At 36.3% G+C, this 57,671-nt stretch carries 56 protein-coding genes and 1 pseudogene (2 of these 57 running past the window's edge); 20 read left to right on the top strand and 37 right to left on the bottom strand.

The window, feature by feature from the left end:
- Positions 1-3,296 carry the 3' portion of a glutamate synthase-related protein gene (locus BQ6100_RS02690; protein WP_075983409.1) on the top strand. The gene continues 1,171 nt to the left of window position 1, outside the view, so only the last 3,296 of its 4,467 coding nucleotides appear in the window; the start codon falls outside the window, past its left edge; the stop codon is at positions 3,294-3,296.
- Between the two features lie 231 nt (positions 3,297-3,527).
- Positions 3,528-4,601, top strand: coding sequence for an FUSC family protein (locus tag BQ6100_RS02685; RefSeq protein ID WP_075980262.1), 1,074 nt, complete (start codon positions 3,528-3,530; stop codon positions 4,599-4,601).
- Positions 4,602-4,667: 66 nt separating this feature from the next.
- On the opposite strand, the gene BQ6100_RS02680 is transcribed toward BQ6100_RS02685, so the two are convergent.
- The 10 genes from BQ6100_RS02680 to fabL form a co-directional block, all read right to left on the bottom strand.
- The gene (locus BQ6100_RS02680; RefSeq protein ID WP_390622429.1) at positions 4,668-5,543 is read right to left on the bottom strand and encodes an ABC transporter permease; all 876 of its coding nucleotides are present in this window, start codon (positions 5,541-5,543) and stop codon (positions 4,668-4,670) included.
- 44 nt (positions 5,544-5,587) lie between these two features.
- Positions 5,588-6,592 carry an ABC transporter permease gene (locus BQ6100_RS02675; protein WP_075980260.1) on the bottom strand — a complete coding sequence of 335 codons (1,005 nt, stop codon included), beginning with the start codon at positions 6,590-6,592 and terminating at the stop codon, positions 5,588-5,590.
- Between the two features lie 179 nt (positions 6,593-6,771).
- Positions 6,772-8,361, bottom strand: coding sequence for an ABC transporter substrate-binding protein (locus tag BQ6100_RS02670; protein ID WP_075980259.1), 1,590 nt, complete (start codon positions 8,359-8,361; stop codon positions 6,772-6,774).
- A 75-nt stretch (positions 8,362-8,436) separates the two neighbouring features.
- Positions 8,437-9,420, bottom strand: a complete 984-nt coding sequence (locus tag BQ6100_RS02665) for an ABC transporter ATP-binding protein (protein ID WP_075980258.1) — start codon at positions 9,418-9,420, stop codon at positions 8,437-8,439.
- Positions 9,413-10,408, bottom strand: coding sequence for an ABC transporter ATP-binding protein (locus BQ6100_RS02660; protein ID WP_075980257.1), 996 nt, complete (start codon positions 10,406-10,408; stop codon positions 9,413-9,415). Before BQ6100_RS02660 ends, BQ6100_RS02665 begins: the two co-directional genes overlap by 8 nt.
- A gap of 427 nt (positions 10,409-10,835) precedes the next feature.
- On the bottom strand, positions 10,836-12,584 hold the full coding sequence (locus BQ6100_RS02655) for an ABC transporter ATP-binding protein (protein ID WP_075980256.1): 1,749 nt from the start codon (positions 12,582-12,584) through the stop codon (positions 10,836-10,838).
- 327 nt (positions 12,585-12,911) lie between these two features.
- Positions 12,912-13,442, bottom strand: coding sequence for a nucleoside tri-diphosphate phosphatase (gene ntdP, locus BQ6100_RS02650; protein ID WP_075980255.1), 531 nt, complete (start codon positions 13,440-13,442; stop codon positions 12,912-12,914).
- A 221-nt stretch (positions 13,443-13,663) separates the two neighbouring features.
- Positions 13,664-13,921 (bottom strand): YgaB family protein, encoded by a 258-nt coding sequence (locus tag BQ6100_RS02645; protein WP_075980254.1) that lies wholly within the window; start codon positions 13,919-13,921, stop codon positions 13,664-13,666.
- 320 nt (positions 13,922-14,241) lie between these two features.
- Positions 14,242-14,442: a gamma-type small acid-soluble spore protein gene (locus tag BQ6100_RS02640; protein WP_075980253.1), complete on the bottom strand. Its 201-nt coding sequence runs from the start codon at positions 14,440-14,442 to the stop codon at positions 14,242-14,244.
- 73 nt (positions 14,443-14,515) lie between these two features.
- Complete coding sequence (gene fabL, locus BQ6100_RS02635) at positions 14,516-15,265, bottom strand: enoyl-[acyl-carrier-protein] reductase FabL (RefSeq protein WP_075983408.1); 750 nt, start codon at positions 15,263-15,265, stop codon at positions 14,516-14,518.
- Positions 15,266-15,395: 130 nt separating this feature from the next.
- Between fabL and BQ6100_RS02630 the strand changes: the two genes are divergently transcribed.
- Positions 15,396-15,575 (top strand): hypothetical protein, encoded by a 180-nt coding sequence (locus BQ6100_RS02630; protein ID WP_075980252.1) that lies wholly within the window; start codon positions 15,396-15,398, stop codon positions 15,573-15,575.
- Between the two features lie 36 nt (positions 15,576-15,611).
- Here the strand turns inward: BQ6100_RS02630 and mutY are convergent, their stop codons facing one another.
- The gene (gene mutY, locus BQ6100_RS02625) at positions 15,612-16,712 is read right to left on the bottom strand and encodes an A/G-specific adenine glycosylase (protein ID WP_075980251.1); all 1,101 of its coding nucleotides are present in this window, start codon (positions 16,710-16,712) and stop codon (positions 15,612-15,614) included.
- Positions 16,713-17,158: 446 nt separating this feature from the next.
- Here mutY and BQ6100_RS02620 point away from each other — a divergent pair, with 446 nt between their 5' ends.
- Entirely contained in the window at positions 17,159-18,139 is a 981-nt protein-coding gene (locus BQ6100_RS02620; protein ID WP_075980250.1) for a metal-dependent hydrolase, read from the top strand.
- A 28-nt stretch (positions 18,140-18,167) separates the two neighbouring features.
- Here the strand turns inward: BQ6100_RS02620 and BQ6100_RS02615 are convergent, their stop codons facing one another.
- Complete coding sequence (locus BQ6100_RS02615) at positions 18,168-18,437, bottom strand: YfhJ family protein (RefSeq protein ID WP_075980249.1); 270 nt, start codon at positions 18,435-18,437, stop codon at positions 18,168-18,170.
- Between the two features lie 145 nt (positions 18,438-18,582).
- Here BQ6100_RS02615 and BQ6100_RS02610 point away from each other — a divergent pair, with 145 nt between their 5' ends.
- Positions 18,583-18,753 (top strand): small, acid-soluble spore protein K, encoded by a 171-nt coding sequence (locus BQ6100_RS02610; protein ID WP_075980248.1) that lies wholly within the window; start codon positions 18,583-18,585, stop codon positions 18,751-18,753.
- Positions 18,754-18,781: 28 nt separating this feature from the next.
- Here BQ6100_RS02610 and BQ6100_RS02605 read toward each other — a convergent pair whose 3' ends face one another.
- Both BQ6100_RS02605 and recX read right to left on the bottom strand, forming a co-directional pair.
- On the bottom strand, positions 18,782-19,111 hold the full coding sequence (locus tag BQ6100_RS02605) for a YfhH family protein (RefSeq protein ID WP_075980247.1): 330 nt from the start codon (positions 19,109-19,111) through the stop codon (positions 18,782-18,784).
- Between the two features lie 31 nt (positions 19,112-19,142).
- Positions 19,143-19,961, bottom strand: coding sequence for a recombination regulator RecX (gene recX / locus BQ6100_RS02600; RefSeq protein WP_075980246.1), 819 nt, complete (start codon positions 19,959-19,961; stop codon positions 19,143-19,145).
- 137 nt (positions 19,962-20,098) lie between these two features.
- On the opposite strand from recX, the gene BQ6100_RS02595 reads away from it, so the two are divergent.
- Positions 20,099-20,230, top strand: a complete 132-nt coding sequence (locus BQ6100_RS02595) for a YfhE family protein (protein ID WP_075983407.1) — start codon at positions 20,099-20,101, stop codon at positions 20,228-20,230.
- Positions 20,231-20,349: 119 nt separating this feature from the next.
- Positions 20,350-20,538, top strand: a complete 189-nt coding sequence (locus tag BQ6100_RS02590) for a YfhD family protein (protein ID WP_075980245.1) — start codon at positions 20,350-20,352, stop codon at positions 20,536-20,538.
- A gap of 287 nt (positions 20,539-20,825) precedes the next feature.
- Here BQ6100_RS02590 and BQ6100_RS02585 read toward each other — a convergent pair whose 3' ends face one another.
- The 4 genes from BQ6100_RS02585 to BQ6100_RS02570 all read right to left on the bottom strand — a co-directional run bounded on the left by BQ6100_RS02585 (position 20,826) and on the right by BQ6100_RS02570 (position 23,369).
- Complete coding sequence (locus BQ6100_RS02585; protein WP_075980244.1) at positions 20,826-21,284, bottom strand: CBS domain-containing protein; 459 nt, start codon at positions 21,282-21,284, stop codon at positions 20,826-20,828.
- A 195-nt stretch (positions 21,285-21,479) separates the two neighbouring features.
- Positions 21,480-22,133 carry an ABC-2 transporter permease gene (locus BQ6100_RS02580; protein WP_159433122.1) on the bottom strand — a complete coding sequence of 218 codons (654 nt, stop codon included), beginning with the start codon at positions 22,131-22,133 and terminating at the stop codon, positions 21,480-21,482.
- The gene (locus BQ6100_RS02575; RefSeq protein WP_075980243.1) at positions 22,126-22,992 is read right to left on the bottom strand and encodes an ABC transporter ATP-binding protein; all 867 of its coding nucleotides are present in this window, start codon (positions 22,990-22,992) and stop codon (positions 22,126-22,128) included. The genes BQ6100_RS02580 and BQ6100_RS02575 overlap by 8 nt, the downstream gene beginning before the upstream one ends.
- Entirely contained in the window at positions 22,992-23,369 is a 378-nt protein-coding gene (locus tag BQ6100_RS02570) for a GntR family transcriptional regulator (protein WP_075980242.1), read from the bottom strand. The genes BQ6100_RS02575 and BQ6100_RS02570 overlap by 1 nt, the downstream gene beginning before the upstream one ends.
- Before the next feature lie 247 nt (positions 23,370-23,616).
- On the opposite strand from BQ6100_RS02570, the gene BQ6100_RS02565 reads away from it, so the two are divergent.
- A complete protein-coding gene (locus BQ6100_RS02565; protein WP_075980241.1) occupies positions 23,617-24,972 on the top strand; it encodes an MATE family efflux transporter in 1,356 nt (451 codons plus the stop codon).
- A gap of 59 nt (positions 24,973-25,031) precedes the next feature.
- Here BQ6100_RS02565 and abc-f read toward each other — a convergent pair whose 3' ends face one another.
- The 5 genes from abc-f to BQ6100_RS02540 all read right to left on the bottom strand — a co-directional run bounded on the left by abc-f (position 25,032) and on the right by BQ6100_RS02540 (position 33,117).
- Positions 25,032-26,864 carry a ribosomal protection-like ABC-F family protein gene (gene abc-f, locus BQ6100_RS02560; RefSeq protein WP_075980240.1) on the bottom strand — a complete coding sequence of 611 codons (1,833 nt, stop codon included), beginning with the start codon at positions 26,862-26,864 and terminating at the stop codon, positions 25,032-25,034.
- A 389-nt stretch (positions 26,865-27,253) separates the two neighbouring features.
- On the bottom strand, positions 27,254-28,990 hold the full coding sequence (gene cydC / locus BQ6100_RS02555) for a thiol reductant ABC exporter subunit CydC (protein WP_075980239.1): 1,737 nt from the start codon (positions 28,988-28,990) through the stop codon (positions 27,254-27,256).
- Entirely contained in the window at positions 28,987-30,714 is a 1,728-nt protein-coding gene (cydD, locus tag BQ6100_RS02550; RefSeq protein WP_075980238.1) for a thiol reductant ABC exporter subunit CydD, read from the bottom strand. Before cydD ends, cydC begins: the two co-directional genes overlap by 4 nt.
- On the bottom strand, positions 30,714-31,727 hold the full coding sequence (cydB, locus tag BQ6100_RS02545; protein ID WP_075980237.1) for a cytochrome d ubiquinol oxidase subunit II: 1,014 nt from the start codon (positions 31,725-31,727) through the stop codon (positions 30,714-30,716). The genes cydD and cydB overlap by 1 nt, the downstream gene beginning before the upstream one ends.
- Positions 31,714-33,117 carry a cytochrome ubiquinol oxidase subunit I gene (locus BQ6100_RS02540; RefSeq protein ID WP_075980236.1) on the bottom strand — a complete coding sequence of 468 codons (1,404 nt, stop codon included), beginning with the start codon at positions 33,115-33,117 and terminating at the stop codon, positions 31,714-31,716. The genes cydB and BQ6100_RS02540 overlap by 14 nt, the downstream gene beginning before the upstream one ends.
- A gap of 461 nt (positions 33,118-33,578) precedes the next feature.
- On the opposite strand from BQ6100_RS02540, the gene BQ6100_RS02535 reads away from it, so the two are divergent.
- Positions 33,579-33,806: a hypothetical protein gene (locus tag BQ6100_RS02535; RefSeq protein ID WP_075980235.1), complete on the top strand. Its 228-nt coding sequence runs from the start codon at positions 33,579-33,581 to the stop codon at positions 33,804-33,806.
- Between the two features lie 121 nt (positions 33,807-33,927).
- On the top strand, positions 33,928-36,531 hold the full coding sequence (gene adhE / locus BQ6100_RS02530) for a bifunctional acetaldehyde-CoA/alcohol dehydrogenase (protein ID WP_075980234.1): 2,604 nt from the start codon (positions 33,928-33,930) through the stop codon (positions 36,529-36,531).
- 83 nt (positions 36,532-36,614) lie between these two features.
- Here adhE and BQ6100_RS02525 read toward each other — a convergent pair whose 3' ends face one another.
- Complete coding sequence (locus BQ6100_RS02525; protein WP_097677896.1) at positions 36,615-37,175, bottom strand: phosphatase PAP2 family protein; 561 nt, start codon at positions 37,173-37,175, stop codon at positions 36,615-36,617.
- Positions 37,176-37,457: 282 nt separating this feature from the next.
- On the opposite strand from BQ6100_RS02525, the gene BQ6100_RS02520 reads away from it, so the two are divergent.
- Entirely contained in the window at positions 37,458-37,874 is a 417-nt protein-coding gene (locus tag BQ6100_RS02520; protein WP_075980233.1) for an Hsp20/alpha crystallin family protein, read from the top strand.
- A gap of 448 nt (positions 37,875-38,322) precedes the next feature.
- Entirely contained in the window at positions 38,323-38,955 is a 633-nt protein-coding gene (locus BQ6100_RS02515) for an SdpI family protein (protein ID WP_075980232.1), read from the top strand.
- A gap of 139 nt (positions 38,956-39,094) precedes the next feature.
- Here the strand turns inward: BQ6100_RS02515 and BQ6100_RS02510 are convergent, their stop codons facing one another.
- The 5 genes from BQ6100_RS02510 to BQ6100_RS02490 all read right to left on the bottom strand — a co-directional run bounded on the left by BQ6100_RS02510 (position 39,095) and on the right by BQ6100_RS02490 (position 43,696).
- Entirely contained in the window at positions 39,095-39,805 is a 711-nt protein-coding gene (locus BQ6100_RS02510; protein ID WP_075980231.1) for an ABC transporter ATP-binding protein, read from the bottom strand.
- Positions 39,798-40,571, bottom strand: a complete 774-nt coding sequence (locus BQ6100_RS02505) for an ABC transporter ATP-binding protein (protein ID WP_075980230.1) — start codon at positions 40,569-40,571, stop codon at positions 39,798-39,800. Before BQ6100_RS02505 ends, BQ6100_RS02510 begins: the two co-directional genes overlap by 8 nt.
- Positions 40,543-41,520, bottom strand: coding sequence for a branched-chain amino acid ABC transporter permease (locus BQ6100_RS02500; protein ID WP_075980229.1), 978 nt, complete (start codon positions 41,518-41,520; stop codon positions 40,543-40,545). The genes BQ6100_RS02505 and BQ6100_RS02500 overlap by 29 nt, the downstream gene beginning before the upstream one ends.
- 4 nt (positions 41,521-41,524) lie before the next feature.
- Entirely contained in the window at positions 41,525-42,409 is an 885-nt protein-coding gene (locus tag BQ6100_RS02495) for a branched-chain amino acid ABC transporter permease (protein WP_075980228.1), read from the bottom strand.
- A 129-nt stretch (positions 42,410-42,538) separates the two neighbouring features.
- On the bottom strand, positions 42,539-43,696 hold the full coding sequence (locus BQ6100_RS02490; protein ID WP_075983404.1) for an ABC transporter substrate-binding protein: 1,158 nt from the start codon (positions 43,694-43,696) through the stop codon (positions 42,539-42,541).
- Between the two features lie 148 nt (positions 43,697-43,844).
- Here BQ6100_RS02490 and BQ6100_RS02485 point away from each other — a divergent pair, with 148 nt between their 5' ends.
- Positions 43,845-44,570 (top strand): class I SAM-dependent methyltransferase, encoded by a 726-nt coding sequence (locus BQ6100_RS02485; protein WP_235816473.1) that lies wholly within the window; start codon positions 43,845-43,847, stop codon positions 44,568-44,570.
- Positions 44,571-44,596: 26 nt separating this feature from the next.
- Here the strand turns inward: BQ6100_RS02485 and BQ6100_RS02480 are convergent, their stop codons facing one another.
- The 5 genes and pseudogenes from BQ6100_RS02480 to BQ6100_RS02460 all read right to left on the bottom strand — a co-directional run.
- A complete protein-coding gene (locus BQ6100_RS02480; protein ID WP_075980227.1) occupies positions 44,597-45,805 on the bottom strand; it encodes an SGNH/GDSL hydrolase family protein in 1,209 nt (402 codons plus the stop codon).
- Positions 45,806-45,985: 180 nt separating this feature from the next.
- Complete coding sequence (locus tag BQ6100_RS02475; RefSeq protein WP_075980226.1) at positions 45,986-46,753, bottom strand: MerR family transcriptional regulator; 768 nt, start codon at positions 46,751-46,753, stop codon at positions 45,986-45,988.
- Between the two features lie 209 nt (positions 46,754-46,962).
- On the bottom strand, positions 46,963-47,349 hold the full coding sequence (locus BQ6100_RS02470; RefSeq protein ID WP_075980225.1) for a DUF3147 family protein: 387 nt from the start codon (positions 47,347-47,349) through the stop codon (positions 46,963-46,965).
- A 21-nt stretch (positions 47,350-47,370) separates the two neighbouring features.
- Positions 47,371-47,730: a DUF3147 family protein gene (locus tag BQ6100_RS02465; RefSeq protein WP_075980224.1), complete on the bottom strand. Its 360-nt coding sequence runs from the start codon at positions 47,728-47,730 to the stop codon at positions 47,371-47,373.
- A pseudogene (locus tag BQ6100_RS02460) lies at positions 47,730-48,344 on the bottom strand (formate/nitrite transporter family protein); the annotation flags it as partial. The gene BQ6100_RS02465 and the pseudogene BQ6100_RS02460, both read right to left, overlap by 1 nt.
- Before the next feature lie 89 nt (positions 48,345-48,433).
- On the opposite strand from BQ6100_RS02460, the gene BQ6100_RS02455 reads away from it, so the two are divergent.
- Complete coding sequence (locus BQ6100_RS02455; RefSeq protein WP_075979894.1) at positions 48,434-49,678, top strand: ISL3 family transposase; 1,245 nt, start codon at positions 48,434-48,436, stop codon at positions 49,676-49,678.
- Between the two features lie 106 nt (positions 49,679-49,784).
- On the opposite strand, the gene BQ6100_RS02450 is transcribed toward BQ6100_RS02455, so the two are convergent.
- Positions 49,785-50,072 carry a formate/nitrite transporter family protein gene (locus tag BQ6100_RS02450; RefSeq protein WP_075980223.1) on the bottom strand — a complete coding sequence of 96 codons (288 nt, stop codon included), beginning with the start codon at positions 50,070-50,072 and terminating at the stop codon, positions 49,785-49,787.
- 380 nt (positions 50,073-50,452) lie between these two features.
- On the opposite strand from BQ6100_RS02450, the gene BQ6100_RS02445 reads away from it, so the two are divergent.
- The 4 genes from BQ6100_RS02445 (at position 50,453) to BQ6100_RS02430 (ending at position 53,950) form a co-directional block, all read left to right on the top strand.
- Positions 50,453-51,211 carry an AAA family ATPase gene (locus tag BQ6100_RS02445; protein ID WP_097677895.1) on the top strand — a complete coding sequence of 253 codons (759 nt, stop codon included), beginning with the start codon at positions 50,453-50,455 and terminating at the stop codon, positions 51,209-51,211.
- A gap of 457 nt (positions 51,212-51,668) precedes the next feature.
- Positions 51,669-52,544, top strand: a complete 876-nt coding sequence (locus tag BQ6100_RS02440) for a DUF5685 family protein (protein ID WP_159433121.1) — start codon at positions 51,669-51,671, stop codon at positions 52,542-52,544.
- A 5-nt stretch (positions 52,545-52,549) separates the two neighbouring features.
- Positions 52,550-53,338, top strand: a complete 789-nt coding sequence (locus BQ6100_RS21900) for a J domain-containing protein (protein ID WP_075980221.1) — start codon at positions 52,550-52,552, stop codon at positions 53,336-53,338.
- Positions 53,339-53,350: 12 nt separating this feature from the next.
- Complete coding sequence (locus tag BQ6100_RS02430) at positions 53,351-53,950, top strand: hypothetical protein (RefSeq protein WP_075980220.1); 600 nt, start codon at positions 53,351-53,353, stop codon at positions 53,948-53,950.
- A 68-nt stretch (positions 53,951-54,018) separates the two neighbouring features.
- Here BQ6100_RS02430 and BQ6100_RS02425 read toward each other — a convergent pair whose 3' ends face one another.
- On the bottom strand, positions 54,019-54,627 hold the full coding sequence (locus BQ6100_RS02425) for a methyltransferase (protein ID WP_075980219.1): 609 nt from the start codon (positions 54,625-54,627) through the stop codon (positions 54,019-54,021).
- Between the two features lie 212 nt (positions 54,628-54,839).
- On the opposite strand from BQ6100_RS02425, the gene BQ6100_RS02420 reads away from it, so the two are divergent.
- Together BQ6100_RS02420 and BQ6100_RS02415 are read left to right on the top strand one after the other, a co-directional pair.
- Complete coding sequence (locus tag BQ6100_RS02420) at positions 54,840-55,994, top strand: pyridoxal-phosphate-dependent aminotransferase family protein (protein ID WP_075980218.1); 1,155 nt, start codon at positions 54,840-54,842, stop codon at positions 55,992-55,994.
- A 201-nt stretch (positions 55,995-56,195) separates the two neighbouring features.
- The gene (locus BQ6100_RS02415; RefSeq protein WP_075980217.1) at positions 56,196-56,669 is read left to right on the top strand and encodes a CarD family transcriptional regulator; all 474 of its coding nucleotides are present in this window, start codon (positions 56,196-56,198) and stop codon (positions 56,667-56,669) included.
- 806 nt (positions 56,670-57,475) lie between these two features.
- Here BQ6100_RS02415 and BQ6100_RS02410 read toward each other — a convergent pair.
- Positions 57,476-57,671: the end of a glycoside hydrolase family 13 protein gene (locus BQ6100_RS02410; protein ID WP_075980216.1), read on the bottom strand. The gene runs 1,484 nt beyond the window's last position; 196 of the gene's 1,680 nt are visible here — the last part of the coding sequence; the start codon falls outside the window, past its right edge; the stop codon is at positions 57,476-57,478.

Genomic DNA, 57,671 nt, shown 5'->3' with positions numbered 1-57,671 from the left:
ACGAGGATACATTAGAAGTTTATTTCCAAAATAACTACCAACAACAAGTCTATAATAGATTCTCAAAAAAAATCGACTTAAATAATGCTAGAAAAAGATTATCTCCACCTCCTTTTTCAAAAACTATTTCAATGCATTTCCCAATGAAAATTCATAATGGACAATATAAAGCTTTTGGATGGGAAAAGGATCATATTCTACTCCTTGAGCAAATGGCTGAAAAAGGGGTTGAACCAATCCGTTCGCTTGGTCATGATTCCCCACTTGCAGCATTGAATCCAGAACGTAGAAATATTGGAGATTTTATTAAAGAGAGTGTTGCAGTCGTAACTAACCCTGCAATTGACCGTGATAGAGAAACAGAACACTTCTCTACTAGAACAGTTATTGGAGCAAGACCATCTCTATTTGAAAATGCAAAGCTTAGTAGGGTTATAGAATTAAACTCTCCACTCCTGATTGAAGGAAAAATTGGACTCGATTGTTCAACAGTTATTGCACAACCTAGTTTTGATCAGGTGATTGATATATTTCAGCAAGAAAACCAATTAACCTATATTTCTGCAACATTTAACAAAGAAGAAACTGTCAAAGAAGCTCTTGACCGAATTTGCAATGAAGCATTACAAGCAGCCCAACAAGGAAAAACTCTACTTGTTATTGATGATGCAAAAGCACATCAAAATGATTCTTTCTGGCTTGACCCTCATCTGGTCATCTCTGTTATTGACCAGACACTTGTTAAGGCAGAGGTTAGAAGAAGTTGTTCACTACTTTTACGATCAGCTGCGATTCGTTCGCTGCACGACATAATGGTTGCTTTCGGACTTGGTGCAGATTTAATTAGTCCATACTACATGTTTATGACTGTATCTGATGAAACGACAAAGCCAATAATCAATCTTTATTCGGCCCTCATTAAGGGCTTAGAAAAAGTAATCTCTACTATTGGAATTCATGAATTACGCGGCTATGGAAGACTATTCTCTTCCATTGGATTGAATGATGAAATTGTTGATATCCTTAATATTGTAAACTTCTTTGGTTCGCAAAACTTATCTTACAACTTTGATGCAATGAAAGAAGATGCCATTGAAAGATCCAAAGACTATCAAAATGAAAACGAGAGGGTAGGAAAAACCTTCCATTTATTCCCTCGTATTTGGAAGGCTATTGGAGAAGTTGCTTCAACGGGTGACTATGGCGTATACCGAGAAAAAATTAGTGAACAGGAACAACAAAATCCAACGACAATTCGTCATTTAACTGAATTTAAAAAGACTCAATCCTCCCTTTCACCACAGGATGTAAACATAAGAGTTGGTGAACATGACCTACCATTTGTTATTTCATCCATGTCCTTCGGCTCTCAAAATGAGATTGCCTTTAGAGCATATGCAGAGGGTGCCAATCGATTAAATATGGTGAGTCTGAATGGTGAAGGAGGAGAAATCAAAGACATGCTCGGAAAATATCCGAAAACTCGCGGTCAGCAAATCGCTTCTGGAAGATTCGGAGTTAATGCAGAATTATTAAATTCATCAAACCTTTTAGAAATAAAAATTGGTCAAGGAGCAAAGCCTGGTGAAGGTGGTCACTTACCGGGATCTAAGGTAACGGCAAAAATAGCCGAAGCTAGAAACGCTACTGTAGGTTCTGATTTAATTTCACCTTCAAACAATCATGATATCTATTCAATTGAAGATCTCGCACAAATGGTACAAGAATTGAAAACCGCTAACGATAAAGCGAAGGTTTCAGTTAAAGTCCCTGTTGTTCCAAACATTGGTACAATTGCGGTTGGAATTGCTAAAGCTGGAGCAGATATTGTAACAATAAGTGGTTTTGACGGTGGTACTGGAGCTGCAAGAATTCATGCATTACAATATGTTGGACTCCCTGTTGAAATTGGAGTAAAAGCTGCACATAATGCTCTACTAGAAGCTGGAATAAGAGACCAGGTCGAAATCTGGGCAGATGGAGGAATTAAAAGTGCTTCAGATGCATTTAAGGTAATGTTGCTCGGAGCTAATCGTATTGGTTTTGGTACACTCGCGATGCTTTCAATTGGATGTACAACATGTCGTGGTTGTCATTTAGACACTTGCCATGTAGGAATTGCCACTCAAATTGAATCAGAGGCACAAGCGAAGGAACATGGTTTAAGGCGTTTTGTCCCAAGACAATTTGATAAGGCCGTTCAGGGTGTCGTTAACTTATTTACTGCATTTGGGAATGAATTAAAAGCTTTAGCCGCTTCTATTGGAGTAAACAATTTACAAGCAGCAGTAGGTCGTTCTGATCTTCTTGAACAAACGAAAGGTATGGACCAAGTAGATTTGACATATTTATTAAAGACATTGGATATTAGCCAAATGAATTCACAAAACTCTGCCCCTACATCTGCATCGCAGTTACAGGTTGCAGTGGGCGCTGAATACATTGATGCTAGCGTCGAGGAATTACATCATTCACGGGAATATCAAAGTGTTACTTCTGAACAAAGGGTATTGGGTAGCAGGGTCTCTTGTCACCGCGTAAGAGGAAGACTTGATGGCTCCTATAAGAAACTAGCTCCTGTAAACTTGAAGTATATAAAGGGCTCCATTCCAGGTAACGGTCTAGGAGCTTATAACACTTCAGGTATTAACATTGAGGTAAATGGTGGAGCACAGGATGGAACAGGAAAAACCTCCTTTGGGGGACAAATTTCCATTCTTAAGTCAAAAGGTAAAGATGGGAAATACTATAATGGCTCTGTTGGGAAGGGGTTTGGATACGGTGCACAAGCTGGTCTTCTTGTAGTACAAGGAAATGCTGATGCTCGTGCAGGAATTAGACTCTCAGGTGCAGATATCATCATTGGAGGTCAAGTTACACAACCAATTCCGGAAAATGAGCATGGAAATATTGGTTCAAGGGCAAATATTAAAGGGTTTGCTTTTGAATATATGACAAACGGAAGAGGGCTAGTTCTTGGTGATCCAGGTCCATGGATTTGTGCAGGGATGACTGGAGGAGTAGTGTATCTTCGACAGCAACCAGAATTAGGCTTAACAAGGGATGCCCTTCAGCGAAGAATTGCTAAAGGTGCAAAAGTAACCTTGTCTTCCATTGATGAAAAAGGACAAAATGATATCAAAGAACTACTTTGTAAATATGTAGAATTACTTTCTAACCAAGGTCAAAAGGAGGAAGTAGTAGAACTGGAAAAATTAATTCAGAATCCTCAACAGCATTTTTTACAGGTATCTCCTGTTAAAGAGCAGGCTGACCCATCAGTATCTACTGAATGATATAATATTCTTTAAAATTAGAATGACTAATGTGATAGGCGCCCTCAAAATTGGGCGCCTATTGTCACTTTTTTTCTTATTTTTCCTCTTGAACTTCCGCTATAATGCATGTATAGTACTTTATTGTTTAGCAATTTCATAATAAATAATGATAAGGAAAATACTACATATAAAAAATCCCTTTATTATTGTTATTTTACATAAAAAGGTTATAAAGAAAGGAATTATACTATGAAGCTCGGTGCCCGCATTCTGAAAACGGGAATCGCAATTGTTTTGGCTCTTTTATTAGCGAATCTTCTCCATCTTCCATCACCTGTTTTTGCTGGGATTGCTGCTATATTTGCAATCCAACCGACAATTTACCGTTCCTATTTATCCATCATTGAACAAATTCAAGGGAACTTAATCGGAGCCATTACCGCTGTGCTATTTGTATTGGCGTTTGGAAACCATATTTTTTTTATAGGTCTTGCAGCCATTATTGTCATTACAATAAATTTAAGACTAAAAATTGAAAACACCATCTCATTATCACTCGTCACTTTAATAGTAATTATGGAAACCCCAGGCGATACCTTTATCCAATTTGCAATTATACGTTTTTCAACCATTTTGTTAGGCATTTTATCAGCATTTATTGTTAATTTGGTTTTCCTACCTCCAAAATATGAAAATAAGTTATACTATCGAATTTCTGATGTGACAGTTGAGATAATTAAATGGATTCGATTAACATCAAGACATACAGCCAATCATAACCTATTAAAAAATGATATTGAAAAGCTTAAAGACCAGATTATAAAATTAAATCATCTTTACTTATTATACAAGGAAGAGCGAAATTACTTTAAAAAGAATGATTTGGTGAAGTCAAGAAAACTAGTGATATATCGTCAAATGATTAACACAAATAAACGAGCTCTGGATGCGTTAAAAAAGCTGCATAGGTATGAAAATGAGTTCGTTCAACTACCAAGTGACTTTTTTCAAAGTGTGCAAGAAGGGCTCGACTGCTTGCTCCATCATCATGAGCAGATCATGCTTAAATTTATTGGGAAAATTAAATCCCAACCAGTTTTAGAAGATGGAAATCACTGTTTAAACCGCAAGGAACTCTTTCATCTAATTTTAGATAAACATAATGAATTAGACGAATTATCCTTATTTCACTCAATGCAATTGATTTCCGCAATCATTGATTATGATGAGAACCTAGAGCATCTAGACATGTTAGTCACAAGCTTTCATTCTTATCATCAGGATGAAAATGAACTAACGATAGAGGAAGAGAGATTAGAGTAAACTAACAAATAGAAATGAAAGTTAGTTTGAAGATAAAAAAGCAGCTGTATATCAGCTGCTTTTTGGTTAGTTTTTCATTTTTGGATCAAGTGCATCTCTTAATCCATCACCCATAAGGTTAAATCCTAATACCGTTAACATAATTGCTAGCCCTGGAAAAATCATCGTCCATGGAGCTTGTATTAAGAAGGTTTTTGCATCTGAAAGCATCTTCCCCCATTCTGGGTTTGGAGCTTCTGCCCCTAATCCCAAAAATCCTAGAGCCGCAGCTTCAATAATTGCAGTAGCAATAGCCAAAGTACCTTGAACAATAATAGGTGCCATACTATTTGGAAGAACATGAGATAATAATATCCTTGTATTACTCATTCCAACTGCTTTTGCTGCCATAATATATTCTTCTTCTTTTACACTTAAAACACGGGAACGAATTAATCTCCCAAAATTCGGTATATTTATCGTTGCAATTGCAATAAGCGCATTTTTAAGAGAAGGTCCTAATACTGCAACAATAGCGATTGCTAATAATATACTAGGAAATGCAAGCATAATATCAAATATCCTTGAGATAATCATATCAACCCATTTTCCATAATAACCAGCAACAATCCCCAGTAAGCACCCGATAACTATTGATCCACAAACGGAAAGAAAACCTACCCAAAGGGATATCCTTGCACCAAATACGACTCTCGAAAAAATATCTCGTCCAAAGTCATCCGTTCCAAACCAATGTTCACTAGATGGAGCTAATAGTTTGTTAGAAAGTTCTTGATCATTGATACCTGATGGTGCAATAATAGGAGCAAAAATGGCAAGTAAAATAAAGAAAAGGACAATACCTGTACCAATAATTGCTAGCTTATTCTTTTTAAAACCTCTCCATCCTTCCAGCCAAGGTGAAACGGCTTTCTCATCGGAAGGGCGTATTGGTGGCTGCACATTATTATTTTCAACCTGTAACTCCACATTTTCCACTCCCTTCCTTAATGGTATTTAATTCTCGGATCGACAAATGCGTATAGTAAATCGACTATAAGGTTAATTAAGACGAAAATAAAAGCAATTATGAGTATTCCAGACTGAACAACAGGATAATCTCTAAAACCAATGGCATCGTAAATATAACGTCCGATTCCAGGCCAACTAAAGATAGTCTCTGTTAAAATTGCTCCACCTAAAAGTAACCCTGTTTGTAAACCAATTACAGTTAATACTGGAATGATGGCATTTTTTAGGGAATGCTTGTATACAACCCAAAACATTTTTAAACCCTTTGCTCTTGCAGTTCTGATATAATCAGACTTCATCACCTCTAACATTGTGGAACGCGTAATACGAGCAATGATAGCCATTGGAATAGTTGCAAGGGCAATGCTTGGTAAAACTAAGTGTTTTATTACTGTCCAAAGCTGGTTCATGTCACCCTGTATTAGAGAGTCAATTATGTAAAAGTTTGTTACAGCAGTTATTGGATTCCTTACATCCTCTCGACCAGAGGTTGGTAACCAATCTAGATTAATAGCAAATACCCATTGCTCCATTAAACCTAACCAAAAGATAGGCATTGATACACCAATTAGAGCTAGTACCATAGCAATATAATCAAACCATGAATTTTGAAACCACGCGCTGATTATTCCTGCATTTACACCAACTATTATGGCGATTAACATAGCAACGAATGAAAGTTCCATAGTTGCCGCAAGATATTGCCATATCTCAGCATTAATGGCGGTTTTGGTTCGAAGTGACTCCCCTAAGTCTCCGGAAAGCAAATCGCCTAGATAATGAAAATATTGAACATACCATGGCTGATCCAATCCTAGCTGTTTATTTAATTCTACTATCGCCTCTGGAGTAGCCACTTTCCCTAGGATTACTTGAGCAGGGTCACCTGGAATGGCACGAATCATAAGGAATACAACAAATGATAGTCCTAAAAGAACAGGGACTAATGAAAAAATTCGCTTAACAGTATAGGTAAACATTATTCCACCTCTTTTCCTGATTGAGATGTATCGGTTTGAGAGTTAAATAAAAATCTCTCAATATTTTAATCTCCAAATATAGTGTTTATCATTTTTTTTCTATAGAAAGTACAGTGATTCCCATATTTTATGGATATGAAAAGGGAGTCATATAGATGAACTCCCCTTTCATTACAACCTTATTTCAATTCAACATTTGATAATGCTTCAGTACCAGTTGGATGTGGAACATAACCAGTAACTGATTTCTTACCAGCAATAACCGGTGTTGAGTGAACTAGTGGAATCCAAGGAGCTTCTTCTTTAATAATTTCTTGTGCTTTCTTATAAAGTTCTTCACGTTTTGCTTGGTCTACAGTTGATTGAGCTTCAATAAGTAATTTGTGCATTTCATCATTTTTAAAGTATGAATAGTTGTTGCTTCCAATGCTGTCTTCATCTAATAATGCATATAAGAAATTGTCTGCATCTCCATTATCACCAGTCCAGCCAAGCAAGAACATATCTGCTTCACCTTTGCTAGCTTTATCTAGATATGTTGCCCATTCAAAAGATACAATTTTTGTTTTAACTCCAACATCAGCGAAATTCTTTTGAAGAGCTTCAGCGACCTTTTGTCCATTAGGCATGTAATCCCTTGGAACAGGCATAGCCCATAGCTCTAATGTTTGACTGTTATCATATCCTGCTTCTTTAAGAAGCGCTTTTGCTTTTTCAGGGTCATAAGCATAATCCTGAATAGCATCATTATATCCAGCAATCGTTGGAGGCATTGGGTTCTTTGCAGGTTCTGCAGCTCCAGCATAGAACGCATCGATAATCGCTTTTTTGTCAACAGCATAGTTTAATGCTTGACGTACCTTCTTATCCTTTAATGGACCACGAGTTGACGTTAATCCTAGATATCCAACATTTAAAGATGGACGATAGAAAATTTGAAGATCTTTATTACCTTCGATTGATTCAACATCACTAAAGTTTACGCCATCAATTAAGTCAACTTCACCAGCTGAAAGAGCATTTAAGCGGGCTGAGTTATCAGGAATTGTTTGGAAGACAACTTGATCAAGTTTTGGAAGACCTTCTTGCCAATATTCCTTGTTCTTTTCAAGGGTAATTTTTTCATTACGTTTCCATTCTTTAAATACAAATGGACCAGTACCTACAGGATTTTCTTTGAATTTATCACCATATTTTTCAATAGCAGCTGGGCTAGCAATTCCAAATGCTGACATAGCTAAGTTTTTATAGAGAGGTGCTACAACACGATTTAAGGTAATTTCTACTGTATATTCATCAACTGCCTTTACTTCCTTAATATTGTCTCCAAATTGAGAGATATAGTAAGGGAAGTCTTCTGCGGGACCTGCTTTCCAACGATTAAAGTTGAATACGACAGCTTCTGCATTTAAGTCAGTTCCATCATGGAACTTTACACCTTCTTTTAAATGGAAAGTATGTACTAATCCATCTTTAGACTCTTCATACTTCTCAGCTAGTCCTGGTTCGATTTCAGTGTTATCAACACCGAAGTTTACTAGTGTTTCAAAAACATTATCTGTGATTTTAAAAGATTCTCCATCAGTTGCATTAGCAGGGTCAAGTGAAACGGAGTCTCCACCTCTACCAAAGATAAGTGTACCTCCTGCTTTTTCTCCTGAGCTACCTTTGTCTTTGTTATCACTGGTAGTTTCTTTATTACAACCAACTAACGCCATCGACAAAATTAAGACAAATGCCAGAAACCAGATACTTTTTCGCTTGTTCATAATTTTCCCCCTTCATATCTAGGAAGTTCCTCTTCCAATCTTTTTTTATCGTCAACGCCACTTGTATATTTGCATTTATTTTGAATTATTAGAATTATACAAATGACAAGCAGCAAAATGACCAGGTTCAATTTCTTGTAATTCAGGTCTTTTCATTTTACAAATGTCCATACACTGATTGCATCTTGTGTGAAATGCACATCCTAATGGTGGATTTGATGGACTTGGTAAATCCCCAGTTAACAACTCTCTTTCTTGTTTTATATCTGGGTCTGGAATTGGTACAGCTGAAAGTAATGCTTTTGTATAAGGATGCAGCGGTTTATCATATAATTTATCCGCCTCAGTTATTTCAACTAATCTACCAAGATACATAACTCCCACTCTATCACTTATATGTTTCACAACCCCTAGGTCATGTGCGATAAAGATATAGGTTAATTGAAATTCCTTTTGTAAATCTTCAAGAAGATTTAATACTTGCGATTGGATGGAAACATCCAGAGCAGAAACAGGTTCATCCGCAATGATGAGCTTTGGCTTTGTCATTAAGGCCCTTGCAATTCCTATTCTCTGCCTTTGCCCACCACTAAATTGATGCGGGTATCGTTTAATTTGATAGCTGCTTAGCCCGACAACCTCCATCATTTCTTTAACCAATCGTTTTCTTTCCTGTTTATCTGATACTCCATGAACAATGAGTGGCTCTTCAAGGATTTTTTCAACCGTATGGCGAGGATTTAAGGATGCGAACGGGTCTTGGAATACCATTTGCATTTCTTTTCTCATTTTTCGCATTTCGCGATCATTTAATTTAGTTATATCTTTTCCTTCAAAAAGGATTTCTCCTTCGGTAGGTTCAATTAAGCGCATAAGCATTCTGCCTGTAGTTGATTTTCCACAGCCAGACTCCCCAACTAGTCCAAGAGTTTCACCTTTTTTGACATAAAAGCTAACATTATCCACAGCTTTTACTTCTCCCACACGTTTGCCCAGGAGTCCCCCTGTTATTGGAAAATACTTTTTTAATTGATTAACCTCTAAAAGTACCTCAGTCATTAATTATCCCTCCTGTTTCATGTAAGAAGCAGCGAACGTATTGATCACTGTCATCTGCCTTGTAAAGCGGAGGAGTATTTAGTCTACAGCGTTCTTGAACAAATTCGCATCTATCTGCAAATCTGCATCCTGTTTTTATCGTACCAGGCTTTGGCACGTTACCTGGGATTGAATAGAGCCGTTCTCTTTTTTCGCTTATATCCGGAATCGATTTGAGTAAACCAATCGTATAAGGATGTTTTGGATTTTTGAAAATATCATGAACAGTTGCTTCTTCTACTACCTTGCCTGCATACATAACAATCACTCGTTCACAAAGCTCAGCAACTACCCCTAGATCATGGGTAATCATGATGATTGCAGTTCCTAATCTCTCATTTAACTCTTTCATTAATGATAATATTTGGGCCTGGATGGTAACATCTAAAGCAGTTGTCGGCTCATCAGCAATTAAAACCTTCGGAGAACACGATAAGGCCATAGCAATCATTACCCTTTGCCTCATCCCACCTGATAGCTGATGCGGATACTCCTTCATAATTTGTTCAGCTCTAGGTAAGCCGACAAGCTTGAGCATTTCTACAGCTCTTTCAAATGCTTCTTTCTTTCCAATTCTTTTATGTATGTTAATAGCTTCAATTAGTTGATTTCCTATTGTAAAAAGCGGATTTAATGAGGTCATAGGTTCTTGGAAAATCATTGCAATATCATTTCCACGGATTTCTCTCATTCTCTTTTCTGAGGCATTTACAATGTCTTCACCGTTTAAAAGGATTTCACCGCCAACAATTTTTCCTGGTGGCTGAGGGATGAGTTTCATAATTGATAAAGAGGTTACACTTTTTCCACAACCTGACTCACCAACGATTCCTAAGATTTCGCCCTTTTTGACCGAAAAACTTATTTTATCGACGGCAGGTACTTCTCCATCATTTGAAAAAAATGAAGTTCTCAATTGTTTTACATCTAAAACTGGTGCCTGAGTCATATTGACCCTCCTTTCTTGTTGTTATGAGAAAATTTAAATACTTTAAAAAATATATATTAATCATTTTATTAAAAAACATTGTGTACGTCTACTTATTTTTCAAAATTATTTAATAATAAAAAATATTCTTTTCGTTTCAACCCTTATTTCTGTAAGGTTTGTTTGCGTTTTCGAATATTTATAAAACTACTTTTGTAAATATTAACAATGTTCAAAATAATCCAAAATTTGGGATTTTTTTATTTTTAAAATAATATATTAAAAAATTATTATCAAAAAAAAGCCCTAATTACCCACAACTAGAAAAAATAGTCTTGAGTAATCAGGGTTTATTTTTGTAATATTTTCCACTATGGGTAGCCCATAGGAACTATGATTTCTAATTGGAAAAATAATTCGATACCAACTTGTATAATATTCCCATATATTAATGATTTAACTGTTGAACCTGAAATAATTTATAGTAATTTCCCTGCTTATTCATTAATTCCTCATGCTTACCTACCTCCACTATTTTTCCATGCTCAATTAAGACTATTCGATCGGCATGAGTGATAGTGGATAACCGATGTGCCACGATAAAGGTCGTTCGATCCGTTGCAAGTTTATCTAATGATTCCTGAATTAAATATTCACTCTCTAAATCTAATGCAGATGTAGCCTCATCTAGAATTAGAATTGGAGGGTTTTTCAAAAAGACTCTTGCGATGGCAATTCTTTGTTTTTGCCCCCCTGATAGTTTCACTCCACGCTCGCCAACTTTAGTGTCATAACCATCTGGAAGATTCATAATAAAATCATGCGCACTAGCAGCTTTAGCTGCTGCAACTACCTCTTCATCTGTTGCATAAGGATTTCCTAAAAGTATATTCGTTTTTACCGATTCACTAAATAGAATCGTATCCTGCAATACCATCCCTATTTTATCTCTTAGGGAACGAATCTTGAATTGACGAATATCAACTCCATCTAGGAGGATTCGGCCAGTAGTGACATCATAAAATCTTGGAATTAGACTTACGAGAGAAGACTTCCCTCCACCGCTCATCCCAACTAGGGCAATAGTTTCCCCTTTTTTTACATGTAATGAGATATTATTTAATACATTCTCACCCTTTTCATCATAAGAAAAAGATACGTTTTCTATGGCGATGTCCCCTTCAACTCCCTCACATTCTATGGAATCCGGTGTGTCTTGAATATCATATTTTTCATCAATGAATTCAAATACCCTGTCCATAGAGGCAAAGGATTGTGTTAAAGACGTTGATGAATTAACCAGTCTTCGTAATGGATTATAGATTCTATCTATGTAAGCGATAAAGGCAACCATTGCCCCAATTTTCATATCCCCATTAATAACTTGATAGCCAGAATACCCAATAACAATTAATGGAGCAATGTCTGTAATTGTATTAACAACGGCAAATGACTTTGCATTCCATCTTGTATGTTCTAATGCCCTTGATAAAAAGTTTTTATTATAATGATCGAATTGAGTTTGTTCATAATCCTCAATCGCAAAGCTCTTAATGACAGATATCCCAGCAACGCGCTCATGCAAGTAGCTTTGAACCTCAGCGAGTGCCTGTGACCTTTTTCTTGTTAATGCCCTTAGGTTCCCAAAGAAGTACTTCACAGAAAACGCATAAAATGGTAGTAATATAAGTGAAACAATCGTTAAAGTGACATCCATTGTAAACATAATAATGATTGCTATTACAATCGTTGCTACATCCAACCAAAGATTCATTAGCCCAGTCACTACAAAAGTTTTTGTCTGTTCCACATCATTGATTACCCTAGAGATAATCTCCCCTGTTTTTGAATTAGAGTAATATTTAAAGCTTAGCTTTTGTAAATGTGAATAGAGTTGATTACGGATATCATAAAGGATTTTACTCGACGTCCATTGTGCAAAATATTGTCTATAATACTCAATCGGTGGACGAGCAATGACAAAAATGACAATCATGATGGACATAACCCAAAAGAGATGATTGACTTTTTCAGGGTTTGAAAGCATGTTATTTCCCACTATATCATCTACTACATACTTAATAAGTAGAGGAATTAATAGTGGAATTCCAAATTTTATGATTCCGATAATAATGGTTCCTATTATTTGCAGTCGGTATGGTTTTACAAAGTGAAGATATCTCCGGATACTCCCCAAAGCTGTTCTCTCCCTCAAATGTGTCTATCATAATAAAGTATAGATGTTTATTTCCCTATTTTACACTATTAATGCTTAGTAAAAAATTATACCTTTACTCTAATGGATAACAATCTATAAAATTCATGCTGGAACGGATACTCAATTTGTTATTAATTGGAGGTTATTGAACCGTGATTTCACTATAGATTTTTGGAGAAATCCAATCGTCCCCTTATTGTACCCCAATAAAACTCTCCCTCAATCCAAAACAAAAAAAGTGACCCCCTGTCATTAAAGACTTTCTGAGTCACCTTAATCAATCTAGGCATTTTCAATATCCACTTTTTAGCGTCTATAAGTTAGATAACGCTCGTACCATATGTCAATAAAGTCTGGTGCGAAGGGACCTTTCCTTTGACGAATCCATCGAATTAAAGTATCAACATTTGTTTTAAGTATTTTATCAATTACATCAGGATAATTCATTTCTTTTCGATGTCTTTCATATTCATCTTCATCTAATAAATTAAATGTCATATCCGGAAATACCTTAATATCTAGGTCGTAATCTATATACTTTAGTGCCTCATTATCACAAATAAATGGGGAACTTAAATTACAATAATAATAAATTCCATCTTCTCTAATCATTCCAATTACATTAAACCAACACTGTGTATGAAAATAACAAATCGCTGGCTCTCTTGTAATCCAGGTTCTCCCATCAGACTCTGTAACAATTGTTCGATCATTTCCGCCAATTACTAGACTTTGTGTCCCCTTTAATACGGTTGTTTCTTCCCAGACGCGATGGATGTGCCCATTATGTTTATAGCTATGAATTTGTATTGGTTCACCTTCGATGGGTACGCCCATTTCTCTCCCTACTTTCATTTTTGAAGCTTTGTGACCTAACGGGGGTTATTTGTTTTTCTCCTTATCTAATAGTCTTACCAAGGCAACAAAGAACATTTCCTTTTTTCTACTATTATAACGGTAAAAGGAAAAATTTAAAACAAAGAGCCATTGAAAAATCAATGACTGCTAAAAAAAGTAATAAAAACTCTTAAATTGTTGAGCTTTGTCAGGGGACACCCTTATGATTGAACGGGAATGTCCCAATCCTGATAGGAACGAATAACTTCCTCTGTTTGATTTTCAAATGTTTTATGAATGGCTAATAATTCTTCTTTCATTTTTGCTATTTCTATTTGGATACTTTCTAATTCTGTCTCTTGTTGAAGAGACCTCAATTCTTTTTCAAGCTCCTGACAGCGCTCAAGCTCTGCCTGCAAAAATAATAGCTTCTCCATTGTCTTCATTTGTTCATTTACTAATTGATTGAAGTTATTCATGACAATCACCGTCCCGAATCGTTTCTTAATATCTAATTCGAGAAAAACCCTATAATCTCCTTTGACTACTTCTGTAGACTAAGAAGAGAATTTGTCGAATAGGAATAAAAGCAGAGAGAGCTCGCACAGCGCTATATGGACTGGGATTGTAAGAGAAAGAGAAACCTACACGAGGGAAGTTGACGATGCTAATTTATCGTGTCACAAAATCCGGGATTTTACTAGCTCAAGCCGCCGGACCTAGAAAAAGCGTGTACAGCTAGTCAGTATAAAAAAATAAAGAAAGACACCCTACCGTATTAGAGTGCCTTTCTTATCATTTATTGACCTTGTAAGCCAGAATTTTGGTTTTTACGAGCTTCAGCTTGTTGATTTTGTTGTCTTACTTGTTGTGCATTTGTTTCACTAGCAAATTCTGTACCAAATTGACCTTGGCTACCAGCACCTGCAGATTGTGCATTTTGTTGTCTAACTTGTTGAATGTTAGTACCTGATTGAGATTGGTTTGGTTGTTTTGCCACTATTATCACCTCCACGATATTAATGTTACCGAGTGAGGTGAAAACTATCCTAACTTTTTTTACCAATTTAATGTTAGACGAGTAATGAAATTCCACCATCCACAATAATAGTCTGTCCGCGAATCATACTTGCTTGATCACTAATTAAAAACATAATGGTATTCACCATATCATCAATTTCGACCATTCTACCGGCAGGTGTTTTTTCCTTTGCACCGGCCAAAAGCTCTTCTCTATTTGGAAAATGCTTTAAGGCATCTGTATCAATAGCCCCACCGGATACGGCATTGACTACAATATTTTTTGGTGCAAGTTCAATAGCCAAATACCTCGTTAGAGCCTCGACCGCTGCTTTTGAAACGCCCACTACTGTATAATTATCTAAATAGCGTATAGCCCCTAGTGAGCTAACACTTACAATTTTTCCTCCACCCTTTAACTCCATTAATTTTGCCGCTTCTTGCGCACAAAATAATAATGCTCGACTATTAATGTTCATTGTCCAATTCCAATGAGATTCTTCCAGCTCCATAATTGGACGTTGGACACCAGAAGCTGCGTTGCTCACGAAAACATCAAGGCCGCCAAAGGTTTCACGTATTTCCTCAAACATCCCCTTAATTTTTGCAACGTCCCCCACATTTGCCTTTACCACAAGAACCTTTCTGCCAAGAGCCTCAATTTCAGCGGCGGTCTCCAATGCTTGCGTCTTGCTCCTAGCATAGTTAAGGACAATATCGTACCCTTCTTGTGCTAGTCTTATGGCGGTTGCCTTCCCAATACCTCGACTAGATCCAGTTATTAATGCTACCTTTTGTGTCATAAGTCCTTTCCTTTCCTCATTTTTCTTCATTTTAGCTTTTCTATGTATATATAGCAATTATAGGAAAAAAAATAAGACATGAATGGGTACTGGCCAATATACTCAAACATTAGACGAAGGGAAGAATACTATGTATAGTGGTCGTGATATGACAGAGCTTTCTATGAAATCAAAATCTGAATGGTCTCAAGAGGAACTAACCTATTTTCATCATTCTCTTCAACAAATGACACCCTATCTAAACGTTGAAGGACAATCAATTCATCGAGAAATTATAGAGGAAATTATGGCACGTGGGGGACTAAATTAGTATTAAACCTTATTCCTAAAAGAAGGGGCTAATTCATTAAGAATTAACCCCTTCAATCATTCGAATCATTTTTTGATGGGATACTGGAAAGGCCAATTGATTTAATTCAGTTAGATTAACTAACCTCAGATTCCCTTGTTCTTGTACTTGATTTATGATTTTTCCTTCATAAACGTTGATATACCATTTTAAATGTGAAAAGACATGCTCTATATGTCCAATTATTTCACTTAGCTCCACTTCAGCCCTATAAGAATCATTTAAAAATAAACATAGCTGTTCCTTTTCGCTTATCTGTTTTAGATTTATTTCTGTATTTGGGAACTCCCAAAGATTAGCTAGTAATCCATTTGGACCTCTTTTGTGAATAAGATAATTTCCGCTTTCATCCTTTAATATGGCAGCTGATAAATGAATGTCCTTTTGTTTCTTATTCTTAGTTTTTACTGGTAATTCGTTAGATGTACCTTCATCAAAAGAGATACAATGCTCCCTAACTGGACATAAAAGGCATGAAGGCGAAGTTGGTGTACAAATTTGTGCGCCTAGATCCATTAATGCTTGATTGAAAAATGAAGGATTGTCCTGCGATATCATCGCCCTAATGGCTGCTTCAAAAGTTTTTCTTGAAGATGTTTTTGCTATGTCATCCCATATAGACAATACTCTTGAAATCACACGCATGACATTTCCATCAACTGCTGGCTCAGGCAAACCATATGCTATCGAAAGTATGGCTCCAGCAGTATAGGGTCCAACACCTTTTAATGAGGATATTTTTTCAGGGGTATTTGGTACCACTCCATCATATTTCTCAATGACTTCCTTTACCGCTGAGTGAAGATTTCGAACCCTTGAATAGTAGCCAAGACCTTCCCACATTTTCAATACCTTTTCTTCATCTGCTTCTGATAAAGCTTGTATTGTGGGAAAGTTTTCTATAAAACGATTAAAATATGGGATAACTGTATCTACTCTAGTCTGTTGAAGCATAATTTCAGAGACCCAAACTTTATATGGATCCTGGTCATTTCTCCATGGTAAATCCCTTTTTTCAGCTTCAAACCAACTGATAAGATCATTTTGAAATTTTTTTATATCTAACTTTTCCAGATTATTAAGCGTTTTTTCTCCCAAAGTTTCTCCTCCAGTTGTTATACTATTGATTATTTATTCCTTGACTCATAATAAATTAGGTTAATCCAAAAAATATGAGAGAAAATAAATTTGATAAAGTGAAGCTTCCATCAGCGGGGGATTTTCGTCGCACAGGATGTGCTAGTGTCGACATTGCCACATCACGTGGTGTATTTAGTCGAATTCATCCCCACTGATGGTTAGTTGAACCAATCGGCAGTTTTCGGACAGTTGATCTCCCACTTATCCTCTTCGATTTCTCACAGTTTAGAAGTGGGGTCCTTCTGCCCGTTAACCTGCGATAAATTGCCTATTGATCATCCATATGTTGCAATAATCGCAACTCTTTACAATTAAATCACTTTTAACTGTTATTACAAGGGTTTAATTGATAAAATTAAGACAGGTAAGATATTAATTTTTTCCTTATGAAGGAGGTCCTTCCTTTGGATACTGGAACTCATGTAGTAATGGGTCTAGCTTTAGGTGGACTTGCAACGCTTGATCCAATCGTTGCAGAGAGTTCTGTAACAGCAACAAGTGTATTAATTGGAACCATCATTGGGTCGCAAGCACCCGATATTGATACAGTGCTAAAATTACGCAATAATGCCGTTTATATTAGAAATCATCGAGGGATTACTCATTCGGTCCCTGCTATTCTTCTTTGGCCTTTGGCAATTATTGCTGCATTATATCCTTTCTTTCCAGAAACAAACTTGTTTCATTTATGGATTTGGACGTTTCTAGCTGTTTTCCTTCATGTGTTTGTTGATATTTTTAACGCATATGGAACTCAAGCTTTAAGACCCTTTACATCAAAATGGATTGCATTAGGAATCATTAACACCTTTGACCCCATCATATTTGGCTTACATGTTATTGGGTTAATCATTTGGGGGTTTGGTGGGAATCCGGGATATGTCTTTTTAGCCCTTTATGCAATAATAGTGGCTTACTATTTCGTTCGCTTTATCTCCCAGCGAAGGGTAATGAAAGCAGTGAAGGAGATTATACCTGACGCAACGGATATCATCATTGCTCCAACCATGAAATTTCATCAATGGAAGCTAGCAATTATGAACAAGAAACAATTCTTTGTGGGGCGTGCACTCAATAATCATGTTGAGATATTAGATCAATTTAACCGTATGCCCGTTCCAGAAACCCCTGTTTTGGAGGCGGCAAAGAAGGATAAAAATCTCGCAGCTTTCCTTTCGTTTTCTCCAGTTTATCGTTGGGAAGTGGATGAATACGATGATTACTATGAAGTTCGCTTTATCGATTTAAGATATCGTAGCAATGGACATTATCCTTTTGTTGCAGTTGTTCATTTAGATTTTGAATTAAATATTAAGAATTCATATACCGGATGGATTTTTAGCGAAGCAAAACTACAAAGAAAACTCAGTGAATTACCAAATTAAAGGCGATGCAATGTCAGCATCGCTTTTTTTAATTTAGCTTAGATGGATCTTGTTCAAGCAGATGTTTATATTTCGGATTGTTTGATGTAAATTCGTGTAGTCTATCACCATATTGATTTATCCATTGCCTTACAATTCTTTCAGTCATTTCGCTTCCCATATACTCTCTACCAGCCTTTGCATAGGTTGTTTCAAAATCATCCCATAAGAGTTCAACCCAGGTCTGTGCTTGATTTATTGAGATAGTCTTATTTTTTTCTAGGAGCAATTCGATTAATCTATTTTGGTATTCATTCATATTCGTTCCCTCTTTTCCAATTGAAATATTAAATTTTCAAACATAGTCTCACCCAAAACAACCCATAATACATTTAAGTGAGAAACATTCATACTGTTTTTCACAAGCCAGTCATTTCTCCATATTATCTGAGGTGGTGTTTTTCTTGCGGAATAAAGCTAAGGGATTTCCATATGGTCATGACAATAAGTTTCAAGGAGAACCTCGAGCAAAAGCAGAATTTGCCTCAAGACGAGCGGATGGAACAATAAATACACATCCTCAAGAACGAATGTACGCCTCATCACATAGAGAGGTGCCAGGCACCAACCAATAAATGGAAAGGAATTCTAAGGCATTTTGCTTTAGAATTCCTCTAATCTTTTTAGCATTGATATAGGTAAAGCTTCTTCTTTTTCATTTCCATGCAAGCGATAACCCCAAGCTAGTACACCATTTAAATACTCTATTTTAAAGTAAGAACCAGGGTCCCCCTCTATTTCATAAATATCACCTGGTAGGAAATCCTCGGGATTTAGTAAATAAGACTTGGCCATTACGGCCTTTCTTTCTAATACTGAAAACTCATTAACCATCCCCATTTGTTCAGCTTTTCTGGCCCCTTCATTTAACTTTGATATTTCCTGCTGAAGCTCATATGGTGTCATTTCACTATATCTTTTTTCTTGTTGCATGTTTCTCACCTTCCATCTATCTTCTTATGCTTCATGACTCATGATTAGCCTTGACCTCTTGTAAATACTCTTCAATCATATCAAGTGAAAAGCCTTTTCTGAATAATGCCTGCTTCATTTTTTGCTGAAACTCATACCCGCTATATTTAGAAAATTTCCTTAACGCCTTCTCTCCCTGTATTCGAATGGCTTGAAGGTTTACAGCCTCGTCATTTTCAACTTTATATTCATTCAGAACCCTGGTTATAATTTCAGTTTGGTACCCTTTACGCATAAGTAGCTGCTCCAGCTTTTGTTGAATCATTCGAAGAGAATCTTTATTATTTTTTTGACAAAACTTTTCACTAAGGATTTTGGCCTTCTCGTATTCGTGTTCAAAATCATATTCCTTCAAGGCTATTCGAATATTCGATTCAGAAATGCCCTTATCCTTTAATTCCCTTTTAGTTAAAACAGATCCTTTATCCGTTGTATTCATCGTTGTACGGACATAAGCCTTTGCATATTCCTCATCATTTAAAAATTGATACTCATATAATTTATGAATTGCTTCCTGAATAATTGGTTCATCGATTTCTTTTTTTAGTAAGTATTCCCGAACTTCATGCTCGGATCGGATTCTTCTCGCCAAAAATTGAACAGCTAAATTATATGCCTTTCGAATATCATCCTGATAACTGATTTCTGTAAGGGCAAATGGGTCTAGTTCAATTCCCTTTTTTAGTTGAAACTTTATCAATACATCCTCATCTACGCTAAAGGCATATTTTTCCCCTGTTCCATCATCCATGAAAATATTATATCGATCACTTTTATTTTTCTGTACGGTGATTTTCGTGATAATAGCCAAAATGATCACCTCCATTAATAATTTAGCACATTTTCTTTTTCTTGCCGATTATTGAGATTTCCCCTTTCATTTTTTGTATGAATCCGACTATTTAGGGAAAAATATAGTTGATTGCTTTCTATCTAAATAACGAAAGGATGTTTTATTTGGAAAAGAAAAAGAAGGAAAAAAGGAAAAGAAATCTATCTAGCATGCAAGAAGTCACCTACACTCGAGAATTTAAACGAGCCGACCAAGCTGGAGGATTTAAAACAAGGGAAATCAAATAGGTACATAATCAACCATTTCCTTTTGGTAAATAATTTCCAAACATATTAAAAAGTCCTTTAGCAAACGATAAAAGTGCGGATATGTATTCCGTACTTTTTTATTGAAAGGGGTTTTTCACTTGGGTCGTGCTCAAGGACATAAAACACGTGATCGAAACAAAGCTTCTCTTCCACAGGTTCCGAAAAACCTAAAATCTGATGGGCTAGACGTTGAATTTGACAGGGATTTAGCCGATCATGAGGATTTAGAAGCAATGGCACGTTCTAAGGCAGCAGACGAAAGAGTGAAAAGAAATAAGAAAAAGTAAGACTTTAACTATGACTATAAGCAGCAGAGCTCCATCTGCTGCTTTGCCCCAATATACATGTGAATAACTTTATCCACATGATTGTTGATAATGTGGATAACCTCACGAAACCCTATCATAACAATTGTCAATTAATTGGTTATTGTGTATAATTTTTGTAAACAAATCCTTAAAAAACTGTGGATAATGTTAATAAGTCTGTGGAAAGTCTATATACCAATAGTTTTGATTGTGTATAACCCCCAGTAATCCCTATTAAATGAATCGTTTGGAAAAATGACTTCTCATCAATCTACATGAAAAAGTTGCTTTAAAGATCGAACGATGTCCCCTCTACTAATGATCCCAGTAAGTACATTGTTTTTAACGACAGGTACCTTTTTAATCCTTCTTCTTCCTAATATTTCGGCTACCTTTTCGATTTCTGTATCCTCATCAACCGTTATGACGTTTTTCTTTGCCACTTCCATAACATTTTTATTAAGCAATCTTTTAAATTTATCCTCTAAGCTTTCCTCATCCTCAATAACCGTTGTGTAATAAAAGTAGTTTATGATAACGGGGTCATGCTTTCCTATCCACTTCATAATGTCTCCATCACTTACATAGCCCACAAGTTCATTTCGATCATTTACCACTGGTATACCACTAATACGATATTCAACAAAACGGTCTAAAACGTCCTGAATTAATTGATTTTCCTTCACCTTTATGACATTTTTAACCATAATATCTTTAGCTTTCACTTTATTCTCTCCTTATACAGTTGCAGCTGTACTAATTATTTTTATAATATTAGAATACCCCTTACCTAAAAAAATTCCTATAACACAATAAAAAAAAAGATCAACTCTAGTATTGTATTACTAGAGTGATCTTTAATCTTGTTCCCTTTCATTTGCTAAGTGGAGCGAAAATGAAGCATAAAATTTATATTTGAATTACGAGAATTCTCGCTTTTTATAAAAATTTAATGAAATCATAATTGAGATGATGAGTATGACCATAGTCGGTATCAGCAATAGCAATGTCAGCTGTTCTACGCTCAAATTTCCAAGGCTCACCATCAGTTTAAGAAAATGTTGGTTTTCCTTCAAATATCCAGTAAGGGAGGTTCCACCAAAGAAGAAAATGAAAAATAGAGCAAAATTTACAAACCTTGATTTGATATAACCATACTTAAAAATAATTGGGAAATTAATTGATGTGAATAACGCTACTGCAATTATTCCACCCAAAGCTCCTTCTATTGAAAATGGAACCACTTTGATTGGAAGCTCTACCAAACTTGTAAGGGTAGAGACAAAATAACAGGCTAGCAAAATAACAAAGGTATAGGAAAATACTGATAAATATTTAGCTATCACAATACTTGACCTTTTAATTGGTAAACTATTCAGCATAATTTCGACCTTATTTTTATCCTCAATGGCACTTGCACCAAATGCAATAGCATAGGTTAAGACCACAACTCCCCCTGTTAATCCAGCTGCACCCATTTTTTGAAACACGATCATGAAATAAATAAAAAAGAAAAATGCAAAGATTAACGTACGTTTTTGGACTAAAGTGTCTTTCCAGATTAATTTAAGCACCTTTACCACCTCTTGTATAAAATAACATGACATCTTCAAGATTCGGCTTCTCCACAATGATATTTGGTCCAAATTTCCTTTTACATTCCGTTTTATCTCGGACTAATCCCTCAAAGCCATATTCATTTTCCTTTATTCCGATAAAGTATTTCCTAGTTTGTTCAGTTAAAAATTCCTTCCTGCCCTTAATAATCCCATACTGTTCAAAGATTTCATCCTTCGGCAAAGATAATATGACTTCCCCCTCATGTATGAGAGTAATGTAATCTGCTATTTTATCTAAATCAGACGTGATATGAGTGGAGAAAAGAATTCCTTTTCGCTCGTCTTGTATAAGATCCATTAATATATCTAGTAATTCACTTCTTACAAGCGGATCCAGTCCAGATGTTGGTTCGTCCATGATTAATAGCTCTGCATGATGGGAGAGGGCAATCGCTAAAGAAAATTTCATTTTCATCCCCTTGGACAAATCTTTAATTTTCTTATTAATTGGTAGATTAAACGCTTTAATATATTGATAGAATGCATTGTCATCCCATTTTTTATAAAATTTGCTAATGATTTTCTTCATCTGTAAAATGGTTAAGTCTTCGTAATAATGGCTTTCATCATAGACAAAGCCTATTCTTTCCTTAATCTTGATTTCATTTTTTTTATGGTCTTGACCAAACACTCTTATTTCTCCACTGTCTTTAGAAATTAAATTCATAATTAGCTTTATAGTTGTACTTTTTCCTGCCCCATTGGGACCTATAAAACCCATGATAAATCCCCTATCCAATGACATGCTAATATTATTTAGGGAGAAATCCTTATAGTTCTTACATAAATTTTGAATTTCCAAGATTTTTTCCATCACTCATCCTCCTCATATAAAAGAGTCAACATTTCCTTTAGCTCCTCAAGGGTAATTCCTACATACTTAGCCGTGGATACTGCCTCTGCGATTTTTTCCTCAACTATTTTGATTCTTGCCTCTCGAAAAAGCTCTTTATTCTTAGAGGCGATAAATGACCCCTTACCTGGTACAGTAACAATGTACCCCTCCTTTTCAAGCTCATCGTAAGCCCTCTTTGTCGTGATGACGCTTATTTGTAGCTCTTTAGCAAGATTTCTTATCGAGGGAAGAGCTTGTTCTGGAGTTAAATCGCCCTTCATGATTAGGCCTTTGATTTGACTCATGATTTGCTCATAAATGGGTTCTTGTGCTGCATTGGAAATGATAATATTCAAAAAAACCATCCCCTTTCTAAGTTTTAACGAGCAGTTAACCCTTTTTATTTTGTTAGTTCATACTGTATATATACAGTATATACAGTATGAACAGCATAGTCAACAATTATACAATTATTTATTTTGTCCATCTTATTACAATCAACGAATATCCTATTTTTCTATTTTCCTTTTTCAGATTTAGGATTAAAATGAGTTAATATTGGGCTATGCAAGTAGGCCTAGTAAAATAAAGGAGACAAACACATTGACAGAACAGAAAAACAACTATCAAGAGCAAACTCTTTTTAACATTACTTGGCCACTTTTTATCGAATTAGCTTTACATATGGGAATGGGAATTATCGCCACCTTTATTCTCAGTCATTATTCAGATGCGGCGGCGGCTGGAGTTGGAGTTGGAAACCAATTATTAAATATTTTCATATTAGTTTTTAATGTTACTGCAGTAGGTGCAACAATCCTTATAGGACAAAAATTAGGTGCAAATCAAATTCATAAGGCAAAGCAGCTTGCCCGTTCTGCCGTAGGCTTAAACTTTTGGTTTGGGATCACCATTGCACTTGTGGTATTTATATTTGGAAAACCACTATTAAGTTTATTTGACATTCAAGGGAAGGTATTGGAGTACGGGCTTATTTTTGTTCGAATATGTGGTCTTTCTCTTGCCTTTGAATCTCTTTCTTTGGCTTTAGGATCCGTTTTAAGGAGCCATGGATATACAAAGGATTCAATGATTGTTACTGTTTTGATGGATATCATTAGCGTTGGAGGAAATATACTTGCCATTTTTGGTTTATTTGGTCTTCCGGTAACCGGTGTAACAGGTGTTTCTTGGGCAATGGTTGTAGCTCGTGTTTTTGCGACAGTGGCATTATTTTATTTAGTTTATCGAAAGCTCTCTATAAGAATTAGATTGATTGATTTAATTACTATAAAAAAAGAGGATATTCGTGGGTTACTATCTATTGGGGTTCCATCAGCTGGTGAAAACCTCTCCTATCAGTTTTCACAATTAATTATTACTGGTTTTGTTGCATCCATCGGAGCCTCCACACTCGCAGCAAGGGTATATATTCAAAATATTTCTATGGTTTGTTATTTATTTTCTCTTGCTATTGCAATGGGCACTCAACTTCTAGTTGCAAGATATATCGGAGGCAGACAATATGACCGTGCATTACGGCGAGGCATACGAACATTGAAAATAGCAATGGTTGCCTCCTTTGTTGCATCACTTATGGTTGCATTGATTGGAGAACCAGTTTTAGGATTTTTCACCGACAACCCAAACATTATTTCCATTGGACTTCCAGTGTTATGGGCAATTGTTTTCATTGAACCCGGAAGAGCAATGAATTTAGTATTGATGAGCTCGCTAAAATCTGCAGGAGATGTACGTTTTCCAGTTATCATTGGAATGATTTCAATGTGGGGAGTATGTGTCGTATTAAGCTATATCTTTGGAATTCAGCTTGGTCTTGGGTTGCTTGGAATTTGGATTGCTCAAGGATTTGATGAATGGCTAAGGGGATTATTTGCATTAAAACGTTGGATAAAAAGACCCTGGGAAAGAAAAATGAAGGTCAAGATGGTTTCTTAAAATATTACCAGGTACCACCTATGGATATCAATCAATCCATGAACGGTACCTGGTACTCATTAACTATTCTTTTCAATTAATTGTTTTATATAATCAATCTCTCCTTTTAATTGACGAACCTTTTCTAATCTTCCTCTCTCCTCTTCTTCTATTTCATTAGTCTCCTTACTCAAAAGATCCAACAGCTCCAGATCTAATAATTGCAATTCATTCATCAGTGATTGATTTTGTGAAGATATATCTGAATGCTGCTCCCATTCCTCATATCCACCAAAAAAGGTGCTCACCACTTTATTTTCCACATGGACGACCTTATTGGCTATCTTTCTTAACAGATAAGGGTCATGGGAAACTATCACAACCGAACCGGGATAGGAATTAAGCGCATCCTCTATCCGCTCCCTTGTTGGAATATCTAGATAATTAGTAGGCTCATCTAAGACTAGTAAATTCGCTTCTGAGAAATATAGCTTAACAAATGCTACTCTGCATTTTTCCCCCATGCTCAATTGGTTAATTTTCTTGAATACCTCTTCTTTGTGGAATAAAAAACATGCTAATATTGTTCTAGCATCTGATTGCTTCATATTTGGAATCGATAATAATTCATCCAAAATTGTATTTTCTTCATTCAAACTCTCAAGTTCTTGAAAGAAATATCCAATTTTTAATTGTGGATTTCGAGCAATGGACCCAGATAATGGGGCTAACCCACCTGTCATTAGCTTAAGTAAAGTTGTTTTTCCACTACCATTTTTTCCGACAACAGCCACCCGATCTCCTCGATTGATTTCTAGTGTGACCTTTTGAATGACAGGATGATTTCCATAGGAAAAGTCTACATCCGTTAGGCTTAGCATCTTTTTAGACGAGAACTCCTGTGTTTCAAAGCTTGCATGTATCACAGACGGTTCCTTCGGTTTCTCTATCCGTTCCTTCTCTAACCGTTCTAAAGCCTTTTCCTTTACTTTATACTTCACAGCCTGTTTTGCCGCTTGCTTTTGCGCATAGGGATTTCGCACACTTGCTGTAGCTTTTGCTTGCTGGTGCCAATCTTTGTACGTTTGTATGGCTTCTAACAGTTTTTTTCTCTCTTGCTCCTGTTTCTCATATAAATATTGTTTTGTTTTGATTTCATGTTCCTTTTGCTCTTTATAAAAGCTATAACCACCGATATATTTATTGGTTCCGCTTTTAGTTAATTCATAAGTTACATTCGCACATTTATCAATAAATTCCCGTTCATGGGATATAAATAACACACTACCCTTGTAACGATTAATCCACTCCTGGAGCCATTCCACCGTCTCTACATCTAAATGATTGGTTGGCTCGTCAAGTATAAGTAGCTTTGGAGAACCAATAATTACTCGTGCAAGCTTCACGCGAGTTTTCTGTCCTCCGCTAAGACTAACAAAGGGAGTATCCCAGAGGTTTTCGGGAATCCCCAGCTTTGATAGAACCTTCTCAACTTCTGATTCCCACTCATAGCCATTGGCGTCCAGATACTTTTGTAATGCCTCGTTATATGCGTTGATAAGTTTTTCATCTTGACCATTTCCTGTGAGTTGTTTTGTCAATTGGTTTAATTTCTTTTTCAAACCACTATTCAGCTCGTTATTCCCTTCGACATATTCTCGAGTGGTTAGGTTGGTATCATTTATCCCATCCTGCTCCATCCACCCTATTTCATCCCGTTGGACTCCGTACATAATCTCTCCCTTGACCACAGGAGCCTCTCCAAGAATTCCTTTTAAGAAGGTGGTTTTTCCTACCCCATTTTCCCCAATTAATGCAACATGCTCCTTTGGCTTAATTTCCAAGGATGCCCCCTCAAATAAGGTGGTACCGTTATATTCCATTTTTAGATGATCTACTTTTAATATAAACAAACATCTCACTCCTTTTTTGCATGCAAAAAGGCACAGGTAACAACCCTGTGCCTGGAATGATAAAAATACATAAAGTGGGGAACACAATGATTACACAAAATAATAATCCATGCAATATCCCTAAACTTTATCTAAAATTCTATTCAATCTGACATCTAAAAAATGACACAGGTATCCTGTTCTTTGCAATGCAAAGTTAATTTTTTTGCTTTTCAATTGATTAGCGAAAAAATTTATCGGATATCCATTGTGTAATTTTTGATGCCTCCTTGTTTATATTCTCATTGATTATATCAAGAGTTGACAATATTTTCAATGAGATACCAGGTACGATAAAACTAAATTCATCCAAACCTATCACCATTAATATGGCAGAAGTAACTATCCCTTTAAATCCCTCTGTCTAATTTATATAGTTGGCGATAACGTTCGTTTGTTTCTAATAACAGATGATGATCGCCTTTCATAGCAATCCTCCCTTTGTCCATGAACACAATTTGGTCCATTTTCTCTATACCTATTAAATGATGAGTGATCAAGATTACGGTTTTATCCTTTAAGACTTCAAAAATCGTTTTCAGTAAATCATATTCTGTTTGTGGGTCGAGGCCTACTGTCGGTTCATCTAGTACAACTATTGGGGTGTTTTTTAATAAAATTCTTGCAAGGGCAATTCGCTGCCTTTCCCCACCTGAAAAACGTTGACCAGTTTCCTCCATTTGTGTCAAAAGACCTCTAGGTAAGGAATGAACATATTTATCGAGTTTTACTAGTTCAATGACCCTTTCAATTTCTTCTCTAGTTGCCTTGTCATTCCCTAACCGAATATTGTTTTCAACGGTCGTAGCAAATAAATATGGCTTTTGATTTAATATCCCCATCACCTGATAGATCTCCTCTCCATATTGGATAGGAGAGTAACCATTAATCATAATATCCCCTTGATAAGGAACCATGACTCCGAGTAATAATTGTAATAACGTTGATTTGCCCGCTCCACTTTTTCCAAGAATGGCTATTTTTTCACCCTGCTTAATAGCTAGATTAATATCTTTAAGGGTTTCGTCCCCCTGATTTTGATGATAGCTAAATGAAACATGGTTTATCAATATTTCTCCCTTGTCATATAAGGAGGAATCATGGAGTATGTTATTATTCATTTCCTTTGGCATAAACGTTTGAATACGCTCAAGACGTTTTAATGATTCTTTGTAAGAAGGTATTCTTTCTATTGCACGTGAAACGGGAATTAACCCCTCGATCATTGGAATGGTTACAAGGGTGAAAGCCGCTATATAGGTAGGCCCAATCAATCCTTCCTCCGCTTTTCCCCCTGCCCATATGCCCACCATTATTAATATAAAGCCTGATATCACTCTCAATTGAAATTCCCGGGACTGATACCAATGATGTAGCCTTCTGTCAATAGCATTATTCTTTTGACTTTCTATTATAAAATGACTCATATAACTTTTCTGATTGCCACTAATAATCCAATCACTTATACCAAAGACTGCATCTGTAAGAGAAGAATAAAGATTGCTCTTTAATTTTCTCTGCTCAATTTGCCTTCTTTTTAAAAGATAAAGAGAAATAAGTGGGTAAATAATAACAATGATAGAAAAACATAACCCAACCCAGATGGCAAAGGTAAAATCCAAAAAGGCGATTGAAATAACAGATATCACTAACACAAACAAAGCTACAAGTGTTGGAAAGATGGTTCGGATATAGACATCCTGTAAATGTTCAATATCGTCTGCAAGGGTCCCCAGTAGATCACCTGTTTGAAAACGTGAGCGGATAAATAAAGCTTGTGGTTCCAGCATCTGATATAAATGAACGCGCATATTCGAAAGGATTTTCAAAACCGCATTATGCCCTATCAAACGTTCTAAATAACGGGTTATTGCCTGTGAAATACCGAATGTCCGAACTAATACAATAGGAACATAAAGTATTAGAATATTAACGGGCATAAGTGATGCGCTAGAAATTAAATAGCCGGAGGTAAAGGTTAGCATCGAGCTTCCAATAATCGTTAATACACCAAAAAACACGACTAGTAATACGGAACGGGAGTACCTTTTGATATATGGTATAATAAACATTTGTAAAAGTTTCATCCCAGCATTTCTCCCCTATGGGCTTGTATAAGCTGATAATATGCCCCTTGATTGTCATAGAGTTCCTCATGTGTGCCTATCTCAATGAGTCTTCCAGCATCTAACACAAGAATTACATCCATATCCTTCATCCAATGGAGTCTGTGTGTTGCGAAAAATACAAGCTTATTTTCCATTAATGGGAGCATCATCTTTTTCATTTCATACTCTGTTTCAATATCTAAATGAGCAGTTGGTTCATCAAATAGCATAATTGGACGATTTTGCAATAAAGAACGGGATAAAGCAATTCTTTGCTCCTCCCCACCACTTAAGCTTCGACCACCTTGACCAATATCTTCATCAAGTCCATTTGGCAGTTCATCAACTAATTCCCTTAACCCAGCAATATCTAAGACTCTATCAATTTCCTCCATAGTAGAGTTAGGAGAATACCAACAGATATTTTCCTTAACACTTCCTGAAAAAATATAGGGATGCTGCGGAATATAGGTTATTTGTTTCTGCCAAGCCTCAACTGAAAAGTTATCAAGCTTGCAGCCATTAATCTCAATCAAGCCCCTTGAGGATGGAGTGAAACCTGATAACAATTCTATTAAAGTAGACTTTCCTGAACCAGATGCTCCAATGATTCCTATCTTTTGAAAGCCATTAACAGAGAATCCAATGTCCCTTAAAATAAACCGATTCTCATCCTCACATTTTTTCGATAACCTTTCAATAGAGAGAGTACTATCCTTATTCCATCTAGGGATAATTACCTGTTCCTCTTTATGAATCATATCAGCTTGGCGCAAAAATATTTGGATCTGTTCCCCCGCTTCCTTGCCATTCATCGTAGCATGATAGTCATTTCCTAAGATGCGTATTGGTTGGAAATATTCCGGTGCTAGAATCAGTATTCCAAGAGCAGCCTCTAAACCAATGCTCCCCTCAATTAATCGTAATCCTAGTTCAACTGCCACCACAGCTACAGATAAACTCGAGAAAAAATCCAGGGAAAATGTTGATAAAAAGGCAATACGTAACGTTCTATTCGTTGCCATTCGATATTTATTACTAACGAATTCTATGGCCTTTTCGTGAGATTTGCTTTTACCTAAATACTTTAAAGTGACTAGCCCTCTCAAGGAGTCAACAAAATGGCGGGAAAGTACTTCAAAGGTACCCATTTGAGCAGTAATCTTTGTCTTAGCAATTAGTCCTAATAAAATTAAAAAGATAATCATTATAGGCATTGTAGCCACTAACACATAACCTGAGAGCTTATCGGTAATAAATACATAAACGAGTAGCATAATAGGTATACAAGCCACTGAAATGGAACGCGGAATAAAAAGCTCTAAATAGGTTCTAAAATTCGGGGTACCTTCTAAACAAAGAGTGATTAAATTACCAGAACCAAACCTGCCAATGGCATTTGGTCCAATTGCAAATATCTTATTTATAAATTGGAATTGAAGATGAGTAGCAGTGGACTCTGCAAAACGATAAGCAATTCGATCCTTTATCCATTGTAATAAGTGCCTTATCAAAAAAACGACTAGAAAGCCGAAAAGAATGGGAAGGGCAGCGGTCCAAGCTGCCCTATTAAACATATTGGTAATCCCTCTTGAAAGAAGAATTGCTTGATATATAATAGCCATCCCCTGTCCAATAGTTAGGACTCCTACGGCTAAAATAATGCGTGTACTGCCTTTGTAGTGAAAAAGATGTTTGTCCATCAGTATTCTAGATGCTCCTTATCTGTCACACGTTTACGAAATACATAATAGCTCCAGATGGTATAAGCTAGTACAATTGGAACCATTGTCAAGGCTACTATTGTCATTAGCTTTAAAGAGTAATGGCCAGAAGCAGCATTATAGACTGTTAGATTATAAATTGTGTCTGTGGAGCTAATTAAAACATTAGGGAACAGCGCAATAAAGAACGATGCTGTTACCATTACTAAAATAATCCCTGTAGTTGCAAAACTAAATCCTTCTTGATTCCTTCGTAAGAATCTGAAAAGGAGTAAATATAGAACGATTGCTACCAGGTATAACGGGATGAGAATAGCTCCCCTCTTAGTATAAGCATCAGTAAATACAGCCGTTAAACCAACAAACAATACAATCACCGCCGCTGTGGCAATATACATTTTTAATGCCATCTGTTTCGCACGTACACGGAGATCGCCATCTGTTTTCAAGGAAATGAACATTAGTCCGTGCATATACGCCAACATCACAAATGCAATACCTCCAACAACAGTATATACATTTACAATATCGAGGAACCCGGCATGCATTGTCATTTCTTGATCGATTGGTAATCCTTTAATTAAACTGGAGAATAATACTCCTAACAAAAATGGTGGTAATAAGCTTCCTAAGAAAATAGCCCAATCCCAAACATTTGACCACTCTCTTGTTTTTACCTTTCCACGGAATTCAAAGGATACTCCGCGTGCGATTAAACAAAGCAATAAAACAACAAACGGGATATAATAACCGCTAAATAATGTTGCATACCAATGAGGAAAAGCAGCAAACATTGCTCCTCCTGCTGTTAATAACCATACCTCATTCGCATCCCAAAAAGGACCAATTGAATTAATCAAAACTCTTTTTTCAGATTCATTCCTTGCTAGAAACTTTGTGCTCATTCCAACTCCAAAATCAAACCCTTCTAATAAAACAAACACAGCAAATAGTACGGCGACAAGGATAAACCACAACTCACTTAATTGCATGTTTTGTCCCCCCTATACTGAACGGATCTGATACCGATATATCTTCACTAAGCTTTTCATATGGACCATGCTTAATAACTTTTACAAACAAGTACACCATTGCAACAGCAAGCAGTGTATAGATTAAGATAAAGGCAATTAGCGAGAACATTATTGAGCCAGAGGATACATTTGGTGAAATACCAGCTTCTGTTGTCATTAGACCATATACAACCCAAGGTTGACGGCCAAATTCAGACATAATCCATCCAAAGGCGTTTGCAATATATGGAAAGAAGATGGCCGGAACCATCCATTTTAGATAGGCTGAACTACTTTCTAATTTTCCACGCCATCTAATGAATAGACCAATCATGCTTAATAAAATCATTAAGCCTCCTGCAACAACCATGATACGGAAGCTCCAGAATGTAGTTTTTACTGGAGGAATATAATTCCCCTCTCCATAATCCTTAACGTATTGATCTTGAAGGGTATTCATCCCTTTAACCTCACCGCTAAATTCCCCATAGGACAGATAGCTCAATAATGCTGGGATTTCTAATCGAGCGATTGTTTCCTTCTCATCTGTATTGATGTTTGCAACAACAGTCCAAGGTGCAGGATCACCGCTATCCTCCCATAACCCTTCAGCAGCGGCCATTTTCATTGGCTGTGCCTCAACTAAATAGGTTGCTTGAGAGTGACCTGTAAATGCGATTCCCAAAGTTGAAATTAATCCGACAATTAATGGTGCAGTCATTGATAACTTAAATAACTCTGTATTTCTTTTCTTTAATAAATACCATGCACTTACTCCTAGCATAAAGAAGGAAGCAGTTGCGAGACTAGCAAAAATCGTATGTGGAAAAGCAACTAAAAGCTTTGGATTCGTAATGATCTCTAAGAAATTATTCATTTCTGCTCGACCATTTTGAATGGCATACCCTAGTGGATTTTGCATAAATGAGTTTGCAGCTAATATCCAAAGCGCTGATATTGCTGTTCCGAGTGATACGAGCCAGATGCATGCTAAATGAAGCTTCTTTGGTAGTTTATCCCACCCGAAAATCCATAAACCGATAAAAGTAGACTCAATAAAAAATGCAAGTAATGCCTCGATGGCTAACGGTGCACCGAATACGTCACCGACAAATCTAGAGTAGCTTGACCAGTTCATCCCAAATTGAAACTCTTGAATGATTCCGGTCACAACACCGACAGCAAAATTTATGAGAAAAAATTTCCCCCAAAACTTTGTCATGTCCCTATAAATCTCTTTTTTCTTAACAACATACATGGTTTGCATCAGGGCAATCATAAAGGCTAATCCAATTGATAATGGAACAAAAATAAAATGAAATATTGTCGTAGAGGCAAATTGAATACGAGCAAGAATTAGTTCATTCATAACCTTCCCTCCTAACTTTATCCACCAACTTTACTATACCAATATAATGAAAAAAGGTTGTGAAATAAGGGAGGATTATCCGTTACAAATTTGGTAACTTTCTGTATTTTCTAAATACAACTTATTCATTTTTCTAATTAAAAAATACAATTCTATCCCCATATTACTATTCCAACTAGGAATCACAAGAAACCATTTAGAATAAAAATACTGTTCTGTTTGGAAATTTTATCCAAAGTTTGTTCATCTTTCACAACAGAATAACCAAACATTTCCTCATAAATTATCAAAAATCGTTTTGCTCCTTCTCCTCTATCAATACTGATATATCAACGTTTATAGCAATATTTTCAGTAAAGCGTTTTCACAATAACATTCATAGTTTGTTCAATATTTCACAAACTTTTTCACATAATCCTATGTTATCTTATAACCAGAAAGGAACAAAGGAGTGATAAGAAATGATCATCTGCGAATGGAAAACATTCTCTACAGATTCTGAAACGTATACGAAAGAATTATTTGAAGAAACTGTTGGTGATGAATTTGAAGCAATGATGTTCCGGGAAGGCGAAGATATTCCTGTTTACATCTGGACAGTAAATTATGTGATTATTGTACAAAAGAATTCAAAGCTATTTACTGATATCTCTTTTGAAAAGATTCCTAGAAATCCATATTGTGACTAATCAAAGCAATTATGTTAAGGACATCAAGAGATTTAACAACTAAGTTTTCAACTTAATTTCAATATATTTTTTATTATTATTTGTGAAATATTTCACAAATTCTATAAATGGAGGGTGTATCATGGCAGTAACTGAAAAAGCATTAAATGAAAAAGAAACTGTAACAAAAATGATTGATGATCTTGTTGGAAAAGGCAGAAAAGCGTTACATGAATTCCGCAATTTTGACCAAGACACAATTGATAACATCGTCAAGGAAATGGCTCTAGCTGGACTTGATCAGCACATGTATTTAGCAAAGCTAGCACATGAAGAGACAAAAAGAGGCGTTTACGAAGATAAAATCATCAAAAACATGTTCGCAACAGAGTATGTTTACCACAACATCAAGTATGATAAAACTGTTGGTATCATTAGTGAAAATGAACATGAAGGCATGATTGAGATTGCAGAACCAGTTGGAGTTATCGCAGGGGTAACACCTGTTACTAACCCAACTTCAACAACAATGTTTAAAGCAATAATCTCAATTAAAACTAGAAACCCAATTATTTTCGCATTCCACCCATCTGCACAAAAATCAAGTAGTGAAGCAGCAAGAATTCTAAGAGATGCAGCTATCAAGGCTGGTGCTCCTGAAAACTGTATCCAATGGATTGAAACTCCATCTGTACAAGCTACTCAAACACTTATGAATCATGATAATATCTCTATGATTCTAGCAACTGGTGGATCTGGAATGGTTAAATCTGCTTATAGCTCTGGTAAACCAGCTCTAGGTGTTGGACCTGGTAACGTTCCTTGTTACTTTGAAAAAACAGCAAACATTAAACGTTCTGTAAATGACTTAATTTTATCAAAAACTTTCGATAACGGTATGATTTGTGCATCTGAACAAGCAATCATCGTTGACAAAGAAATATATAATGAAGTAAAAAATGAATTAATCTCTAACAATGTTTATTTCTTAAATGAAGAAGAAAAACACAAGGTTGAAAAACTTGTTATTAATGAACAATCTTGTGCAGTAAACCCACAAATCGTTGGTATGCCTGCATTTGAAATTGCAAAATTAGCTGGCGTATATGTACCTGAAGGAACAAAAATCTTAGTTGCTGAAATTAAGAGTGTTGGACCTCAAGAACCACTTTCTAGAGAAAAACTTAGCCCAGTTCTTGCTTGCTTAAAGGCTAACAACACAGATGAAGGTATGACCCTTGCAGAAGAAATGCTTGAATTTGGTGGCCTTGGACACTCCGCAGTAATTCATACAACGAATGAAGAGGTCATCAAAGAATATGGTATTCGTATGAAGGCAGGAAGAATCATCGTTAACGCTCCTTCTTCTCAAGGTGCAATTGGTGATATCTACAATGCTTATATGCCATCATTAACCCTAGGTTGTGGAACTTACGGAGGAAACTCTGTTTCTACAAACGTTGGTGCAGTTCACCTAGTTAACATTAAAAAAGTTGCGAAAAGGAACGTAAATATGCAATGGTTCAAACTTCCACCTAAAATTTATTTTGAAAAGAATTCTGTACAATATTTATCAAAAATGCCTAATATCTCTAGAGCAATCATTGTAACAGACCCTGGTATGGTGAAATTAGGATATGTTGATAAGATTCTTTACTACTTAAGAAAACGTCCTGATTATGTACACTGTGAAATTTTCTCTGATGTTGAGCCAGATCCATCAACAAAAACAGTTAGAAAAGGTGCACATTTGATGGCTGAGTTCCAACCAGATGTCATCATTGCTCTTGGTGGAGGATCCGCAATGGACGCTGCCAAAGGTATGTGGTTATACTATGAACATCCAGATACTGAATTCCATGGTTTGAAGCAAAAATTCTTAGATATCAGAAAACGTTTAGTTAAGTATAACGAGCTTGGAAACAAAGCGAAATTTGTTGCGATTCCAACAACTTCTGGTACTGGTTCTGAAGTAACACCATTTACTGTTATCACAGATAATGAAGAGAAAATTAAATACCCATTAGCTGATTATGAATTAACTCCAGACGTGGCGATCATTGATCCACAATTCGTTATGACTGTACCAAAAGGAATTACAGCTGATACTGGTATGGACGTATTAACACATGCTATCGAAGCTTATGTTTCTTGTATGGCCAATGACTTTACAGATGGTTTAGCTATGAAGGCCATCCAGCTTGTATTTGAATACCTTCCAAGAGCTTACCGTGATGGAAGTGACGCAGTAGCCCGTGAAAAAATGCATAACGCATCATCTTTAGCAGGTATGGCATTTGCCAATGCATTCTTAGGTATCAACCATAGCTTAGCGCACAAGCTTGGTTCAGAATTCCATATTGCACATGGTCGTGCGAATGCGATTCTATTACCACATGTTATTCGTTATAATGCTACAAAACCTAAGAAATTTGTTGCATTCCCTAAATATGAGCATTTCATCGCTGACCAAAGATACGCTGAAATTGCAAAAACTCTTGGATTAAAAGCTAACACAACTGAAGAGGGTGTAGAAAGTCTTGTTAAAGCAGTCAATAAGCTTGCTAAAGAACTTAACATCCCAATGAGTATTGAAGCAAACGGCGTGAAAAAGGCAGAATTCGAGAAGAAGGTTGACTTCCTAGCTGATAAAGCATTCGAAGACCAATGTACTACAGCTAACCCTAAATTACCTTTAGTATCTGAATTAGCGGAAATCTTACGCCAAGCATACAAAGGAATATAATACAGTCATTCAAAAGGTGCTAGACATCCACTGAAGTAGTGGTGCTTGGCACCTTTTTTTAATATTCACTTATCACAAAACTTTCAAAACCCTGACACGAGAAAGGCTCCTTGCATAGGGCTGAATAATATATATACTAGAATCCCCGAGCATGTACCAAGAAATGCTCCTGCAAGGACATCAGAAGGGTAATGTAAACCTAGATAGATTCTTGATACCCCTATGAGTGTGCCTAAGGGCAATAAGATGAAGCAAAGACTCGGCATATAAATAATAAACGGAAGAATGACTGAAAAAGCTGCTGTTGTATGTCCTGAAGGAAATGAATGATCTTTTAAAGGATTGGAATGGAATTTTGTATCTTCAACCATTAAATAGGGTCTTTTTCGAGGATAAAGCTTTTTTAGTATTTGAACAGGAAGATGGCTTAGAGCCAGAGATAATGCACTATATATAGCAATCTCCCTCACTTCGTTGGAGGAAAAAAGAATGAATAATACCACAACCCCTATTGTAAAAGTGGCCCCGCCCATATGTGTAATCATCCGAAAAAAACGGTTCATATTCTTTTTATCAAAATGACGATTAACCCTTTTAAATATTCTTCGTTCAAATTCATAATAATTATGCAACAATCTCATCATGATCTGCTCCCCTTTATATTGGTTTTCCATCAGACCTGATATTTCCTGATTGTATCATGGATTGATTAAAACTCATCTAAAATAATTGTGTACTTACTAATAATTATAGCACTTAAGTGTTAATTCTTTGTGAAAATCGGAAGGGTTTATTCTAAATTATTAAATTTGTCAAACTTATCTAAAAAATATATGAACAAACTATTTTCTCCCAAAAAAACCTTACCTAAACTGTTAAACTTAAAGTTAGGAAAACAAATTAATTTATTTAGGGGGTTGGTTTCTATGTCAGCTTTTCATGATTTGCTACCTAAAAATTGGAGTAAACGAGGTCAGGAATTAGAAGAATTCTTCGAAAAACCATGGTTTTTCAATACGGCTTTCAATGTTGATGTCAAGGAGACTGAAAAATTAATCTGCATTGAAGCTGACTTACCTGGTTTTAAAAAAGAAGAAATTAAAGTGGAATTGGATGACTACTCATTAACCATTCTTGCTACCCGAAATGAAGATAAAGAAGAAAAAAATGAAAACTTCTTTATGCGGGAACGCACATTTGGTAAAGTAGAACGTACTATTCCTTTACCTGTTGAAGTCATTAAATCCACTTCCAGCGCAAAATATGAAGATGGTGTTCTAAAGATTACTTTACAGAAAAAGAACCCAACAATTCCAACACGACAATCCATTACCATTAATTAAATTCTGTTGACGATATAGAAAATAGGAGTGTATTAACTAATCGCAAAGGGTATGAGTAAATTTCAGCTTGAAAACCACTGAAAATTACTCATACCCTTTTTGTTGTCATTGCTCCTTTACAAATAGAAGAAAGCATACTAATGTTTAGATAAAGTGAAACTTCCATCATTGGGGGTTTTTCGGCTCACAGGATGTGCTTTGCTTGTGTCAACGTTGCCCAGGACGTGGGGTATTTAGTCGACTTCCCCCCACTGATGGTTAGTTGAACTAATCGGACCTTTACGGGCAGTTGATCCCCACCTATCTTCTTTGCATGCACAGAATCCTGAGGTGGGGGTCTAACAGCCCGTTAAGGCGGGATACATAATAAATGCCTTTAATTAATAGATTTCTTAAAGGTCCAAATTTACAAACAACATTATGAAAAGTCTTTTGGAGGAGTGTGGAAATGAGGAAGCATATTTTTCCCTTATTCATGATTATTGCAACAATTATTTTGTGGCTCACTTTTTACTCTAAATTACCTGAAAATCTACCGACACACTGGGGGGCAAGTGGTGAAGTTGATGACTATTCCTCTAAATTAACCGCCATGTTAATCTCAGTAGGATTAATGGTTCTAGTTTATGTCGTTCTATTTTTTATTCCAAAAATTGACCCAAAAAAGGAAAACTATAAACTATTTTCAAGAGCATACATGATTATTAATATTGCTTTATTCCTAGTCGCTTTTGCTATTAATATATTAACAATTAGCTCTGGATTAGGATATGACCTCAACATTTCCATTATCATAAGAATTATTCTTGGGGCCTTATTAATTATCATAGGCTTTTTTCTTCCCCAGATTAAGCCTAACTATTTTATGGGAATTAAAACACCTTGGACGTTGAATGATGAAACAAATTGGAAGAAAACTCATCATTTTGGTGGGAAAATATTTATTCTTAGTGGAATTATCTTTATGTGTTCCATCTTCCTACCTAAAGCAATATCAGAAACCTATATTATGCCAGGTGTGATTATTATTCTATTATTACCAGTAGGCTATTCTTACTGGTTTTATAAAAAACAAGTTTAGACTATTTATTTAATAAGTAAATTGTAAAAGCCGGATGGAAGCTAAAAAAGCTTCATCCGGCCTCATTTAATCACTACTGAATTCTAAATTCGAATATTTTAGAAACTCACTTTCATTCTATTTGAAGGAGAAATTTCTATTAACTAGATTTTCGACCTAGGTAGGCCTCCATAATACGTGGATTATTTAATAAATCCTGCGCATTTCCTTCAGCAACTATTTTTCCAGTCTCAAGAACATAACCATAATCAGATATCTTTAAGGCTTGTCGGGCATTTTGTTCAACGAGTAAAACTGTTGTCCCTGATGCCTTGATTTCTTTGATGATTTTAAAAATATCTGCTACAACTAGTGGGGCAAGCCCCATTGATGGCTCATCCAATAATAATAATTTTGGACGGCTTAGAATAGCTCTTGCAATGGCTAGCATTTGCTGCTGGCCACCGGAAAGAGTCCCACCAAGCTGCTTTTCTCTCTCTTTTAGAATTGGAAAGCGTTCCATAACAGCTTCAATATCAGGATGGACTTCTTTATCCTTGCGGTGATAAGCACCCATTTCTAGATTTTCCATAACCGTCATTCCAGATAAAATTTGGCGCCCCTCTGGAACAAGTGCCAACCCCTTGCGTAAAAGTTGATCGGGTCTAAGTCCTGTGACGTCACTGCCCAAAAATTCTATTTTACCTGCCTGTGGCTTTAGTAGTCCTGCTAATGTTTTCATCGTTGTTGTTTTACCAGCACCATTTGCACCAAGGATGGTGACAATGCTTCCTTCCTCTACATGCAGGCTAATATTTTTTAACACTTGAATTTTTCCATAAAACGTGGCAATACCAGATACTTTAAGCATTCACTTCATCCTCCTCTTTACCGAGGTAGGCCTCAATAACTTCAGGATTGTTTTGAATTTCCTCCGGCGTGCCTTCAGCAATTTTTCTACCAAAATTCAAAACAGCAATCCGGTCACATAGATTCATAACAAGTGGCATATCATGTTCAATCAAAAGAACCGTAATGCCACGGGCTTGGATTTTTTTGATAAGCTCGAACAATTCACTAGTTTCCGTTTCATTCATCCCTGCAGCGGGCTCATCTAATAAGAGAACTTGTGGATTACTTGCCATCGCTCTAGCAATCTCTAACCTTCTTTGTTGTCCATAGGATAAATTTTCTGAGGTTACCTCCTCATAGCCAGACAGTCCAACAAATTCAAGTAAGTCAGCCGCATTTCCTCTACATCTTGCTTCTTCCTGGCGTTGAGTTTTTGTGCGAAAGACACTACTGAACACGCCTGCCTTCCCTCTACAATGCTCTCCTACCATGACATTTTCAATCGTAGTCATTTGATGAAAAAGACGGATATTTTGGAAGGTCCGACATATTCCCTTTTTCGTAATTAGATAAGGCTTTAGATCACTTATTTTCTCGTTTGATAGAAGTATTTCACCCGACGTAAGTGGAAAAATGGATGTAATTAAATTAAACATTGTTGTTTTCCCAGCACCGTTAGGGCCAATAAGTCCAAATATTTCACCCTTATTTATCGAAAAAGAGACATCTGTTAGTGCGCTGAGCCCACCAAAATTTTTACATGCTTTTTTGATTTGAAGTACCATGTTTTTGCCCCCTTTTCGTTGTTTTCCTCTTAAGCCAATGGAGCAGGTAAACGTCAATAAGACCCTGTGGACGTACGGCCATTAAAATGATAATCATGGCACCATAGATCATATAACGGTATTCACTAATAAATCTTAATACCTCTGGCATCAATGTTAAGAAAAATGCCCCAAGGACAGGCCCCCAAATGACCTCGCTTCCTCCGAATACAGCAAATATCAAGATATCCACTGCACGATGGTAAGAGAAATCAGCTGGGCTTATATAGCCTAACATATGTGCAAACAACGCACCTGCAAAACCTGCTAGTAAGGCCCCTTGTGCAAAAGCTAGTACTTTAAAGTAAGTAATATTAATTCCCATTGCTTCTGCCGCTTGCTCATCCAGTTTAATAGCAGAGAATGCACGACCAACTCGAGAGCGATTTTGTCTGCGGAAGAACCAAATGACAATAATCGTTATAAGGAGTAACAGCACAAATATTGTTAGAAAAATAAATTGATTGTTCTGCAAACCAAAATCGGTTGGATTAAATCCCATTTCCTTCACTAGTTTTAGAATTTCACGACCTAGATGCGGAATTCCAGATAAACCGACGGATCCTTTTGTTAGAGGCTCCCAATTGATAAATAATACCCGAATGACTTCCCCGAGACCGAGTGTGACGATAGCAAGATAGACACCCTGTAACCTTAATGTAGGGATTCCTACAATTATGCCAATTATTCCTGACAATAAGGCACCTGCCAGAATTCCTACATAAATAGGTAAATCAAAATGAATAGTTAGTAAAGCGGATGTATAGGCACCAATCCCCATAAACCCAGCCCCAGCCAGCGATAATTGCCCAGTTGAAAGAGTAATATAAATGCTAACTCCAAGGATTATATTAATAAGGACGAAGGAACCTACCTGTAAGTAATATGGATTGATTAAGTCTGCTAGCATTGGTTCACCTTCTTACCTCTGATATTTTCTGTCCAAAAAGCCCTTGTGGCCTAATTAGTAGAATGACAATAATGGCTATAAATGCAATTGCATCTCTATATCCTGAATCACCGTAAACAACAATGAATGTTTCAGCTAATCCAAGGATAAGCCCTCCTGCCATTGCCCCTTTTACACTACCCATACCACCAAGAATAATAATCGCAAGCCCCTTTAGACCGATTGACAATCCCATTTGAGGTGTGACAGAGTTAAATGCCATACCAACAAGAATTCCTGCAATTCCACCCATGGCAGAGGCCATAATAACCGTTAGTGTGATTATTTTCTTCGTATCCACTCCAAGGATACTTGCAGTTTCAAGATTTTCTGCCGTTGCCCTTAATGCTTTTCCCGCCTTTGTTTTCCCTAACCATGTTGAAAGAGCAACCATCAATATTACTGCAATAACAAAGATGACAATCTGAACAACATAAACGGTAATTGATCCGATTTCAAAATGTATATCAGCAAATGGCGTACGGAATGGGTGATTTCCCGGCCCAAATAAATGATGCGATAAGTTTTCTAGAAAAATAGACACCCCTATCGTACTGATTAGTGGCGCTAAATGGGAAACCCCTTGCTTATGACGAAGCGGTCGCAAAGCAATGGCTTCTAATAAGTACCCCATAAAAGCTGTAATTATGATGGCAGCAAGAAACGCGAGCCATAACGGTGCACCGAACGTGCTTGTAACAAGGACACCAATAAAAGCACCGAACATGAAAATTTCGCCGTGTGCCATGTTAATGATTCCTAAAACCCCGAAAACAAGCGTAAATCCGAGAGCAACAATCGCGTAAATGCTACCAAGAGTGATTCCATTAATTAACTGTTCAATAAACATGATGCATCACACCCTCCATTTTATTAAAAAACCCTGATAACGATATTGTTTGAATCTGCCCCCTTTCAAAGTGAAAGGGAGCAGTTCAGAAAACAACACTCATTAACAGAGCCTTCATTGATCGCATTTTTATTCAAAAATTTGGAACTTACCATCTTTAATTTCTAGAACAGTAGGATCCATGACAACATCTCCATCCTTATCGAAAGAGATATTTCCTAAGATTCCATTAAAATCTTTTGTTTCTGCTAAAGCATCGCGAAGGGCATCGCGGTCATTTTCCCCTGCTCTCTTCAATGCATCTGCCATTAGGTAAAGGGCATCATATGCTTGAGCTGCAAATTGGTCAGGCTTTTTGCCATACTTTTCTTCAAAAGTACTTACAAATTCTTGAACCTTTGCATCCTCTTTTTCTGCATACCAAGGAGTAGCAACAATCAAGCCATTAGATGCATCACCTGCAATTTTAATAACCTCAGGAGAATTAAATCCGTTACCTCCAACAAATGGTACATCTATTCCCATTTTGCGGGCTTGGTCCATAATAACTGCACCTTCATTATAAAGAGCAGAACATAAGATAAGCTCAGGTTTTAATCCTTTAATTTTTGTTAATTGAGCATTATAGTCAGATTGACCTTTTTGGAATGTTTCTGTTGTTAACACTTCAAGCCCCATATCTTTAGCGGCCTGTTTCATTGTGTCATAACCTGATTTTGTAAACACATCATCATTTCCATAAAGGATAGCGACTTTTTTCACATTATATTTTTCAACTGCTTTTTTTATAGAAGCAGGAATCGCTAATGATTCAGGAATAGAGTTACGGAATACATAATCACCGATTTGAGGTATTCCTTGAGCTGTAGTTGAGGTACCCATAATTGGTACTCCATTCAAATCAGCTTCCGGTCCTACAACATTCATCTCAGTACTTAAAGTTGGTCCAATAATTGCTGTTACATTTTTAGAGTTCATCAATTTTTGTGCTGCTGACAATGCTTGGTCCTGTTCACCAGCAGAATCTTCAATAACAAGGTTGATTTTCACCTCACCCTTAGCATTGATTTCTTCTTGGGCTAGCTTTAATCCACTTGTTATTGCTTCCCCATATGCTGCTCCAGAACCACTGATAAATGAAACAACACCGATGTCAGCAGTAACTTTTCCTCCGTCACCTTTACTATCTTTTTCACCTGATGTTTTTTCTTCTCCCCCACATGCAGATAAAACTAGTAAACTTGACAAAGCTGAGAATTGAAGAATTCTCTTAAAATTAGTTTTCATCCCCATTTGTTGACCTCCTAATATTGTTTGAAATGTCCAAATTTTCAAAACTATATATTATTAAATTATAAAATACCAAAAATGTAAATACTTTTTAGAATTTTTAAAATATAATTAAGGTATTAATTGCTTCAAACGAGGCAATAGGATGAAAAATGATCTTTTAATTTATCAAGAGGTGAATGAAATGGAAAAAGTGAAAATAGATGTACAACAGGTATTTAATCACCACGCTTCACAATATGATGAACAAAGACAAAAACTAATTCCTTGCTTCGATGACTTTTATTCCATACCCATTTCATTACTAGAGTCAAAAATCGAGGCTCCTACTGTGTTAGATATTGGTGCAGGAACGGGTATTCTATCTTCCTTTGTTAAAGAAAAATTTCCAAAGGCAAAAATTTCGTTAATCGATCTCTCAGAAAATATGATTGATATCGCAAGGGAACGTTTTAAGATGGATGATCAGATAGAATACATCATAGCTGATTATACAAAGTACGAATTCACTCATAAATTTGATTTCGTCATTTCCTCCCTGTCAATTCATCACTTAACTGATGAAGAAAAACGAAAACTGTATCAAAAAGTATATTCCATACTTAATCGTGATGGGATTTTTATTAACGCTGACCAAGTTCTCGGTTCAACACCCTTTTTAGATTCACTGTATAAAAATGATTGGAAAAATAAGATTAATAGTAGTGGATTAACTAAGGAAGAATTGCAAGCGGCATATGAACGTACAAAGCTTGATAAAATGGCAACACTAGAAAACCAGCTCCTATGGCTTAAAGAAGCTGGCTTTACCGATGTTGATGTTATTTACAAATCATATAGTTTCGTCGTTCTTTATGGAAAAGGGAGGTGACAGGCACCTCCCTTTTTTTGGAAATTTTAATTTAGTTTTAAATGAGCTAGGACATTGTTTAATAGAAATCTTTGGCCCCTATCGCTTGGATGAACTCTATCAGCGAGCCAGGAGGTAAAAAGGATCCCATATGTATTTTTATACTTATAAATCTCCTGATAATTACTTATGTATGTAATTCCATATTCTAGAGCAATTTCAGAAATTGCTTGATCAACATCATACATTGTAAAGTTTCGCTTAGGTATTTCAATGACCGGGTTAGCAGATAATAATATCACTTCTCGCCCATCTTGAATGTTTTTATTTAGGATGGTTCTTAAATTTTGCTTAAAATCCTCTGGTGTAGCCAAATGTCTTCTGTCATTTGTACCGATCTGAATGATAACAATATCATCCGTTGGTTCGATTAGTTCATTCATATGAGAAATAATCCAATTTGAATCTCTCCCACTTACTCCCCAATTGGTTACACTTACTTTTTTATCAACTTTAACAGCTTCAAAGATTACGTTTTTCCCAGAAGACCTCTTATTTTTACCCTTTACCTTTATTTCAACATGATGTAATTTATATGGTTGTTTAATTCTAACTTCATATTGGTTCTCCTTTATTTTGCTGTACAAATCATACGTTCCAGTTTTTTTACCATCAACATACAAGTCAATGACAGCTCCATAAGGATGTTTTGTAAAATAAAGTGAGGCATTTGTTCCTGTATATGTAAATGTCCAAGATGATTCACCCTTTGTATAGGCAACTTCATCTCCTGCAATTGCATTGGAAACCTTCGTTACATATTTTTGGGTATTGGCCTTTATTCGAGAGTCAAATGCATTTATGTATTGGGGAGTATTAAATTCTGTTTCTAAATATTGCTTTAACATATTTGCCCAAGAATGAGAGCTTGGACTAACCTCAAAGAATCCAGTATTACCTATTTCCTTATTCGTTAATTTATATCCTGTTGTCCTCAATCCTGCAGTAATGCTATCACCTAGTATCTTGATGTTAGTCTGAGAGACAAATGGATTTAAAACTGTTTGTTCCAATACTTGATCTGGATTATGTAACTGGAATGACTCTCTATTCCCGTCCTCAACATTTATTATCTCTGAATCATTTAAACTAACATTTGTTAATTGAGGGACTTGTGCATAACCTACATTCGCCCCTATGGAAATGACTAGCATTGACAGAATGATGAGAACACATAGTTTTACAATCTTTTTCATATATTTTCCTCTCTAAATTTGATAATTACATCATACACGAAACTTCTTTTAAAAAATAGAAAAAAAAGTTGGGGCAGTCCCATAAAGGCTACAAGACCTTTATTTTGGGACTGCCCCCATCGTATGTGAAGGTGTATAATACCTTTTGGGGCTTTTTAACCCCACTCCATCTTCTATTTATTATCGCCCTTTCATACCAGTATAAATGTGTATAGCATCCCGCAGAAACTCAGCTGCACCTGGTTGAATTTTATCATAATAGGCTTTAAATCTTTCATCATCAACATACATTTGAGCGAGACCTGCATGTGCCTCCTTGCTGTATTCACTCCACGTAAAGGTGAGCCATTGCTTATGGAGCTCGGCTGCCCTTTGTGCAAGGTCACTTCCAGGATCACCGGTTTTTAAGGCTTCAGCTAAAATAGTGTTTACCTCTTCTCCTAGCTTGGTCATTTTTTCATATTGTTCTTCTGTCATGTTCATCATTTTTGCATTCGATTGATTAACGGTCTCTTCTCCGTACTTTTCACGAATTTCTTTTCCATATTTTTTCTCATTATCCTCAATCAGCTTTTTCTTAAAGCCTTCAAATTTTTCCTTGTTTGACATTTTCATTCTCCCTTCCATTGAGTCAATGGTTTTATTGACGTTATTAATTAATAGGTCCAGCTGTTTTCGCTTTTCAAGGAGTTTTTCACGATGATCTCTAAGTGCAGCTACTCCATCAAAAGAATTGGATGTAATAAGTTCTTTAATTTGATCTAAACGGACTCCTAACTCTCTATAAAACAAAATTTGCTGAAGTCGATCAACCTCTGCTTGCCCATAGATTCGATATCCAGATGAATTAATTCTTGCGGGTTTTAGAATTCCAATTTCATCATAATATCTTAAAGTTCTTGTGCTAATTCCTGCCATAGCCCCAAGCTTCTGCACAGTGTATTCCATGTGATTACCTCCTCTATTCCAAACGATACACCTTTACGCAACGTTAAGGTCAATAGGATTTCCAAAAAATATATTGAATATCAAAAAAACGATTGGTTCCCACCAATCGTTTTTTGAATGATTCATCTATATGAACAGATTAATTTAATCTGAAATTTGTATCATTTACACAAAAAGGTATGTAGACATAAATAATTATATAGTGAATCCTATAACTCCTGATTACTTGCTCTCCTAAAATTGAAGCCTTTTACGCGCTCTCTTAAAACAGAAATAAGGATGGAACTGCCTAGCCATAGAAAAAGACCTAAGACAATGCTGAAAATCCAATTGTTAGTCACCTTCAACACAAGTAGTACAGTTGCTACACAAACAACTCCGCCAATCATACCGTATACGGAACCATTTGCAATTTTTGCTGCTTTTTTTGATCCTGATGCTATACCTACCATTAAAACAGCTGTGAGCATTACAGCCGGGAATGCGGCAAAGATTCCAGCTAAAAGCTTCCATGGGGAAATGACAGTCACAATATAGCTAAGCATGACAGCTGTCCCGCCTAATAAAAAGCGAATCAGTAAATCTTGTTTATTCAAAACAAATCACCTGTTCCTTCATTAATTAGATGTGACAAAAGCAACGACCATTGAAACGACAAACCAACAAACAATAGCCTGAATTAATCCCAGCTTCCAGCCCTGTTTTGGAAGGAGATACCCTGCTGCAATGGCAACTAGTATATTAATCCCCATTCCGATAATGGCTCCTTTTGATAACAATATAGAATGAGAGATTAACTCAGCCCCCTTAAAATCCAGACCAGCTGTTAATAAGGCTGCTAAATATACAGCCGGAAATGCTGCGAATATACCTCCAGCTCTCTCACCTAATGTTCTAGCAATGAGAGTCGACCCTAATACGGCAGATCCTCCTAATAAAAAGCGAATCAGTAAGGCACTGATGGAGAGCTCAGCCATTACATTCCACCCCGATTTACCACTGCTTCAGGATGTTGAGTTGATTTAGCTCCATCAATAACCGTATATTCTTTCTTCTTGTATGCAAACCAGTAGGCTGTTGCAATGAACAACCCGCCACCAACGGCATTTCCTAAATATACTGGTACAAAATTGCTTAAATACTCCATCCAAGTGAAATGGCCTGCAAAAATGGCCGCTGGAATAATAAACATATTAGCGACAATATGCTGGAAACCGATAGCTACGAATGCCATAGTTGGGAACCAAATACCTGCAATTTTTCCCATCATATCTTCAGATCCATAGGAAAGCCAAACAGCCGCGGCTACAAGCCAGTTACATCCAATCCCAGAAATGAATGCTTGGAAGAAGGATTCTTCTAACTTATGCTCTGCAATACTCACAGTTTTTTCTAAGAAAACTCCTGTTTCTGTAAGCCCTACGACATGACCAAAAAAGTAAGCAACAAAGATGGCACCGACAAAATTGCTTATCGTAACCAAAAACCAGTTTTGAAAAATTTTCTTCGTTTCAATTTTATTAGCCAAGCGAGCGAGTGGAACCACCATCATATTTCCTGTAAGTAGTTCTCCACCAGCAATTAAAGTAAGCTTCCTCGCTAAACAGTATTGGTTTAAAGATTCCTAGACCTGACCATAATGGATAATAGTTTGAAATATTATTATCTGGGGTGGTCCAAATGGAAGATTTTAATCAAGAATATAGTGTGTTTCAAAAGGCTTTAAATATTGAAGATCCTTGGTATGTTGTTGATTATGAATTGAATTCAAAGGAACTTATTCTCGATATTTATTTAGATTTTAAACGTGGTGCAGAATTTGTCTGTTCTCACTGTGGCCATCCACATGCCAAAGTCCACGATATTTTAGATGATGACCGTACATGGAGGCACTTGGATTTCTGGCAATATCAGACTATCCTTCACGCAAGACTTCCTAGAACGAAGTGTGACCTTTGTAAAAAAATCCGTACCGTACATGTAGAGTGGTCTCGTCCTGGTGCTGGTTTTACATGGTTCTTTGAATCTGAAGTTATGCAACTTATGAAAGAAATGCCAGTGGCAGCTGTAGCTCGAAAAGTAGGCGAGCATGACACCCGGTTATGGCGTGTCTTTCATTATTATGTTGATAAAGCTATGAAAGAATTGGATATAACTAACGTAAAACGTATTGCCATTGACGAAACATCCAGCCGGCGCGGTCATGAATACGTTACCTTGTTTGTGGATGTTGATACCAAACGTGTTTTATTTGCCACGGAAGGAAAAGATGCCAATGTTCTAAAGGTGTTCTCGACCTTTTTGAAAGATAATGGGATTGACCCGGAAAACATTGAAGAAGTCTGTAGTGACATGTCTCCAGCCTTTAAAAAAGGCGTTGAAACAGAGTTTCCTAAGGCCCATATAACCTTCGATAAATTTCATGTGATGAAACTAGTCAATGAGGCTCTGGACCAAGTAAGACGAACGGAACAAAGTGGAGAACCAGGCCTGAAAACGACTCGATATTTATGGCTAAAGAATCAGCAAAACCTAAATCAGGAGCAACAAGAAAAAGTTTTAAAACTAAAAGACACTAACTTAAAAACAGCTAGAGCTTACCGGATGAAACTTTCCCTTCAAGACCTATGGACCAAGTCCAAGCTATTTGCGCCATTTTATTTTCAGGAATGGTATAACTGGGCAATTCGATCTCAATTAGAACCTATGGTAAAAGTAGCACAGACACTAAAAAGACATGAGCCGGGTATTTTGAGATGGTTCGTTTCTAAAATGACTAATGGCCTACTTGAAGGTATTAACAGTCTGGTTCAAGCTGCAAAGCGCAAAGCAAGAGGATATAGGACAACCAAAAACTTTATTGCGATGATCTACGCAACAGCTAATAAGCTAATGATTCGGGTAGAACCACATAAGCAAGGGTAGGTCCTTCTCAACTTACAGACCAAGCTCCATTTTACCGGAGGGCTGTCAAGTGCTTTCCTTGACTGCCATCCGGTAAAATGGAAAACTATTAGAGTTGAGAAGGAGCTTATCCTCTGACTCTAGGGATGTTTTCTTCTTTACCAACACTAAATGGCGAAGAGCCTAAAGTAAGAATAAGACCGATTGGGAATAGAGATGCTCCAAGGAAACTACTGATACCTGCTACATCACCTGTTAAAGGGGCTGTTACACGAATATATAGCAAAAATCCTAATGCGATAAATGCTCCCGCTTGGAATCCTAGTATTAATGTAGTTAATGCAGGATAACTCGTTTTCTTTATCCCATTTTTAATCGTTACATCAACGATTTGTTCTGGTTTGTAAAATGACATGTTGACCAAATCCTTTCAAAAACATTCTTTAATATTGTAATCCTTAGAATGCTTCTTAGTTGTGAACTATTTCACAAAAATAATATACGTTCATTTTAACCCATTTTCTTTCCAACCCCTGTGAACATTTCTTTAAGGTTTTCGAAGCGTTTTCATTAACTCAATTTGATAATATAAAGGAAATTCCCTGTTTGATATGGACACAGTGATATAGTTAATGAATTCTGTTAGAAGTATGATTAGGTTCGAGGCATCCAAAATGACATGACTCCATTCAAGTAGGGAAACAAGTTTTTCTTGTTTTTGGGATGATTCTTTCGTTTTCTTTAAGACTTTTTGCTATCCTAAACAAAAGAGATAATTATTTAGGGGGTGATTAAATGATTGAACTCCAGCAATACATAAGAAGGATTGAACTTAAGAGGGGAGATATCCCATCCTTCCAACGCTACCCATTTAACCTGCCATGCATCAAGGACATGACTGGGCTTTCCTTTGACCCAAAGGTTACCTATATTGTTGGGGAAAATGGGATGGGGAAATCTACATTACTTGAAGCGATTGCTATTGCATTTGGCTTTAACTCTGAGGGAGGAACCTTCAATTTTAACTTTTCAACCTTTGATTCTCATTCGCCACTTGAGCAATATATCAAGCTTATTAAAGGGATTGAAAAGCCGAAGGACGGTTTCTTTCTTCGCGCTGAAACCTTTTATAACCTAGCCACTAATATTGAGGAATTGGACAAAGAGCCTGGTGGTGGAGGGAGAATCATTGATTCCTTTGGTGGAGTCTCTCTTCATGAGCAGTCCCATGGAGAGTCATTCTTTGCAGCATTTATGAATCGATTCAATGGTAATGGCTTGTACATTTTAGACGAACCGGAAGCAGCCCTTTCTCCATTGAGGCAATTATCAATGATTTCTAGGATTCATGAGCTAGTTAGTGAAAACTCACAATTTATTATTGCCACTCACTCCCCTATTGTCATGGCCTATCCACAAGCAACCATTTATGAGTTAACAGAGAATGGCATTCAGGAAAAAACATTAGAAGAAACTAATCATTACAACATCATGAAACAATTTTTCGAAGACAAGGATCGACTTCTTTATCATTTACTCAAGGAAATTGATTAATGCCATTTAATTCCCAATTTAAGAAAGCATTTTTTAGTGGAGTAATGCTGAATATTCCTTGACTTTGACGTATAATAAACGACTATTCGTTCTGTTCTCTTTATAGCCTGTCCTGGTGTGGTCCCCTGACAGGCTTATTCTGCATTCGTTAATTTGGTTTGTACATAGGCCATTTCTGATTTTTCAAACTCCCATTCCACTAATTTTCAACCTATATTCCTTCATTTCTCGACTTACAGCTGAACCTCGAACGGTTAGATATGTTTTTTCTAGTGTTTTTATTGATTTAATGGATTGTGTGTCCGTTAAGCACTACCCCTGAAAACAGCATCCCTTTCAGATGCCACTACTATTATAGCTAACTCTAAATTCGTACATGTTAAAGGGTTTTCAACTTGAAAACTTACTTACCTTAAATGAAACAAATGGTTATCTATTAATCATAACTGCGCATGATATGAATATTCCCAGAATTTCACCTATGTATGGAGGAACATTTCAAACAATGCTTGGATATTTTAAACCCTTAACATCGAAACTATCACAGGAAGATAAAGAAGCTTATCAGAACATGTACTGCACTCTCTGCCATACCATAAAAAAGCAATACGGATATACCAGTACGATGTTTATTCAACATGACCTTTTATTTTTATTGCTTTGTACCAACAGTTGGAAAAGGAAATTTGGTCGAGCAGATGCCATAAAGGCAGGTTGTGTCATGTTCCCGTTAAAAAAAGTACATGTTCTTGAGGATATGCACGAATCCAAGGCTTTAGCTGATCTTTCTGTATTTACCGTCTATACGGCTTTCCTAAATTCTGTTACGGATGGAAAAAGCAATAGAATCAAACAGAAAAGCTTTAAAAGGTTCTTTCATAAAACCCTTGAAGAAAGCGCCAATAAGCTGCAAATTTCACAAGACGAGATCCAACATCTACAACAGATGCTACTTGAAGAGCATGATAACGAATGCACACCTGATCAAATCATTGCTCCAGTCTGCACCTTCTATTCCGAGCTAATCGTGCAGCACCTAGGGGTGGATGACTCCTATAAAGCTCTTGCTTATCATTCCTGTGCCATTATGTATTATTTGGATGCTTTAGAGGATTATAAAAAAGATATGAAAAATGGTTACTTTAATATTTTGAGTTCCATTTATCAAAATCCAGAGCAAATCGTTAACTATGTAAGTATGAAAATTTTTAAATCCCTCGAGATTATTAAGAACTACAGCATAAACAGTCATCATCAAAGTCTTCTAGACAATATTTTAAATGATTCCATCTTGACACAATTTCATGCCATCAAACAAAAACATTTAGGGTGAAACAAATGAAAACAGCCAAAGACTATTACGAAATATTAGGATTGAATCCCGGTGCTTCTAAGGAAGAAATCAAAAAAAAGTATAGACAGCTTGCTCAAATGTATCATCCGGATAAACATGTCGGGAATCCTCTTGGCTCCTTGGCCGAGGAAAAATTTAAAGAAATACACGAGGCCTACGAACAGCTAATGAAGGGAGATACTGGTGGTACTAATTATTCTTCTAACCGTTCAGAACAAACCTCATCCAATTCAACCTACTATGATTCATTAATAGATCAAATAATCGCTAGTACGAATAACCGATTATGGGGCAAAACAATAGACCTTTGTAATCAAGCATTAGGCTATAATGATTCAGAACCGATGCTATATGTGTATAAGGCAAACGCTCATTTAGAACTTCAACAATTCCAAGCAGCTGTTACAAACTATAAAGCAGCTGAGGTGAATCATTGGAATCCACATCCCGGTGATTTGTGGAATTTTTCTATTTGCTACATGGAGCTTGGAAGATTTAATGAAGCCATTCCAATTATTGAAAGAGTCATTAGCATGGAAGGGGATATTCCAAATGCAATCGCTCATTTAGCATGGTGCTATGATTCAGTTGGAAATCATACAATGGGAAATCATTATTGGGAAAGACTCGAGAGAATAGATCCCAACAATGAAATGCTAAGTCAGAGGAAACAGGCCATGAATGCTGGCAATCAATATGTAAGTAGGAGCGATGCAGCCGTCGGGGCTTGTGGAATTTGCGCATTGTTAGAATGTATATTTGATTGTTGCTAGGAGGATCTCTTCTTGTCTGACATTGCAAAAGTTATTAGTGACAATATTTACTGGGTTATTTTTATATCTGCATTACTCGACCATAATGGAGTGTCCATTCCTATTGTTACAGTTGGTATGTTTAATTTTACAGGAACTGTGAGAATCATATCGCTCTTTTTAGTAATGAATGCTTCTCTCCTCTTAGTTGACGCTGTTCTTCTCGTTTTTGGCACCTATTTTAGAAAGAGAGATCAACAATTTCAGAATCTAGCTTATAAATCTCCCTCGATTATTTCATCTTTGGAGAAAAAGATCCTTTATTTTGGGCGGAGTCTACTTAAAAGGGAAGCAATCTTATTTTATTTATTCGGTAAATTCATTCCATTTATCGGGAAGTTTCTGCCGTTTTTCATGGGATACAAGGAGGGGTGGAATAAAAGGAACCTGGCTTTCTTATTCATTGGAAATAATATTTATATCCTAACCTTTTATTTATTGGGTATTTTTTTTGGAAGGATGGTGGTGAAATACTCTGTACTAACTGCCATTCTCCTTTTTCTCCTATTTATTATCATATACACTCTACTTGTTCGGTATAGAAAGCCCTTGGAGAATAGAAATGTAAATTAAGCATTGAACCCTTCATCTATTAAAGGGATCAATGCTTAATTAAGGAATGTATAACTTATCAAGTTGGATCAATTGCTCAAGCGATAAATTAAAAACCTTTCATAAGGATTATGATCAAATAATCCAGGTAGAGTAATTTCCTCTTTTAACTCAAATGCAGTTTGATTTTCAAGAAAAAAGATATAATCATCCGAACAATAATATAGGATTAACTCAATGTCACGATTATACTTCTCCACCGAGTTTAATATATGATTCACGATATTCATAAAAATTGGGATAGAAAAAGGATTAAAAAAATAAAATCGATTATCAAAGGGACTTATTTCATAATTTTCAGCAATCCCACAATAAAACTGGATTTTCTCCTCACTTATTCTAAACTTTTTCAGATAACTTTTTCGATTTTCCAATGCTTCCTTATATAAATCCTTATTCATTTCAATTCCTACCACATTGGCATGGAATAAATAATTAATAAAAAAAATTAATCTTCCTTTTCCACATCCAAAATCAACAATATAATCACTACTCTCCAATTGATAACGTTTAAATAATTCCTCGAGCGCCTGATAAGGGGTTGGCTCATAGCGATAATAATGAATTGATTGAACGAATCCCTTCTGGCTTTCTCCTGTTTTTATGTTCATTAAATCATCATAATATTGTTCACTCATCCTGAATCCCTACCCCATCGTAAGTCTGAAATCAACTATTATCATATAGTTTTTTCCTATTGAAAGAAAGGAGAAACATCACCACCTTCAAACTCGAATTATTATGTCTAATGAAGCCTACCAAAAAGAAAAAGGGTTTTAAAAATCAATATAGAAGTAGTTATATAGAGAAAAATTTGACTTTTTAGAAAAATATTTTAGGAGGATGCCCAATGAGAAACAAAGAGCTGCTACTCATTCCTGGCCCAACACCTGTAGTCGATTCCATTTATGATGCGCTTGCTCAAGAAACATGGGGACATACTGACCCAAGGTTTGTTGCCATTTTTCGTCATGCGCTTGATAAAACAAAAGAAATGCTAAAAACCAATGGGGAAGTATTTATCATTTCTGGTTCAGGGACCGTTGCTATGGAAATGGCCCTTGTAAATACAGTAGCACCTGGTGAGAAGTTATTAGTCATAAGCCACGGTTACTTTGGTGACCGTTTTATTAAAATTGGTGAGGCTTTTGGCTTTCAGGTAGATGTTCTACAATCAGAATGGGGGAAACAGGTAGATGCTCGAGAGGTGGAGGAAAAGCTTGCTTCTGCCAGTTATAAAGCTGTTACCATAACCCATGCAGATACCTCAACTGGTGTTGCAGCAAATTTGGACGTGCTTATACCAATCATTAAAAGCAATGGTGCGCTTGCCATTGTCGATGGAGTCTGTGCAACAGCTGCGATGGAAGAGGATATGAGCAAGGAATATGGTGATCCTAATTATAAGATTGATGTAGTATTAACCGGCTCTCAAAAGGCCATCGGTATGCCACCTGGATTGGCCATAGTTGCCTTTAATCAAAGCGCATTAGCGGCTAGAGAAAAACTCTCAGGTGTACCCGCTTATTATTGCGATATTTATAATTGGATTCCAATTATGCATGACCCAGGCAAATATTTTGCCACTCCTCCGGTAAATCTTATTTATGCCTATGATGAAGCCATGAAATTAGTCTTAGAGGAAGGCATGGAAAATCGATATATCCGCCATAAGGCTTACGGAAAAGCCGTGAGGGTAGCACTCTCCACATACGGAATGAAAGCAATTGCAGAGGAAGAGGTTGCAGCTCCAACACTTAGTTGTATCCTTTATCCAGAAGGAATGGATGATGTGGCATTTCGTGCAGCTCTAGCAGAAAGAGGCGTCATTCTTTCTGGTGCACTTGCTCATTTAGCAGGCAAAGCATTCAGAATTGGACATATGGGAAACACCACTGTTGAAATGCTAGAAAAAGCCATACGAATCATCGGCGAGACAATGAATGATTTTGGCTACAAGGTTAATCCTGAAAAAGCCGTTCAATCATTGAATGTACTAGTTTAAGCTTTAATGGATGAGGTCCTCTGTTTTTAGAGCCTCATCCTTTTTCATTCATATAATAATCAAAAATAATGAAAACGTTTTATTTTTCGAAAGAAAAATTATTGACGTTGACGATTACTTCATGATATATTATTTTATTTACACAAAAATTCACTTCTGTGTTACAATAAGAAAGCAAGGTATTTTTGGAGGTGAATCTATTTGTTTCAAGTAGGCGACAAAGTGTTTTATCCAATGCATGGTGCAGGTATAATTAAGGCCATTGAGCAAAAGGAAATCTTAGGGGAAATCACGGATTATTGTGTCATTTCCATTCCGATTTGTAATATGGATATCATGGTCCCGTTAAAGAAAATGGAGCAACTGGGCGTTCGATCTATTATTGATCCAAAAACCCTTAATGAAATATTGTATGACTTTCATCATGAAAAACCAAATGATTCTCTTCCATGGAGAGAAAGATATAATTTAAATATGCAAAAAATCAAGAGTGGTGACATGCATGATACGACAGATGTTATAAGGGATTTATTATACCGCAGCATGGAAAAATCTCTGAACTCCACTGAAAAACAAATGCTTCATCAAGCACAAAAAAATGTCATTAGTGAATTAATATTAATTAAAAATATTTCGGAACACCAAGCGGCAGAGCTTTTAAAATTGACTAGTTAACAAAACCCACCATCTATAATTATAGCTGGTGGGTTTTTTTTGTCGTTTTCTCGGTTTGGGATATGGAAAAGGTTGTTGGTATATTGTGTATCTGTGAGATTATTTTTATGTAAAAAGGTATAATTGCAGTTTTTTTTAGGCTGTTTTCTCAAAGTATGTTGTTATTTTGATGATAAATATGTAGAGAGTACTGACTTAGCAGCCTGAATACACGTAGACTCCTGTGGGAATGCGAGAAAGGTGAGACCCCCGAGGAGCGTAGCGACGAGGAGGCTCACCGCTCGCCCACGGAAAGCGGAGTGTATTCAGGCTGCGGTTATAAAAGCAACAATCTATACGAAAACAGCCTTTTTTTTATAAAAAATGATATTAAATTAGGCATTAAGTGTTTTTTTCTCGATATATTGGTGTGGAGTTACTACAAAATTATTATTATTTCCATTTATTAAGGGTTTATTCGCGAAAAATGGACTTTTATTCGCGATTTCTAAAATTTATTCGCGAAAATGATACTTTTTCTCGCGAAATTCAAATTTTATTCGCGAATCTCTATTTTATTCGCAAGATTTCCAATTTATTCGTGATACTTTCCACTTATTCGCGAAATATCTGATTTATTCGCGAAATAGCTGACTCATTCGCGATTATTTCATTATACACATAATATTTGCAATCGCTTTTGATTTTCCCACCATCTAAATGATAAAACCCCCAGCTAACTTAGGAATTCAATAACCTTCACTACATAGAAAGACGCCCTGCTAACCTTAGCAAAAACGCCTCACCTTAAAAATATCCACTAATTATTACCTTGTAAGTTGATAAACCCTTGCTTCATAAGGTTTTAAATCAAATTCATTTATTGATTCATCCTGAACAGGATAGTTATGAATCAATAAATCTTTATGGGTAAAACTTATTTCTTCCGGTAGCACAAATTTTGTGACATTTTTTGAGAAATTACAGATGACTAGAAGCTGCTCGTTACCCAATGTTCTTGTA

The organism is Bacillus massilinigeriensis, assembly GCF_900117315.1.
GTDB classification, from domain to species: domain Bacteria; phylum Bacillota; class Bacilli; order Bacillales; family Cytobacillaceae; genus Bacillus_BE; species Bacillus_BE massilionigeriensis.
The sequence above is the reverse complement of the archived record's forward strand: the minus strand, read 5'-3'. Positions and strand labels throughout refer to the sequence as shown.

What these genes read in the sequence shown, in the direction of transcription:
- BQ6100_RS02685 (WP_075980262.1), top strand. Translation starts at nt 3,528, where the DNA reads ATGAAGCTCGGTGCCCGCATTCTGAAAACGGGAATCGCAATTGTTTTG.
- BQ6100_RS02675 (WP_075980260.1), bottom strand. Translation starts at nt 6,592, where the DNA reads ATGTTTACCTATACTGTTAAGCGAATTTTTTCATTAGTCCCTGTTCTT.
- BQ6100_RS02670 (WP_075980259.1), bottom strand. Translation starts at nt 8,361, where the DNA reads ATGAACAAGCGAAAAAGTATCTGGTTTCTGGCATTTGTCTTAATTTTG.
- BQ6100_RS02665 (WP_075980258.1), bottom strand. Translation starts at nt 9,420, where the DNA reads ATGACTGAGGTACTTTTAGAGGTTAATCAATTAAAAAAGTATTTTCCA.
- BQ6100_RS02660 (WP_075980257.1), bottom strand. Translation starts at nt 10,408, where the DNA reads ATGACTCAGGCACCAGTTTTAGATGTAAAACAATTGAGAACTTCATTT.
- ntdP (WP_075980255.1), bottom strand. Translation starts at nt 13,442, where the DNA reads ATGGGCGTACCCATCGAAGGTGAACCAATACAAATTCATAGCTATAAA.
- BQ6100_RS02645 (WP_075980254.1), bottom strand. Translation starts at nt 13,921, where the DNA reads ATGAATAACTTCAATCAATTAGTAAATGAACAAATGAAGACAATGGAG.
- fabL (WP_075983408.1), bottom strand. Translation starts at nt 15,265, where the DNA reads ATGACACAAAAGGTAGCATTAATAACTGGATCTAGTCGAGGTATTGGG.
- BQ6100_RS02630 (WP_075980252.1), top strand. Translation starts at nt 15,396, where the DNA reads ATGTATAGTGGTCGTGATATGACAGAGCTTTCTATGAAATCAAAATCT.
- BQ6100_RS02615 (WP_075980249.1), bottom strand. Translation starts at nt 18,437, where the DNA reads ATGAATGAATACCAAAATAGATTAATCGAATTGCTCCTAGAAAAAAAT.
- BQ6100_RS02605 (WP_075980247.1), bottom strand. Translation starts at nt 19,111, where the DNA reads ATGCAACAAGAAAAAAGATATAGTGAAATGACACCATATGAGCTTCAG.
- BQ6100_RS02595 (WP_075983407.1), top strand. Translation starts at nt 20,099, where the DNA reads ATGTTTTATTTGGAAAAGAAAAAGAAGGAAAAAAGGAAAAGAAATCTA.
- BQ6100_RS02575 (WP_075980243.1), bottom strand. Translation starts at nt 22,992, where the DNA reads ATGGAAAAAATCTTGGAAATTCAAAATTTATGTAAGAACTATAAGGAT.
- cydC (WP_075980239.1), bottom strand. Translation starts at nt 28,990, where the DNA reads ATGAAACTTTTACAAATGTTTATTATACCATATATCAAAAGGTACTCC.
- cydD (WP_075980238.1), bottom strand. Translation starts at nt 30,714, where the DNA reads ATGGACAAACATCTTTTTCACTACAAAGGCAGTACACGCATTATTTTA.
- cydB (WP_075980237.1), bottom strand. Translation starts at nt 31,727, where the DNA reads ATGCAATTAAGTGAGTTGTGGTTTATCCTTGTCGCCGTACTATTTGCT.
- BQ6100_RS02540 (WP_075980236.1), bottom strand. Translation starts at nt 33,117, where the DNA reads ATGAATGAACTAATTCTTGCTCGTATTCAATTTGCCTCTACGACAATA.
- BQ6100_RS02535 (WP_075980235.1), top strand. Translation starts at nt 33,579, where the DNA reads ATGATCATCTGCGAATGGAAAACATTCTCTACAGATTCTGAAACGTAT.
- adhE (WP_075980234.1), top strand. Translation starts at nt 33,928, where the DNA reads ATGGCAGTAACTGAAAAAGCATTAAATGAAAAAGAAACTGTAACAAAA.
- BQ6100_RS02525 (WP_097677896.1), bottom strand. Translation starts at nt 37,175, where the DNA reads ATGATGAGATTGTTGCATAATTATTATGAATTTGAACGAAGAATATTT.
- BQ6100_RS02520 (WP_075980233.1), top strand. Translation starts at nt 37,458, where the DNA reads ATGTCAGCTTTTCATGATTTGCTACCTAAAAATTGGAGTAAACGAGGT.
- BQ6100_RS02515 (WP_075980232.1), top strand. Translation starts at nt 38,323, where the DNA reads ATGAGGAAGCATATTTTTCCCTTATTCATGATTATTGCAACAATTATT.
- BQ6100_RS02510 (WP_075980231.1), bottom strand. Translation starts at nt 39,805, where the DNA reads ATGCTTAAAGTATCTGGTATTGCCACGTTTTATGGAAAAATTCAAGTG.
- BQ6100_RS02505 (WP_075980230.1), bottom strand. Translation starts at nt 40,571, where the DNA reads ATGGTACTTCAAATCAAAAAAGCATGTAAAAATTTTGGTGGGCTCAGC.
- BQ6100_RS02500 (WP_075980229.1), bottom strand. Translation starts at nt 41,520, where the DNA reads ATGCTAGCAGACTTAATCAATCCATATTACTTACAGGTAGGTTCCTTC.
- BQ6100_RS02495 (WP_075980228.1), bottom strand. Translation starts at nt 42,409, where the DNA reads ATGTTTATTGAACAGTTAATTAATGGAATCACTCTTGGTAGCATTTAC.
- BQ6100_RS02490 (WP_075983404.1), bottom strand. Translation starts at nt 43,696, where the DNA reads ATGAAAACTAATTTTAAGAGAATTCTTCAATTCTCAGCTTTGTCAAGT.
- BQ6100_RS02485 (WP_235816473.1), top strand. Translation starts at nt 43,845, where the DNA reads ATGAAAAATGATCTTTTAATTTATCAAGAGGTGAATGAAATGGAAAAA.
- BQ6100_RS02480 (WP_075980227.1), bottom strand. Translation starts at nt 45,805, where the DNA reads ATGAAAAAGATTGTAAAACTATGTGTTCTCATCATTCTGTCAATGCTA.
- BQ6100_RS02475 (WP_075980226.1), bottom strand. Translation starts at nt 46,753, where the DNA reads ATGGAATACACTGTGCAGAAGCTTGGGGCTATGGCAGGAATTAGCACA.
- BQ6100_RS02465 (WP_075980224.1), bottom strand. Translation starts at nt 47,730, where the DNA reads ATGGCTGAGCTCTCCATCAGTGCCTTACTGATTCGCTTTTTATTAGGA.
- BQ6100_RS02455 (WP_075979894.1), top strand. Translation starts at nt 48,434, where the DNA reads ATGGAAGATTTTAATCAAGAATATAGTGTGTTTCAAAAGGCTTTAAAT.
- BQ6100_RS02450 (WP_075980223.1), bottom strand. Translation starts at nt 50,072, where the DNA reads ATGTCATTTTACAAACCAGAACAAATCGTTGATGTAACGATTAAAAAT.
- BQ6100_RS02445 (WP_097677895.1), top strand. Translation starts at nt 50,453, where the DNA reads ATGATTGAACTCCAGCAATACATAAGAAGGATTGAACTTAAGAGGGGA.
- BQ6100_RS02440 (WP_159433121.1), top strand. Translation starts at nt 51,669, where the DNA reads ATGAATATTCCCAGAATTTCACCTATGTATGGAGGAACATTTCAAACA.
- BQ6100_RS21900 (WP_075980221.1), top strand. Translation starts at nt 52,550, where the DNA reads ATGAAAACAGCCAAAGACTATTACGAAATATTAGGATTGAATCCCGGT.
- BQ6100_RS02425 (WP_075980219.1), bottom strand. Translation starts at nt 54,627, where the DNA reads ATGAGTGAACAATATTATGATGATTTAATGAACATAAAAACAGGAGAA.
- BQ6100_RS02420 (WP_075980218.1), top strand. Translation starts at nt 54,840, where the DNA reads ATGAGAAACAAAGAGCTGCTACTCATTCCTGGCCCAACACCTGTAGTC.